This is a genomic window from Paraburkholderia sp. BCC1885 (assembly GCF_900996235.1).
Classification (GTDB): Bacteria; Pseudomonadota; Gammaproteobacteria; order Burkholderiales; family Burkholderiaceae; genus Paraburkholderia.
Map to the genome: position 1 here is coordinate 341869 of NZ_CAAJGM010000111.1, position 54598 is coordinate 396466.

60 protein-coding genes, 2 tRNA genes and 1 pseudogene (2 of these 63 running past the window's edge) are annotated in these 54598 nt (G+C 63.8%); 27 read left to right on the forward strand and 36 right to left on the reverse strand.

Going from position 1 to position 54598, the window contains the following annotated elements:
- The 6 genes from FQ755_RS10510 to FQ755_RS10535 all read right to left on the reverse strand — a co-directional run.
- Window positions 1–1291, reverse strand: partial view of a replicative DNA helicase gene (locus FQ755_RS10510; RefSeq protein WP_144153802.1) — the 5' portion only. The gene continues 95 nt to the left of window position 1, outside the view; 1291 of the gene's 1386 nt are visible here — the first part of the coding sequence; the start codon lies at window positions 1289–1291; the stop codon falls past the left edge of the window.
- 151 nt (window positions 1292–1442) lie between these two features.
- Window positions 1443–1895 (reverse strand): 50S ribosomal protein L9, encoded by a 453-nt coding sequence (rplI, locus tag FQ755_RS10515; protein ID WP_144153804.1) that lies wholly within the window; start codon window positions 1893–1895, stop codon window positions 1443–1445.
- 28 nt (window positions 1896–1923) lie between these two features.
- The gene (gene rpsR, locus FQ755_RS10520; protein WP_074264854.1) at window positions 1924–2199 is read right to left on the reverse strand and encodes a 30S ribosomal protein S18; all 276 of its coding nucleotides are present in this window, start codon (window positions 2197–2199) and stop codon (window positions 1924–1926) included.
- A 2-nt stretch (window positions 2200–2201) separates the two neighbouring features.
- A complete protein-coding gene (priB, locus tag FQ755_RS10525; protein ID WP_074298441.1) occupies window positions 2202–2501 on the reverse strand; it encodes a primosomal replication protein N in 300 nt (99 codons plus the stop codon).
- A 39-nt stretch (window positions 2502–2540) separates the two neighbouring features.
- Window positions 2541–2915 (reverse strand): 30S ribosomal protein S6, encoded by a 375-nt coding sequence (gene rpsF / locus FQ755_RS10530; protein WP_090695885.1) that lies wholly within the window; start codon window positions 2913–2915, stop codon window positions 2541–2543.
- Between the two features lie 207 nt (window positions 2916–3122).
- Entirely contained in the window at window positions 3123–4037 is a 915-nt protein-coding gene (locus FQ755_RS10535; protein WP_144153806.1) for a substrate binding domain-containing protein, read from the reverse strand.
- Between the two features lie 185 nt (window positions 4038–4222).
- Here FQ755_RS10535 and gcl point away from each other — a divergent pair, with 185 nt between their 5' ends.
- From gcl to FQ755_RS10550, 3 genes are all read left to right on the forward strand, one after another.
- A complete protein-coding gene (gcl, locus tag FQ755_RS10540) occupies window positions 4223–5998 on the forward strand; it encodes a glyoxylate carboligase (RefSeq protein WP_144153808.1) in 1776 nt (591 codons plus the stop codon).
- A gap of 152 nt (window positions 5999–6150) precedes the next feature.
- Window positions 6151–6960, forward strand: a complete 810-nt coding sequence (gene hyi, locus FQ755_RS10545) for a hydroxypyruvate isomerase (protein WP_144153810.1) — start codon at window positions 6151–6153, stop codon at window positions 6958–6960.
- Between the two features lie 84 nt (window positions 6961–7044).
- Window positions 7045–7953 carry a 2-hydroxy-3-oxopropionate reductase gene (locus FQ755_RS10550; protein ID WP_144153812.1) on the forward strand — a complete coding sequence of 303 codons (909 nt, stop codon included), beginning with the start codon at window positions 7045–7047 and terminating at the stop codon, window positions 7951–7953.
- Window positions 7954–8270: 317 nt separating this feature from the next.
- Here the strand turns inward: FQ755_RS10550 and FQ755_RS10555 are convergent, their stop codons facing one another.
- From FQ755_RS10555 to FQ755_RS10580, 6 genes are all read right to left on the reverse strand, one after another.
- Window positions 8271–9308, reverse strand: coding sequence for an asparaginase (locus FQ755_RS10555; RefSeq protein WP_144153814.1), 1038 nt, complete (start codon window positions 9306–9308; stop codon window positions 8271–8273).
- Window positions 9309–9445: 137 nt separating this feature from the next.
- Entirely contained in the window at window positions 9446–10372 is a 927-nt protein-coding gene (locus FQ755_RS10560; RefSeq protein ID WP_144153816.1) for a CysB family HTH-type transcriptional regulator, read from the reverse strand.
- A 59-nt stretch (window positions 10373–10431) separates the two neighbouring features.
- Window positions 10432–11490 (reverse strand): sulfate/molybdate ABC transporter ATP-binding protein, encoded by a 1059-nt coding sequence (locus FQ755_RS10565; protein WP_144153818.1) that lies wholly within the window; start codon window positions 11488–11490, stop codon window positions 10432–10434.
- Between the two features lie 12 nt (window positions 11491–11502).
- Window positions 11503–12480, reverse strand: a complete 978-nt coding sequence (gene cysW, locus FQ755_RS10570) for a sulfate ABC transporter permease subunit CysW (protein ID WP_186308481.1) — start codon at window positions 12478–12480, stop codon at window positions 11503–11505.
- Window positions 12477–13385, reverse strand: coding sequence for a sulfate ABC transporter permease subunit CysT (gene cysT, locus FQ755_RS10575; RefSeq protein ID WP_144153819.1), 909 nt, complete (start codon window positions 13383–13385; stop codon window positions 12477–12479). The genes cysW and cysT overlap by 4 nt, the downstream gene beginning before the upstream one ends.
- A 49-nt stretch (window positions 13386–13434) precedes the next feature.
- Complete coding sequence (locus tag FQ755_RS10580) at window positions 13435–14475, reverse strand: sulfate ABC transporter substrate-binding protein (RefSeq protein ID WP_144153821.1); 1041 nt, start codon at window positions 14473–14475, stop codon at window positions 13435–13437.
- 291 nt (window positions 14476–14766) lie between these two features.
- Between FQ755_RS10580 and lexA the strand changes: the two genes are divergently transcribed.
- From lexA to FQ755_RS10595, 3 genes and pseudogenes are all read left to right on the forward strand, one after another.
- A complete protein-coding gene (gene lexA, locus FQ755_RS10585) occupies window positions 14767–15420 on the forward strand; it encodes a transcriptional repressor LexA (protein WP_144153823.1) in 654 nt (217 codons plus the stop codon).
- 39 nt (window positions 15421–15459) lie between these two features.
- Window positions 15460–15804: a hypothetical protein gene (locus FQ755_RS10590; protein WP_144153825.1), complete on the forward strand. Its 345-nt coding sequence runs from the start codon at window positions 15460–15462 to the stop codon at window positions 15802–15804.
- A gap of 54 nt (window positions 15805–15858) precedes the next feature.
- Window positions 15859–16224: pseudogene (locus FQ755_RS10595) on the forward strand (hypothetical protein); the annotation flags it as partial.
- A gap of 36 nt (window positions 16225–16260) precedes the next feature.
- Here FQ755_RS10595 and FQ755_RS10600 read toward each other — a convergent pair.
- Window positions 16261–16731, reverse strand: coding sequence for a universal stress protein (locus tag FQ755_RS10600; protein ID WP_144153827.1), 471 nt, complete (start codon window positions 16729–16731; stop codon window positions 16261–16263).
- 223 nt (window positions 16732–16954) lie between these two features.
- Here FQ755_RS10600 and nodI point away from each other — a divergent pair, with 223 nt between their 5' ends.
- Both nodI and FQ755_RS10610 read left to right on the forward strand, forming a co-directional pair.
- A complete protein-coding gene (nodI, locus tag FQ755_RS10605; RefSeq protein WP_260858481.1) occupies window positions 16955–17914 on the forward strand; it encodes a nodulation factor ABC transporter ATP-binding protein NodI in 960 nt (319 codons plus the stop codon).
- Window positions 17915–17979: 65 nt separating this feature from the next.
- Window positions 17980–18807: an ABC transporter permease gene (locus tag FQ755_RS10610; RefSeq protein WP_144153831.1), complete on the forward strand. Its 828-nt coding sequence runs from the start codon at window positions 17980–17982 to the stop codon at window positions 18805–18807.
- 55 nt (window positions 18808–18862) lie between these two features.
- On the opposite strand, the gene FQ755_RS10615 is transcribed toward FQ755_RS10610, so the two are convergent.
- From FQ755_RS10615 to FQ755_RS10630, 4 genes are all read right to left on the reverse strand, one after another.
- Window positions 18863–19285 carry a hypothetical protein gene (locus tag FQ755_RS10615; protein WP_144153833.1) on the reverse strand — a complete coding sequence of 141 codons (423 nt, stop codon included), beginning with the start codon at window positions 19283–19285 and terminating at the stop codon, window positions 18863–18865.
- A gap of 292 nt (window positions 19286–19577) precedes the next feature.
- The gene (locus FQ755_RS10620) at window positions 19578–20636 is read right to left on the reverse strand and encodes a permease (RefSeq protein WP_144153835.1); all 1059 of its coding nucleotides are present in this window, start codon (window positions 20634–20636) and stop codon (window positions 19578–19580) included.
- A 45-nt stretch (window positions 20637–20681) separates the two neighbouring features.
- Window positions 20682–21947 carry a tRNA 2-selenouridine(34) synthase MnmH gene (gene mnmH, locus FQ755_RS10625; protein ID WP_144153837.1) on the reverse strand — a complete coding sequence of 422 codons (1266 nt, stop codon included), beginning with the start codon at window positions 21945–21947 and terminating at the stop codon, window positions 20682–20684.
- A gap of 178 nt (window positions 21948–22125) precedes the next feature.
- Window positions 22126–23178, reverse strand: coding sequence for an NADP(H)-dependent aldo-keto reductase (locus FQ755_RS10630; protein ID WP_144153839.1), 1053 nt, complete (start codon window positions 23176–23178; stop codon window positions 22126–22128).
- A 133-nt stretch (window positions 23179–23311) separates the two neighbouring features.
- On the opposite strand from FQ755_RS10630, the gene FQ755_RS10635 reads away from it, so the two are divergent.
- Window positions 23312–23524, forward strand: coding sequence for a DUF3820 family protein (locus tag FQ755_RS10635; RefSeq protein ID WP_144153841.1), 213 nt, complete (start codon window positions 23312–23314; stop codon window positions 23522–23524).
- A 253-nt stretch (window positions 23525–23777) separates the two neighbouring features.
- Window positions 23778–24041, forward strand: a complete 264-nt coding sequence (locus FQ755_RS10640) for a hypothetical protein (RefSeq protein WP_144153843.1) — start codon at window positions 23778–23780, stop codon at window positions 24039–24041.
- Here FQ755_RS10640 and cynR read toward each other — a convergent pair.
- Window positions 24025–24909 carry a transcriptional regulator CynR gene (cynR, locus tag FQ755_RS10645; RefSeq protein ID WP_144153845.1) on the reverse strand — a complete coding sequence of 295 codons (885 nt, stop codon included), beginning with the start codon at window positions 24907–24909 and terminating at the stop codon, window positions 24025–24027. The two genes, FQ755_RS10640 and cynR, sit on opposite strands and share 17 nt — an antisense overlap.
- A gap of 110 nt (window positions 24910–25019) precedes the next feature.
- Here cynR and FQ755_RS10650 point away from each other — a divergent pair, with 110 nt between their 5' ends.
- Both FQ755_RS10650 and cynS read left to right on the forward strand, forming a co-directional pair.
- Entirely contained in the window at window positions 25020–25706 is a 687-nt protein-coding gene (locus FQ755_RS10650) for a carbonic anhydrase (RefSeq protein ID WP_144153847.1), read from the forward strand.
- Window positions 25707–25760: 54 nt separating this feature from the next.
- The gene (cynS, locus tag FQ755_RS10655) at window positions 25761–26231 is read left to right on the forward strand and encodes a cyanase (RefSeq protein WP_144153849.1); all 471 of its coding nucleotides are present in this window, start codon (window positions 25761–25763) and stop codon (window positions 26229–26231) included.
- A 369-nt stretch (window positions 26232–26600) separates the two neighbouring features.
- Here the strand turns inward: cynS and FQ755_RS10660 are convergent, their stop codons facing one another.
- Window positions 26601–27251 (reverse strand): trimeric intracellular cation channel family protein, encoded by a 651-nt coding sequence (locus FQ755_RS10660; protein ID WP_144153851.1) that lies wholly within the window; start codon window positions 27249–27251, stop codon window positions 26601–26603.
- A gap of 189 nt (window positions 27252–27440) precedes the next feature.
- Complete coding sequence (locus FQ755_RS10665) at window positions 27441–28967, reverse strand: tetratricopeptide repeat-containing sulfotransferase family protein (protein ID WP_144153853.1); 1527 nt, start codon at window positions 28965–28967, stop codon at window positions 27441–27443.
- Window positions 28968–29221: 254 nt separating this feature from the next.
- Here FQ755_RS10665 and FQ755_RS10670 point away from each other — a divergent pair, with 254 nt between their 5' ends.
- Entirely contained in the window at window positions 29222–29419 is a 198-nt protein-coding gene (locus FQ755_RS10670; protein WP_144153855.1) for a hypothetical protein, read from the forward strand.
- Between the two features lie 188 nt (window positions 29420–29607).
- Here the strand turns inward: FQ755_RS10670 and FQ755_RS10675 are convergent, their stop codons facing one another.
- The gene (locus FQ755_RS10675) at window positions 29608–29862 is read right to left on the reverse strand and encodes a hypothetical protein (protein WP_144153857.1); all 255 of its coding nucleotides are present in this window, start codon (window positions 29860–29862) and stop codon (window positions 29608–29610) included.
- Between the two features lie 456 nt (window positions 29863–30318).
- Here FQ755_RS10675 and dusA point away from each other — a divergent pair, with 456 nt between their 5' ends.
- Together dusA and FQ755_RS10685 are read left to right on the forward strand one after the other, a co-directional pair.
- Window positions 30319–31320 carry a tRNA dihydrouridine(20/20a) synthase DusA gene (gene dusA / locus FQ755_RS10680; RefSeq protein WP_144153859.1) on the forward strand — a complete coding sequence of 334 codons (1002 nt, stop codon included), beginning with the start codon at window positions 30319–30321 and terminating at the stop codon, window positions 31318–31320.
- An 88-nt stretch (window positions 31321–31408) separates the two neighbouring features.
- Window positions 31409–31484, forward strand: a tRNA-His gene (locus FQ755_RS10685).
- A gap of 219 nt (window positions 31485–31703) precedes the next feature.
- Here the strand turns inward: FQ755_RS10685 and FQ755_RS10690 are convergent.
- On the reverse strand, window positions 31704–32483 hold the full coding sequence (locus FQ755_RS10690; RefSeq protein WP_144153861.1) for an SH3 domain-containing protein: 780 nt from the start codon (window positions 32481–32483) through the stop codon (window positions 31704–31706).
- A gap of 531 nt (window positions 32484–33014) precedes the next feature.
- Here FQ755_RS10690 and FQ755_RS10695 point away from each other — a divergent pair.
- Together FQ755_RS10695 and FQ755_RS10700 are read left to right on the forward strand one after the other, a co-directional pair.
- Entirely contained in the window at window positions 33015–33377 is a 363-nt protein-coding gene (locus FQ755_RS10695; protein ID WP_144153863.1) for a hypothetical protein, read from the forward strand.
- A 272-nt stretch (window positions 33378–33649) separates the two neighbouring features.
- Window positions 33650–33895: a hypothetical protein gene (locus tag FQ755_RS10700; protein WP_144153865.1), complete on the forward strand. Its 246-nt coding sequence runs from the start codon at window positions 33650–33652 to the stop codon at window positions 33893–33895.
- Between the two features lie 64 nt (window positions 33896–33959).
- On the opposite strand, the gene FQ755_RS10705 is transcribed toward FQ755_RS10700, so the two are convergent.
- The 4 genes from FQ755_RS10705 to ssuD are packed head-to-tail and all read right to left on the reverse strand — an operon-like array spanning window position 33960 to window position 37221.
- Window positions 33960–34175: a molybdopterin-binding protein gene (locus FQ755_RS10705; RefSeq protein WP_011488137.1), complete on the reverse strand. Its 216-nt coding sequence runs from the start codon at window positions 34173–34175 to the stop codon at window positions 33960–33962.
- Window positions 34176–34223: 48 nt separating this feature from the next.
- Window positions 34224–35216 (reverse strand): ATP-binding cassette domain-containing protein, encoded by a 993-nt coding sequence (locus FQ755_RS10710; RefSeq protein ID WP_144153867.1) that lies wholly within the window; start codon window positions 35214–35216, stop codon window positions 34224–34226.
- Window positions 35213–36019: an aliphatic sulfonate ABC transporter permease SsuC gene (ssuC, locus tag FQ755_RS10715; RefSeq protein ID WP_260858482.1), complete on the reverse strand. Its 807-nt coding sequence runs from the start codon at window positions 36017–36019 to the stop codon at window positions 35213–35215. The genes FQ755_RS10710 and ssuC overlap by 4 nt, the downstream gene beginning before the upstream one ends.
- A 44-nt stretch (window positions 36020–36063) precedes the next feature.
- A complete protein-coding gene (gene ssuD, locus FQ755_RS10720; protein WP_144153869.1) occupies window positions 36064–37221 on the reverse strand; it encodes an FMNH2-dependent alkanesulfonate monooxygenase in 1158 nt (385 codons plus the stop codon).
- 477 nt (window positions 37222–37698) lie between these two features.
- Here ssuD and FQ755_RS10725 point away from each other — a divergent pair, with 477 nt between their 5' ends.
- On the forward strand, window positions 37699–38124 hold the full coding sequence (locus FQ755_RS10725; protein WP_144153871.1) for a hypothetical protein: 426 nt from the start codon (window positions 37699–37701) through the stop codon (window positions 38122–38124).
- A 7-nt stretch (window positions 38125–38131) separates the two neighbouring features.
- Here the strand turns inward: FQ755_RS10725 and FQ755_RS10730 are convergent, their stop codons facing one another.
- Window positions 38132–39262 (reverse strand): enoyl-CoA hydratase/isomerase family protein, encoded by a 1131-nt coding sequence (locus FQ755_RS10730; protein WP_144153873.1) that lies wholly within the window; start codon window positions 39260–39262, stop codon window positions 38132–38134.
- A 41-nt stretch (window positions 39263–39303) separates the two neighbouring features.
- Entirely contained in the window at window positions 39304–40164 is an 861-nt protein-coding gene (locus FQ755_RS10735) for a TetR/AcrR family transcriptional regulator (RefSeq protein WP_144153875.1), read from the reverse strand.
- Between the two features lie 110 nt (window positions 40165–40274).
- Between FQ755_RS10735 and FQ755_RS10740 the strand changes: the two genes are divergently transcribed.
- On the forward strand, window positions 40275–41243 hold the full coding sequence (locus FQ755_RS10740; protein WP_144153877.1) for an NAD-dependent epimerase/dehydratase family protein: 969 nt from the start codon (window positions 40275–40277) through the stop codon (window positions 41241–41243).
- A gap of 110 nt (window positions 41244–41353) precedes the next feature.
- Here the strand turns inward: FQ755_RS10740 and FQ755_RS10745 are convergent, their stop codons facing one another.
- On the reverse strand, window positions 41354–41641 hold the full coding sequence (locus FQ755_RS10745) for a DUF1488 domain-containing protein (RefSeq protein WP_144153879.1): 288 nt from the start codon (window positions 41639–41641) through the stop codon (window positions 41354–41356).
- Between the two features lie 154 nt (window positions 41642–41795).
- Complete coding sequence (locus tag FQ755_RS10750; RefSeq protein ID WP_144153881.1) at window positions 41796–42071, reverse strand: hypothetical protein; 276 nt, start codon at window positions 42069–42071, stop codon at window positions 41796–41798.
- Window positions 42072–42325: 254 nt separating this feature from the next.
- Between FQ755_RS10750 and FQ755_RS10755 the strand changes: the two genes are divergently transcribed.
- Window positions 42326–42715 (forward strand): hypothetical protein, encoded by a 390-nt coding sequence (locus FQ755_RS10755; protein ID WP_144153883.1) that lies wholly within the window; start codon window positions 42326–42328, stop codon window positions 42713–42715.
- A gap of 27 nt (window positions 42716–42742) precedes the next feature.
- On the opposite strand, the gene FQ755_RS10760 is transcribed toward FQ755_RS10755, so the two are convergent.
- Complete coding sequence (locus tag FQ755_RS10760) at window positions 42743–43075, reverse strand: DMT family transporter (RefSeq protein ID WP_409937445.1); 333 nt, start codon at window positions 43073–43075, stop codon at window positions 42743–42745.
- A 13-nt stretch (window positions 43076–43088) separates the two neighbouring features.
- On the reverse strand, window positions 43089–43586 hold the full coding sequence (locus tag FQ755_RS10765) for a heme-degrading domain-containing protein (RefSeq protein ID WP_144153887.1): 498 nt from the start codon (window positions 43584–43586) through the stop codon (window positions 43089–43091).
- Window positions 43587–43926: 340 nt separating this feature from the next.
- On the opposite strand from FQ755_RS10765, the gene FQ755_RS10770 reads away from it, so the two are divergent.
- The 7 genes from FQ755_RS10770 to FQ755_RS10800 all read left to right on the forward strand — a co-directional run bounded on the left by FQ755_RS10770 (window position 43927) and on the right by FQ755_RS10800 (window position 49849).
- Window positions 43927–44003 (forward strand) — tRNA-Met (locus FQ755_RS10770).
- A 583-nt stretch (window positions 44004–44586) separates the two neighbouring features.
- Window positions 44587–45132 (forward strand): NUDIX hydrolase, encoded by a 546-nt coding sequence (locus FQ755_RS10775; protein ID WP_144153889.1) that lies wholly within the window; start codon window positions 44587–44589, stop codon window positions 45130–45132.
- A gap of 7 nt (window positions 45133–45139) precedes the next feature.
- Window positions 45140–45877: a leucyl/phenylalanyl-tRNA--protein transferase gene (gene aat, locus FQ755_RS10780; RefSeq protein ID WP_144153891.1), complete on the forward strand. Its 738-nt coding sequence runs from the start codon at window positions 45140–45142 to the stop codon at window positions 45875–45877.
- A 68-nt stretch (window positions 45878–45945) separates the two neighbouring features.
- Window positions 45946–46767: an arginyltransferase gene (locus FQ755_RS10785; RefSeq protein WP_144153892.1), complete on the forward strand. Its 822-nt coding sequence runs from the start codon at window positions 45946–45948 to the stop codon at window positions 46765–46767.
- 181 nt (window positions 46768–46948) lie between these two features.
- Window positions 46949–47971: a quinone-dependent dihydroorotate dehydrogenase gene (locus FQ755_RS10790; RefSeq protein ID WP_144153894.1), complete on the forward strand. Its 1023-nt coding sequence runs from the start codon at window positions 46949–46951 to the stop codon at window positions 47969–47971.
- Window positions 47972–48184: 213 nt separating this feature from the next.
- A complete protein-coding gene (locus FQ755_RS10795) occupies window positions 48185–48982 on the forward strand; it encodes a cystine ABC transporter substrate-binding protein (protein ID WP_144153896.1) in 798 nt (265 codons plus the stop codon).
- 207 nt (window positions 48983–49189) lie between these two features.
- Window positions 49190–49849, forward strand: a complete 660-nt coding sequence (locus tag FQ755_RS10800; RefSeq protein ID WP_144153898.1) for an amino acid ABC transporter permease — start codon at window positions 49190–49192, stop codon at window positions 49847–49849.
- 91 nt (window positions 49850–49940) lie between these two features.
- Here FQ755_RS10800 and lepB read toward each other — a convergent pair whose 3' ends face one another.
- The 4 genes from lepB to FQ755_RS10820 form a co-directional block, all read right to left on the reverse strand.
- Entirely contained in the window at window positions 49941–50642 is a 702-nt protein-coding gene (gene lepB, locus FQ755_RS10805; RefSeq protein ID WP_144153900.1) for a signal peptidase I, read from the reverse strand.
- Window positions 50643–50776: 134 nt separating this feature from the next.
- On the reverse strand, window positions 50777–51835 hold the full coding sequence (locus tag FQ755_RS10810) for a Gfo/Idh/MocA family protein (RefSeq protein WP_144153902.1): 1059 nt from the start codon (window positions 51833–51835) through the stop codon (window positions 50777–50779).
- A gap of 176 nt (window positions 51836–52011) precedes the next feature.
- Window positions 52012–52731 (reverse strand): FadR/GntR family transcriptional regulator, encoded by a 720-nt coding sequence (locus tag FQ755_RS10815; RefSeq protein WP_144153904.1) that lies wholly within the window; start codon window positions 52729–52731, stop codon window positions 52012–52014.
- A gap of 450 nt (window positions 52732–53181) precedes the next feature.
- A protein-coding gene (locus FQ755_RS10820) for a mannose-1-phosphate guanylyltransferase/mannose-6-phosphate isomerase (RefSeq protein WP_144153906.1) crosses the window boundary here: on the reverse strand, window positions 53182–54598 show its 3' portion. The gene runs 161 nt beyond the window's last position; only the last 1417 of its 1578 coding nucleotides appear in the window; its start codon lies beyond the right edge, outside the window; its stop codon occupies window positions 53182–53184.

Genomic DNA, 54598 nt, shown 5'->3' on the forward strand with positions numbered 1-54598 from the left:
GCTGTTTACCGATGATAATCTCCGCGGTGCCTTTGTCCGGACTGTCCGGGTTATAGACCTCGTCGCGGTAAATGAACAGGATCACGTCGGCATCCTGCTCGATAGCGCCTGATTCGCGCAGATCGGACATGATTGGGCGCTTGTTCGGCCGCTGTTCCAGACCACGGTTCAACTGCGACAACGCGATGACCGGCACGTCGAGTTCTTTGGCCAGACTCTTGAGCGAACGGGAGATTTCCGAAATTTCAGTGGCGCGATTTTCGCCGGACGACGAACCGCTCATCAGTTGCAGATAGTCGATGATGATCAGCCCCAGCTTGCCGCACTGCCGCGACAGCCGGCGCGCCCGCGAGCGCAGCTCCATCGGGTTCAGGCCGCCGGTTTCGTCGATGAAGATTTGTGCCTCGCTCATCTTCTGCACGGCGTGCGTCAGCTTCGGCCAGTCCTCGTCGGTCAGGCGCCCGGTGCGCATGCGGTGCTGGTCGAGACGGCCCACCGAGCCGAGCATACGCATCGTCAGCTGGGTGCCCGGCATTTCCATCGAGAACACCGCCACCGGCAAGCCGTACTCCACCGCGACGTACTCGCCCACGTTCATGGAGAACGCCGTCTTACCCATCGACGGGCGCCCCGCCACGATGATCAGTTCGCCACCGTGCATGCCGGAGGTCATGCGGTCGAGGTCGACGAAGCCGGTTGGCGTGCCGGTCACGTCGCTCGGATTGGCAGTGTGATACAGCGTATCGATCCGCTCCACCACCTGCGTGAGCAACGGCCCGATTTCGAGGAAGCCCTGCGTGCCGCGCGCACCGTCTTCGGCGATCGAAAACACCTTCGACTCGGCCTCGTCGAGCAACTGACGCACTTCCTTGCCTTGCGGATTGAAGGCGTCCGCAGAAATTTCGTCCGCCACCGACACCAGACGCCGCAACACGGCGCGATCGCGCACGATTTCCGCGTAACGGCGGATATTTGCCGCGCTCGGCGTGTTTTGCGCCAACGCGTTCAGATACGCGAGGCCGCCCACCTCTTCCGCCTTGCCCGAGGTGCCGAGCGCCTCGTAGACGGTGATCACGTCGGCCGGACGCGTCGCCGCGATCAGCTTGCCGATGTGTTCGAAGATGATGCGGTGGTCATAGCGGTAGAAGTCGCTCTGCGACAGGAAGTCGGCGATGCGATCCCATGCGGCATTGTCGAGCAACAGGCCGCCCAGCACCGATTGCTCGGCCTCGATCGAATGCGGCGGGACTTTCAGCGACTCGAGTTGCGGGTCTTTAGACGGTGCGTTCATGGGATGGAATTATCGGGCTAAATGCCGCCAGAGGGAATCTAAAAACAAGCGGCTTCGCCGACCAAAAGCGCCCAACAAAAAGGCAGGGGCCGGTCACCCGGCCCCTGCCCTTTGCCAGTCGGACTACCTGGCCAATACTACGCGCGGATGCTTAGACGTGTTCGCCCAGCACCGACACCGTCACATCGACGAGAACGTCGGTGTGCAGCGAGACCTGCACAGCGTGGTCGCCGACCAGCTTCAGCGGGCCTTCCGGCAGACGCACTTGCGCCTTTTCCACTGCGAAGCCTTGCTTGACCAGTGCGTCAGCGATGTCGGCGTTCGTCACCGAGCCGAACAGACGGCCGTCGACGCCAGCCTTCTGGCTGATCTGAACCGTCGAGCCTGCCAGCTTTTCGCCTTGAGCCTGAGCGGCTGCCAGCTTTTCGGCAGCAACCTTTTCCAGTTCTGCGCGGCGGACTTCGAATTCGGCGATTGCGTCTTTCGTTGCGCGGCGTGCGTGCTTGTTCGGGATCAGGAAGTTACGTGCGTAACCGTCCTTCACCTTGACGATGTCGCCCAGGTTACCCAGGTTGACGACTTTTTCCAGAAGAATAACTTGCATTCTGATTGCTCCTTGTCGCGTCGTCGGGTTAGGCCTTGTGCTGGTCGGTGTACGGCACCAGCGCGAGGAAACGTGCGCGCTTGATTGCCGTGTCCAGCTGGCGTTGATAGTGCGACTTCGTACCCGTGAGACGCGCCGGCGTGATCTTGCCGTTCTCGCCGATGAAGTCCTTCAGCGTTTCGATGTCTTTGTAGTCGATCTGATCGACACCAGCTGCCGTGAAACGGCAGAACTTCTTGCGCTTGAAGAGCGGATTTTGTTGCTGACGACGCTTGTCGAATTTCTTACCAGTCGGGCGGGGCATGTTCAGTCCTTTCCAATGTCCTGCAATGCTGTGATGTGAAATACCAGGGTTCTGGCGTTGCGGCTTTTCTTCGCCAGGAAACCGGTGAAGAGCGTTTCGACGCCCATCGCACAGTTTTCCAGCTTGCCGCTCGCCTCGCCGGCCGCCACCGCCGGCATCGTCAATTCAACCTGCCGGGCAATGCCGGCTTCGACGACTTCGGTGCGGTGTTGCAACGTACAGCTTGCGATCGGAACGCCGGCGGGGGTATACCGCACCGGTTCGCGTTCGACGACGCTGGCTGTGAGTTGCAGCCGATTCACGAGAACGACGCTTGTGCCTGGTAGCTTAAATAGTGTGTCTTAAGCCTGCGCTTCGGACGGCTGCGTGGCAGCTGCCTTCTTGGCTTCTTCGCGCTGCACTTCCTTCATCATCGGCGACGGGCCGGTTTCGGCCTTCTTCATCTTGACGATCAGGTGACGCAGAACGGCGTCGTTGAACTTGAATGCGTGTTCCAGCTCGTCGAGCGTGGTTTGGTCGCATTCGATGTTCATGCAGACGTAATGAGCCTTCGCGAGTTTCTCGATCATGTAGGCCAGTTGGCGACGGCCCCAGTCTTCGATACGGTGGATCTGGCCACCGTGCGACGTGATCGTGCTCTTGTAACGCTCGATCATGGCGGGCACCTGCTCGCTCTGATCGGGATGCACGATAAAGACGATTTCATAATGACGCATACACACTCCTTGGGGATTAAAGCCACCCGGGCGTCTGAACCGGTGTGGCAAGTGAGAAGCCGAAGATTGTAGCCCGAATAGGGACGGGTTGCAACACATCCCGTTAAATCGCCGCCGGATTCGGGAGTGTTTTCAAGTATTTAGCCTGCAAAGGGGCGCCGCGCCATAGCCAGCACCGACCGGCACCAACCGGAACCAACCGCGCGACTAGTACGTGCTGCGGTTCCAGTAATCCTTGCTGGCGTAGACCTCTTTCAGATAGTCGATGAAGTAGCGCACCTTGGCCGGCACGTAGCGCTGCTGCGGGTAGACGGCGAGGATGTCGTAATCCGGCAGCGCGAATTCGTCGAGCACCGTCTCCAGTTCGCCGCGCGCGAGCTGCTGCTGGATTTCCCAGGTCGAGCGCCAGCCCAATCCAAGCCCTTCCGACACCCAGCGGTGCAGCAACTCGCCGTCGTTGCAATCGAGCGTGCCGCCGACCCGCACCGTCGCCAGCTTGCCGTTGCGCCGGAAATACCAGCCGCGGTTCTGGCCCCCTTGCAGGTTGAAGGCGAGGCAGTTGTGCCGCGGCAGGTCGTCGAGCGACTTCGGCCTGCCGTATTGGCGGAAGTAGTCCGGCGTGCCGCAGACCACGCGCCGGTTCGACGCCAGCTTGACGGCCACGAAGTTCGGATCGACCGCCCCGCCGATGCGGATCGACAGGTCGTAGCCTTCGCGCACCAGATCCACCACCCGGTCGGTCAGATTGAACGAGAGTTGCAATTCCGGCTTGTCGGCGAGAAACGGCGGCGCGAGCGGCGCCACATGCTTGCGGCCGAACGCGGCCGGGGCCGACACGATCAGGTGCCCGCTCACCGCGCGACGGCCCGCCGCCAGCTCGTTTTCCGCCTGATCCCATTCCGAGAGCAGGCCGCGGCAGCGCTCCAGAAACGCCGCGCCCTCCTCGCTGACCACCAGACGCCGCGTCGAGCGGTACATCAGCTTCACGCCGAGGCGCTTTTCCAGCGCGTCGATGCGGCGGCCGAGGATCACCGGCGACACGCCCTCCTCCAGCGCCGCCGCGGCGAGGCTGCCGGCGTCGGCGACCCGCACGAAGGTTTCGATCTGCTTGAAACGGTCCATTTTTGTCTCCCATCCCATGCAGGCGGGTTTGCCACCGCCTTGCATATGGTCCCGGCTGTTACCGCCATTCCATACTTTTTGTTTCGAAATAAGCGACCCGGACTGATCTTATCAAACCTTTAAGTGAGACCTAAAGTCTGTCTCAACCCCTTCGTTTCGCATTGAAAGACATTCAGGAGACATTCATGGCCAAGATGAGAGCCGTCGACGCAGCGGTGCTGGTGCTCGAAAAAGAAGGCATCGATACCGCCTTCGGTGTACCGGGCGCCGCCATCAACCCGTTCTATTCGGCGATGCGCCGCGCCGGCAACATCAGCCACGTGCTGGCGCGTCACGTCGAAGGCGCCTCGCATATGGCCGAAGGCTATACGCGGGCGCAGCCGGGCAACATCGGCGTGTGCATCGGCACGTCCGGCCCCGCCGGCACCGACATGATCACCGGTTTGTACTCCGCTCAGGCCGACTCGATTCCTATTCTGGCTATTACGGGCCAGGCACCGCGCGCACGTCTGTACAAAGAGGATTTCCAGGCCGTCGATATCGAATCGATCGCCAAACCGGTCACCAAGTGGGCCGTCACGGTACGCGAACCGGCGCTGGTGCCGCGCGCCTTCCAGCAGGCCTTTCACCTGATGCGCTCGGGCCGTCCCGGTCCGGTGCTGATCGACCTGCCGATCGATGTGCAGCTCGCCGAGATCGAATTCGATATCGACACCTATGAACCGCTGCCGGTCTACAAGCCGAAGGCGTCGCGCAAGCAGATCGAAGCCGCCCTCACGCTCCTGAACAATTCCGAGAAGCCGCTGATCGTCTCCGGCGGCGGCGTGCTCAATGCGGCCGCGGAAGACCTGCTGGTGGAATTCGCGGAAACCATCGGCGTGCCGGTGATTCCGACGCTGATGTCGTGGGGCGCGATTCCCGACGACCACCCGCTGATGGCCGGCATGGTCGGCCTGCAGACCTCGCACCGCTACGGCAACGCCACGCTGCTCGCCTCCGACTTCGTGCTCGGCATCGGCAACCGCTGGGCCAACCGTCATACGGGCAGCGTCGAGGTTTATACGAAGGGCCGGAAGTTCGTGCACGTGGACATCGAGCCGACCCAGATCGGCCGTGTGTTCGGACCGGACCTCGGCATCGTCTCGGACGCCAAGGCCGCGCTCGAACTGTTCGTCGAAGTGGCGAAGGAATGGAAGGCTGCCGGCAAGCTGAAGGACCGCAGCGCGTGGGTCGCGGACTGCCAGCAACGCAAGCGCACGCTGCAACGCAAGACCCACTTCGACAACGTGCCGATCAAGCCGCAACGCGTCTACGAAGAGATGAACCAGGTGTTCGGCCGCGACACCTGCTACGTGAGCACGATCGGCTTGTCGCAGATTGCCGGCGCGCAGTTCCTGCACGTCTACAAGGCGCGCAACTGGATCAACTGCGGCCAGGCCGGCCCGCTCGGCTGGACGATTCCGGCGGCGCTCGGCGTGCGCGCCGCGGACCCGCAACGGCCGATCGTGGCGCTCTCCGGCGACTACGACTTCCAGTTCATGATCGAAGAGCTCGCGGTGGGCGCGCAATTCAAGCTGCCGTATGTGCACGTGGTGGTGAACAACTCGTACCTCGGGCTGATCCGCCAGGCACAACGCGCCTTCGATATGGATTTCTGCGTGCAGCTCGCCTTCGACAACATCAACGCGCCGGAAGTGAACGGCTATGGCGTCGATCACGTCGCGGTGGCCGAAGGACTCGGCTGCAAGGCGATCCGCGTGTTCAAGCCGGAAGAACTGAAACCGGCGCTGCAAAAAGCCCAATCGATGCTCTCCGAATTCAACGTGCCGGTGATCGTCGAAGTGATTCTCGAACGCGTGACCAACATTTCGATGGGCACCGAAATCGACGCCATCAACGAGTTCGAAGAACTGGCGGCGAAGCGCGAGGATGCGCCGAGCGCCATCAGCATGCTCGACTGAGCCTGCTGAGTTTGCCAGGCCCTTTTGCCAGGCCCTTTTGTCAGTTTCGTTTTGACCCGATCCGTCGCACGGCGCCGCGTGTTCGACACACCGCGCGCCGCACGACACGGATGGAAGTAATTTCATTGACCGACCAGCGAGAGCTCCGCACCATGCCGAAATTTGCAGCCAACCTCACCATGCTGTTCAACGAAGTCCCGTTCCTCGACCGCTTTGCGGCCGCCGCGGACGCGGGCTTTAACGCCGTCGAATTCCTGTTTCCCTATCCGTATCAGGTGGGCGAGCTGGCCGAACGTCTGCAACAGAACCGTCTGAAGCTCGTGCTGCACAACCTGCCCGCCGGCAACTGGGAAGCCGGCGAACGCGGCATCGCCTGCCTGCCGGATCGTGTCGGCGAGTTTCAGGAAGGCGTCGGCCGCGCCATCGAATATGCGCAGGCCCTGAAAGTGCCGCAACTGAATTGCCTCGTCGGCATTCCTGGTCCGGGCGTCGATGCGGGCCGCGCCCACGCGACGATGGTCGATAACCTGCGCTTCGCCGCCAACGCGCTGAAGCAGGCGGGCATCAAGCTGCTGGTGGAGCCGTGCAATTCATACGACATCCCCGGCTTCGCGCTGAACCGTTCTTCCGAAGGACTCGACGTGATTCGCGCCGTCGGTTCGGACAACCTGTTCCTGCAGTACGACATCTATCACATGCAACGCATGGAAGGCGAACTCGCCGCCACCCTCAAAAAGAACCTGGCGTCGATTGCCCACATCCAGCTCGCCGACAACCCGGGCCGCAATGAACCGGGTACCGGCGAAATCAACTACCCGTTCCTGTTCAGCCTGCTCGATTCGCTCGGCTACGAGGGCTACGTCGGCTGCGAATACAAGCCGCGCACGACCACGGCAGCCGGTCTCGACTGGGTGCAGCGCGTGGCCGGGCAGTCACGCGGCGCGGCGCACGTGGCCGCCTGAACGGCCCTCGTAACGCGGTACGTTCGGCGCCGTCACGGCACCGTCGCCCCCAACAGAACCCCAACCCACTGGAGACATCACCAAATGGCAAAGATCGGTTTTATCGGCCTCGGCATCATGGGCGCGCACATGGCGCGCAACCTCGTCAAGGGCGGCCACGCGCTGTTCGTCAACGGCGCGTATCCGGTGCCGGAAGATCTCGGCAAGATCACCACGGTGGTCGCGAATTCGACGGCCGTGGCGCAAGCCGCCGACATCGTCATCATCATGGTGCCGGACACGCCGGACGTCGCCAACGTGCTGTTCGCGGACGACGGCGTCGCCAACGGTCTCACCAAAGGCAAGCTGGTGATCGACATGAGTTCGATCTCTCCGCTCGACACGCAAGCCTTCGCGAAGAAGATCAACGCGCTCGGCGCGGATTATCTCGACGCGCCGGTTTCGGGCGGCGAAGTCGGCGCGCGTGAAGCGTCGCTGACGATCATGGTCGGCGGGCCGGAAAAGTCCTTCGCACTCGCGAGGCCGCTGTTCGAACTGATGGGCAAGAACATCTCGCTGATCGGCGAAAACGGCGCGGGTCAAACCTGCAAGGTGGCGAACCAGATCATCGTCGCGCTGAATATCGAAGCGGTGGCCGAGGCGCTGCTGTTCGCCGCGCGTTCGGGCGCGGATCCGGAGCGCGTGCGCAAGGCCCTGATGGGCGGCTTTGCGTCGTCGCGGATTCTCGAAGTTCATGGCGAACGTATGACGAAGCGCACCTTCGATCCGGGCTTCCGTATCGAACTGCATCAGAAGGATCTGAACCTCGCGCTCGACGGCGCCCGCAAGCTGGGCATCGCCCTGCCGCACACGGCGAGCGCGCAGCAACTGTTCAGCGTCTGCGCGGCGAACGGCGGCGCGAAGTGGGATCACTCCGCGATGGTGCGCGCGCTGGAGATCATGGCGAATTTCGAAGTCGCGCAGGCGCCGGGCAAGGAAGCGAAAGCGGCTTGAGGCAATTGCGCAAGAATGCTGAACGGCCCCGATTTTGCCTGTCGGATAGCCATAGATTCGGTGAGGAGTTCAGCAGCAGCAACAGCGGATGGCGTGCGCGTCACGGCATCCGGCAGGTGGGGCGTCCGGTGCGGTGCGCGGCAAGCGTGGCGTATCGGACAAATCGTGCCGCTCTGGGCTGAGAGCGGCAAGTGGGGTCCGCAGCGGCACCCGGCGGCGGCGGGGAAGCCTTGGTCGGTCAGACGTCGTGGTCGGGTGTCCGGCTGTCGGATTTCGCGGTTGTATGTCTTGCTACTTTTCGCTGACGGCGATCGGGCTCAGTATTTGTCGAAGATCGTCTGCAGCGCCACCGCTCCGGTAGCGCCGGCCGCGAGCGCCAGCATCAGCAGCACGCGCGCCTTGTAGGGATTGAGCGAGCCGGCGCTGACAAAGCCGAGCACGTCGTCCGCTGCGGCGCCATTGCGCATCACATGGCCTGATCCCACCCGCGACGATCGCACCACCGCCACGCCCTGGGTCGCGGCGTCGGCGAGCGCCTGCTGTATCGAGGCATGGATCGAGCCGTTACCCGTTCCCGCCACCACGATACCGCGCACGCCCGCGGCCACCAGCGCATCCACGCCGAGCCGCGAAGCGCCCGCATAGCTCGTGACGATCTCGACATTCGGCCAGTTGGCGCCGATCACAAATTCCGTCGCGACCGTATGCGCACGCACGACCTTGCGCTGGAACTCGACACGCCCATCCTGCACCCAGCCAAGCGCGCCGATTTCCGGCGACTGAAACGCATCGACCGCATACGTGCTGGTCTTGACCACGTCGCGCGCGCTATGGATGCGGTTGTTGAAGGCGACCAGCACGCCCTGCCCGTGCGCCGCCGCGCTTGCCGCGACCGTCACCGCATTGAGCAGATTCAGCGGACCATCGGCGGAAAGCGCGGAGGCCGGCCGCATCGCCGCGGTCAGCACCACCGGCTTGGTCCCTTTGACGGTCAGATGCAGCAGGTAAGCGGTTTCTTCGAGCGTATCGGTGCCGTGCGTGATCACCACGCCGTCGATGTCGTCGCTGGCCAGCAGCACGTTGATGCGTTGCGCGAGCGTGGTCCATAGCGCGAGCGCCATGTCCTTGCTGTCGACGCCGGCAATCTGCTCGGGCCGGATCTGCGCGACGCCCGACAAAGCGGGCACCGCTTCGAGCAGGCGCTCGACGCCCACCACGCCGGCCTGATAACCGGAGGTGTTGGTGACATCGGCGGCGGAGCCGGCAATCGTGCCGCCCGTCGCCAGCACGGCGATGCGCGGCAATGCACCTGAAGCGGACGCCGCCGCGGACGTGGAAGAAGTGGAAGTATTCATGGCGGCGATTGTAAGCGATGCGCCGCTCGCCGCCACGCCGCCAACGCCGCCAGGCGAGAATGGCTGCCCCTGCAAGAAGCATGACGGGACATCACGCGAGCCGAGGCGCGTCCGTGCGCGCCCGGTGCCGCAGCAAATCAATCCACCGCGCGCAACTGCGCGGCAATCTCCGCTTCTTTCAGTTGCGGCGCGAACATCTCCAGCAGCCGATATGCGTAAGCCCGCAAAAACGCGCCCTTGCGCAAGCCGACGCGCGTCGTGCTGGCCTCGAACAGATGCTGCGTATCGAGCGCGACCAGTTCCGTATCGCGCTTCGGATCGTAGGCCATGGCCGCCACCACGCCAATACCCATGCCGAGTTCGACGTAAGTCTTGATCACGTCCGCGTCGATGGCGGTCAGCACGACGTCGGGCAGCGCGCCGGCTTTCGCGAAGGCCTGGTCGATATGCGAGCGGCCGGTGAAATCCTGGTCGTATGTGACGATCGGAAATTCGGCGATCTCGTCGAGCGTCAGATTGGGACGCCCCACCAGCGGATGCCCCTTCGGCACCACCACGATGTGATGCCACGAATAGCACGGGAACGTGACGATATCCGGGAAGCGGTCGAGTGCTTCCGTGGAGATGCCGATATCCGCCTCGCCATTGATGATCATCTGCGCGATCTGCTGCGGACTGCCCTGGCGCAGCGCCAGATGGACCTTCGGAAATACTTCGGTAAACTGACGGATCACCTTGGGCAGCGCGTAGCGCGCCTGGGTGTGGGTGGTCGCCACGACCAGGTGGCCGCTGTCCTGATCCGCATACTGGCGGGCCACGCGGCGCAAGTTTTCCGCGTCGAGCAGCATCCGCTCGATCAACTGGTGCACGGCCTTACCCGGCTCGGTCAGCCCCGTCAGGCGCTTGCCGCGCCGGATGAAGATGTCCACGCCGAGTTCGTCCTCGAGGTCCTTGATCTGTTTCGACACGCCCGACTGCGACGTATACAGCACGTTCGCCACCTCGGTCAGGTTCATGTTCTGGCGCACGGCCTCGCGCACAAAGCGCAGTTGCTGGAAGTTCATCAGTGTGTCTCCGGTTCAGCCAGAGTTAAGTTATTCAAATAGAGGTTAAACCGGCTCTCTCAATGCGCCGGAAAGACGCGCAAGGCGCGCGGCACCGCCGTCACGCCATCGCCCACCGCGAGTTGCAGCGCGCGCCACGCCTCGCGATCCAGTTCCGCTTCGAGCACGTGACCCTCGCGCCCGGCGAGTTCGACGCGCACCGAACCGCCTAGCGTCACCACCCGCCGCACGTCGACCACGATGCCGTCGCGATGCCCCGCGGCCTGCGGATAAAGCTGCAGATCATGCGGACGCACATACGCGAACGCCGGACCTTCGAAACCGGCATCGGCGGCGACCGGCAACGCCGCGCCGTCGACCACGAAACCATGCCGATCCACCTGGCCGCGCAGCCGGTTGGCCGCGCCGAGAAACTCGTAGACAAACGAGGTCTGCGGATGATCGTACACGTCCTGCGGGCTGCCCACCTGCTCCACATGGCCGCGATTCAGCACGACGATCCGGTCGGCCACTTCCAGCGCTTCTTCCTGGTCGTGCGTGACGAAGATGGTCGAGATATGCAGATCGTCGTGCAGACGGCGCAGCCAGCTACGCAGTTCCTTGCGGACCTTGGCGTCGAGCGCGCCGAACGGTTCGTCGAGCAGCAACACTTTCGGCTCGACGGCGAGCGCGCGCGCCAGGGCGATCCGTTGCCGCTGGCCGCCCGAGAGTTCCGAGGGATAGCGCTGCGCCAGCCAGTCCAGTTGCACGAGCTTGAGCAACTCATGCACTTTCTCGCGGATCACCGCCTCCGACGGCCGCTCCTTGCGCGGTTTCACGCGCAGGCCGAAGGCCACATTTTCGAACACGGTCATATGGCGGAACAGCGCGTAATGCTGGAACACGAAACCGACCTGGCGCTCGCGCGCGCCGACCGTGGCGACGTCCTGCCCCTGCAGCACGACCTGGCCCGAGTCCGCATATTCGAGGCCGGCGATCACACGCAGCAGCGTGGTCTTGCCGCAACCCGACGGCCCGAGCAGCGCAACCAGTTCGCCCGGCGGAAAATCGAGCGAGACGTTGTCGAGCGCGGTGAAATCGCCAAAGCGCTTCTGCAGGTTACGAACGGTGATACCCATGAAAGACTCCGCTTATTGGACCGGGTGCTGCGTCGACGCAAGCGTCGCTGACGACGGCGAAACGGTGGGGCCGGCGTGCGCGGGCACATCGCGCGCGGCCGCCAGTTCCGCCGACATATGACGCTCGGCAAGCAGCTTGAGGCCCAGCGTCACGAGCGCGAGCAAGGCCAGCAATGACGCCACGGCAAACGCCGCCGAGAAGTTGTATTCGTTGTAGAGGATTTCGACGTGCAGCGGGATCGTATCGGTCTGGCCGCGAATATGGCCCGACACCACCGACACCGCGCCGAACTCGCCCATGGCGCGCGCGTTGCACAGAATCACGCCGTACAGCAGACCCCACTTGACGTTCGGCAGCGTGACGCGGCGGAAGGTCTGCCAGCCGGACGCGCCGAGCACGTGGGCGGCTTCCTCTTCGTCGTTGCCTTGCGCCTGCATCAGCGGAATCAGTTCGCGGGCGACGAACGGAAACGTCACGAAAATGGTGGCGAGGACGATGCCCGGCACGGCGAAGATGATCTGCACGTTGTGATCTTCCAGCCACGGACCGAACCAGCCCTGCGCGCCGAACAGCAGCACATAGACGAGACCGGACACCACCGGCGAGACCGAGAAAGGCAGGTCGATCAGCGTCGTCAACAGCGCCTTGCCCTTGAATTCGAACTTCGCGATACACCATGAAGCGGCGAGGCCGAACACCAGATTCAGCGGCACAGCGATGGCGGCGGTCAGCAGCGTCAGCTTGATGGCGGAGACGGCGTCGGGATCCGCGAGTGCGTCCAGATAGAAGCCTACGCCCTTGCTCAAGGCCTGATAAAACACCGCGACGAGCGGCACCACCAGGAACAGCGCCAGAAACAGCAGCGCGATGCCGGTCAGCACCCAGCGCACGAGGCGCGGTTCCGTCACCGGATCGGCACGGCGCGCGACATTCGCCGCGGCGCGCTGGACGGGCGGCAACGGCGGCAGCGCGGCGGAGTCGTGGCTCATTGCAGACCTCCGGGCGTGCCGGGGGCGAGGCTCGCCGCACTCGCCGCAGGCAGCGCCGGCGCTGCCGCGCCGCGGCGCGTGCGCCGTTGCAGATACCACTGCAGCGTGTTGATCAGGAGCAGCATGAGGAAGGACACCACCAGCATCACCACGGCGAGCGCCGTCGCGCCGGCATAGTCGTACTGTTCGAGCTTGGTGATGATCAGGAGCGACGTGATCTCGGACTTCATCGGCACATTGCCGGCAATGAAGATCACCGAACCGTATTCGCCCAGCGCCCGCGCGAACGCCAGCGCAAACCCGGTCAGCAGCGCCGGCAGCACGGCGGGCAACACCACGCGGCGAAACGTCAGCCAGCGCGATGCGCCGAGGCAGGCGGCCGCCTCTTCCTGCTCGCGCTCGAATTCTTCGAGCACCGGTTGCACGGTGCGCACCACGAACGGCAGCCCGATGAAGGTCAACGCCACCAGCACGCCCGCGGGCGTAAACGCAATCTTGATGCCGAGCGGCGCGAGAAACTGGCCGATCCAGCCATTGCCTGCATAGACCGCCGCGAGCGAAATACCCGCCACCGAGGTAGGCAACGCGAACGGCAGATCGACCACGGCGTCCACCAGACGCTTGAACGGGAACGAATAGCGCACCAGCACCCACGCCACCAGAAAACCGAACACCGCGTTGATCAGCGCGCCGCCGAGCGCGGAGAAAAAGGTCAGCCGGTACGAGGCCAGCACGCGCGGCGAAGCGACGGCACGCACGAACTGGCTCCAGTCGAGCGAGGCCGTCTTGAGAAAGGTCGCCGCGAGCGGAATCAGCACCACGAGGCTCAGATACGCCACCGTGATGCCGAGTGTCAGGCCGAAGCCGGGTAACGCGCTCGGCTTGCGGAAGGTCAACGTGGTCATGCTGGATGCTCTTTCAGGGTGAAAACCTCGGCATTGCGCCCGCCAGGCGTCACTGCGGCGAGTAGATCGAATCGAACACGCCGCCATCCGCGAAGTGGGTCTTCTGCGCATTCGCCCAGCCGCCGAAGGTGTCGTCCACCGTGTACAGCTTCAGCTTCGGAAACTTCGCGGTGAGCGCGGCCGGCACCTTGTCCGAACGCGGACGGTAGAAGTTCTCCGCGGCGATTTCCTGGCCCTGCTCGCTATACAGGAAGTTCAGATAGGCCTCGGCGAGCTTGCGCGTGCCGTGCCTGTCCACCACCTTGTCAACCACCGACACGGGCGGCTCGGCCAGAATGCTCACCGACGGCACCACGATCTCGAACTTGTCGGGACCGAATTCCTTCAGCGACAGGAAGGCTTCGTTTTCCCACGCAATCAGCACGTCGCCGATACCGCGTTGCACGAAGCTGGTGGTCGCGCCGCGCGCGCCCGAGTCGAGCACGCCGGCATTCTTATAGAGCTTCGAGACGAAATCCCTGGCCTTCTGGTCGTTGCCGCCCGGCTGATGCTCCGCATAGGCCCACGCGGCCAGATAGTTCCAGCGCGCGCCGCCCGAGGTCTTCGGGTTCGGCGTGACGATCGAGACGCCCGGCTTCACCAGGTCGTCCCAGTCCTTGATGTGCTTCGGATTGCCCTTGCGCACGAGGAACACGATGGTCGAGGTGTACGGCGCGGCGTTGTCCGGCAGACGCTTTTGCCAGTTCTTGTCGACGATGCCCTTGCTGGCGAGCGCATCGATGTCGTAAGCGAGCGCCAGCGTGACGACGTCCGCCTGCAAGCCGTCCAGCACCGAGCGCGCCTGGGCGCCCGAGCCGCCGTGCGACTGCTTGAAGGTCACCGTCTCGCCGGTCTGCGCCTTCCATTGTTTGCCGAAGGCCTGGTTGACCTGCTGGTACAGCTCGCGGGTCGGGTCATAGGAAACGTTGAGCAGCGTGGGATCCGCTGCCGCCGCCTGGGCCGCAAGGCCGAGCGAGGCTGCGGCGCCGAGCGCCAGCACCGTAATGAATTTTCTGGTCTTGCCTGCGAGCCCCGTGCCCTGAATGGTCATCCACTTTCTCCGCGTCGTGGTTGCTGGGGACGAATTGCGTCCCGTGGTGTTGTGCCAAGTGGGGCTCAGTCTATCGAAGCGCTTTCATCATTAAAAATAATGTTTATTCATTCTTTAATACCTAAAAGTGGTAATGACAGCCGGACAAGGAGCGGTGGCACGAAAACGGCTGTTTTGACGCCGCCAGATGGCGCTGCGGCGACACCCAAGGTCACGAACTTAAAGTAATGCTTGAATTGCGCCGAATACTGTATAAAAATACAGTCACCTGTCTATCCATACAGTGGCGCCATGACCAAACTCACCGCACGACAGCAAGAGGTTTTCGATCTGATCCGCCGGGCAATCGAACGCACCGGTTTTCCGCCCACCCGCGCGGAGATCGCCGCCGAACTGGGCTTCAGCTCGGCCAACTCGGCAGAGGAGCACCTGCGGGCGCTGGCCCGCAAAGGCGTGATCGAACTCGCCGCGGGCGCCTCGCGCGGCATCCGGCTGCTGCTGGCCGGTAATGACGACGCGCCGCATCAGTTCACGTTGCCGCACGCCAGCATCATGCAGTTGTCCCTGCCGCTAATCGGCCGGGTGGCCGCGGGTAGCCCAATCCTCGCGCAGGAACACATCTCGCAGCACTACGCCTGCGACCCGGCCCTGTTCTCGAGCAAGCCGGACTACCTGCTGAAGGTGCGTGGCCTGTCCATGCGGGACGCCGGCATTTTCGACGGCGACCTGCTGGCCGTACAGAAGAAAAGCGAGGCCAAGGACGGCCAGATCATCGTTGCGCGGCTGGGTGACGACGTCACCGTGAAGCGTCTCAAGCGGCGGCCGAATGGCATCGAGCTGATTGCCGAGAATCCCGATTACGAAAACATCTTCGTTCAGGCCGGCAGTGCGGAGTTCGCACTGGAAGGCATCGCGGTGGGGCTGATCCGCCCCACCGAGTTCTGAACCCTGCCTCGCCCCTGAATAAAAAGCCTGGAGAGACTCATGGAACGCCTTGCCCGCCTGTTGCCCTTCCGCCAGTTCGGTCGTCTGCGCCATCTGCGCAGCCTCGTGCCTTGCGCACCTATCGAGGCGTCCAGTGCCACGGCTTCGTTGTTCGACGTCGAAGCGCCGGGAACCGCCACCTTGCCGTCGGCGCTGCCGGCTTTCGCCCGGGTGTCGCTGAATTCCGGACTCAATACGGCCGAGCCGGCGCGGCGTGCGCCGGTGCGCGTCTACCACGGCCCGTCGCGCCTCATCATGGTCGGCACGGTGGATGCGGTGTGCCGTATGATCGACCGCTGCATCGCTGAAGAGCGCGCGGGTGCGCAGAACGCGCTGTTCGAATAAGGGCACAAGCGTGGGGATCACGGGACGGTTGCGGGATCGTTTTCCCGCGGCTGCGGTCCGGCCTTGATTGGCCCCCTGGTGGACGCGTATGCAACGCCGGATGGCGTGGCCGCGCTGCTGAACGGCATGCCGCCGCGCGGCGATCTCCGGCAGCGCCCGCCCGGCGCGCCGCAGAGCGCCGGTGGCAATGCACCGCCAGCAGGCGCCGCGAATCCAGCGCCAGCGCCCGCCCCGGCGGCCACTACGGCGGGAACCGCAGCGCCGCCGCAACCGCCCGAGACCACGGCCGGCTATCGCGGCATCAACGAATTCGCCGTGACGTACCAGCATGGCGTCGGCGACGCGCGCTATGCCGCCATCTTGCGGCGCGAAGGGCTATTTACCTGGAAGCTGGCCGCCGTCGATCTGAACACAGACTGAAGCCGCGGATTGACGGCGATTGGCGATGCCCCGCAGTCAGGCCGCGGCCGCCGCTTCCTGCTGCTCCTGCACCGACGAACACGCCACCAGGATGCTGCACGAGATCCGGTCGAGCAAAGGCGTATTGCCCGCGCCCATCCACCAGCGCGACAGGCCGGTGCGGCAGCGGTGACCCACGACCACGAGATCCACCTGCAGCTCGTTGGCGAGATTGGCGATTTCGTCGATCGGATGGCCGAACGCAAAGTGGCCTTGCGCGGTCACGCCACGCTCGGTGAGCCAGTCGACGCCTTCCTGGAGGATGTCGCGGGCCGTCTTTTCGAAGCTGCCGCAGGCCACATCGGTAAGGAGTCCGGCGCTTTGCGCGATGCTCGAGCGCATATCGACCACGGATAACAAATGCGTTTGCGCCTTCAGATCCAGCGCCAGATCCGCGCCGCAGCGCAGCGCCTTGCGGCCTTCGCGCGAGCCGTCGTAGCACAAGAGGATTTTCTGGTAGCTCGCCATCTCGTTCTCCCTGCCGCGTTAATCGCGGCCCTGTTCTGAATCATGGTGCGCCGCAATTCCGCTTGCAAGGGATGGAAAACGATAACTGCGCGATAACCCCGTACCAGCCAGGCGCTTAGTACATGACGCCCCATGACGCCCGCCGCGCCCATCACGCGGCAGCGCGGAACCGCGCACCCCGGCAGTGCACAGGCCGCCAACAGCACGGCGCCAATGCCCTAGAATGGGCAGCCGTAGCGGCCGTTCACGTCTTTCGGAATCCCTGACGAACATGTCTGAAGCAGCCATCGAATTTTTGCAGGTCCATAAGCACTATGCCGGCAAGACCGTCGTCGACGGCCTGTCGTTCCAGGTGCAGCCGGGCGAGTGCTTCGGCCTGCTCGGCCCGAACGGCGCGGGCAAGACCACCACGCTGCGCATGCTGCTCGGCATTGCCGCGCCGGACGCCGGCACGATCCGTCTGTGCGGCGAGCCGATTCCGGCACGTTCGCGCTTCGCGCGGGCGCGCGTCGGCGTCGTACCGCAGTTCGACAATCTCGATCCGGACTTCACCGTGCGCGAAAACCTGCAAGTGTTCGGCCGCTACTTCGGCCTGAGCGCGGCGCAGACCCGCGCGATGGTGCCGTCGCTGCTCGAATTCGCTCGCCTGGAGAGCAAGGCGGATGCGCGGGTCGGTGAACTGTCCGGCGGCATGAAGCGGCGCCTGACGCTGGCGCGCGCACTCGTCAACGATCCGGACGTGCTGATCATGGACGAGCCCACTACCGGACTCGATCCGCAAGCGCGCCATCTGATCTGGGAGCGGCTGCGCTCGCTGCTCGCGCGCGGCAAAACCATTCTGCTGACCACGCATTTCATGGAAGAAGCCGAGCGGCTTTGTCACCGTCTGTGCGTGATCGAGGAAGGGCGCAAGATTGCCGAAGGCGGTCCGAATGAACTGATTGCCTCGGAGATCGGCTGCGACGTGATCGAAATTTATGGCCCCGATCCGCTCGCCTTGCGCGACGAACTGGCGCCGCTCGCGGAACGCACGGAGATCAGCGGCGAAACGCTGTTCTGCTATGTCACGAACGCGGAACCGCTGCATGCGCGCCTCAGGCAGCGTGGCGTGCGTTACCTGCACCGGCCGGCCAATCTCGAAGACGTGTTTCTGCGGCTCACCGGCCGCGAGATGCAGGATTAAGCCCCTGCATCAGCCGCCAACGCCAGATTGACACACACCCGCAAACCCACCCAACCCGACCCGCCATGGACGCACGTACCTACGACACCCCCGGCCAGGCCGCCCCGGCAAGCGCGCCGTTCGCCGCCCTGCCCGCCAATGCGGTCAACTGGATCGCCGTGTGGCGGCGCAACTATCTGGTGTGGCGCAAGCTGGCGATGGCGTCGATGTTCGGCAACCTCGCTGACCCGATGATCTATCTGTTTGGTCTCGGCTTCGGGCTCGGCCTGATGGTCGGCCATGTCGACGGCGTGTCGTATATCGCCTTCCTCGCCGCGGGTACGGTCGCGTCCAGCGTGATGATGTCGGCGAGTTTCGAGTCGATGTATTCGGGTTTTTCGCGCATGCACGTGCAGCGCACGTGGGAGGCGATCATGCACACGCCGCTCACGCTCGGTGACATCGTGCTCGGCGAGGTAGTGTGGGCCGGCAGCAAATCGATGCTGTCCGGCGTGGCGATCATGCTGGTGGCCGGGGCGCTCGGTTACGCCAGCTTCCCGTCGATGCTGCTGGCGCTGCCCGTCATCGCGCTGACCGGGCTCGCATTCGCGAGCGTGGCGATGATCGTGACGGCGCTCGCGCCATCATATGATTTCTTCATGTTTTATCAGACGCTCGCGCTCACGCCGATGCTGCTGCTGTCCGGCGTATTCTTTCCGCTTGCGCAATTGCCGCCCATCGCCCAGCACATCACGCAATTGCTGCCGCTCGCGCATGCCGTCGGTCTGATCCGGCCCGCCATGCTCGGCCGGCCGCTCGATCACGTGGCGCTGCACGTCGCCGTGCTGGTCGCCTATGTGGTGGTGCCGTTCTGCATCGCGGCCGTGCTGTTCCGGCGCCGGATGATGCGCTAAGGGTCGCCGGCCGCGTGGCAGGCAATCCAGGCGGCGACGGATCAAAACTCAAAGCTCAGTCTTCGTCATCCGTCCACGGAATGTCGACGTCGGAAATGAACGCGACCGTCGCGAACGGGCCGCCCTCCTGACGGCCGATCTTGCCGTCGGCGCGCTGCCATTCGACGCGAAACAGGGTGCCCGGGTCGTCGGCAATCAGACGCACGGTGCGGACTTCGTCGGGATCGGACTCTTCCACCGGGCCGTCGAGCGAAACCAGCAGTTCCTGGGGCCACAGGCCGTCGGCGGGATCGTAAATGCGGTCGCCGTCGGAAATCAGCGTGAAGGCTTCCACGCCGATGGTCGCCGAAGCGTCGATGATCATTTTGCCCAGCGCGCGCAGCAGCGCCGTGGCACGCGCCGAGTTCGCCTGGCGGATCGCGAGGTCCCCACGCGTCAGCGCCTGTTCGAGTTTCGGATTGGTTTTTTGTTGCGCCATTCGATTTCCTGATTGCTTTCGCTCGAGTGTATGCGGCGGCTCGCCCACGCCCATCTCGTCTGCCGCACCCGGATGGCCCACGTTCCACGCAGGTCGCCTGAGGGCACGCCGCTTGTGATTTTTTTCGGGCTGAATCGTACCACTGGTGGGCATCCCAGCCGCATCGAACCTGACCGAGGTTCGATCCCGACGCCCCCAGTTCCTCAGTTTAGGTCGTGATTCGACAACTGACAGCGGGATTTATCGCGCAACGTGGTTAAGGCCGCAGGCGGCCGAGGTGACTCAGGCGGCTTCAGAAGCCGAGTACCACGGCCAGCGCGCCGCTCACCACCCCAAACAGCACCACCGACACGGCCACTATCGTCAAGAGACGCGGCCGGAACGAGCGCGCCAGCATGGCCAGCGACGGCACGCTGATCGGCGGCAGCGTCATCAGCAACGCGCCGGCGGGACCGACGCCCATGCCGAGCGAAAGCATGGCCTGGATGATCGGCACTTCGCCCGCGGTGGGGATCACGAACAGCATGCCGGCGACCGCCAGCGCGACGATCCAGCCGAGCTGGTTGCCGATCTCCGGGCCGACGTGCGGAAACAGCCACGCGCGGGCGGCGCCGAGCAACAGGATCAGCACGATGTATTCCGGAATCAGACGCAGCGCCATGCGCGCAAAGAGGTTCAGCCAGCGCACGAAGGCATTGCCGCGCGCCTGCTCCTGCAACGAGGCCAGTTGCGCCAGTTGGCCGTTGGCGGCCTCGGCCTCCTGCGGGGTGACGAGCCGGTTCACCAGATAGCCTAGGCCGAACACCATCAGCACGCCCAGCACGAGACGCAGCGCCGCCCAGTTCCAGCCGAGCACGAAGCCCATGAACACCAGCGTGGCCGGATTGAGCACGGAGTTGCCGAGCCAGAAGGCAATCGCGCTGCCGGGCGACGCCTGCCGCTGCCGCAAGCCCACCACGACCGGCGCGGCGCAGCAGGTACACATCATGCCGGGGATCGCCAGCAGGCCGCCGGCCGCGACGCTGCCAAAGCTGGTCTTGCCGAGCACGCGGGCGATCCATTGCACCGGCAGCAGCACCTGCACCGCCGAGCCGAGCACCAGACCCAGCACCATCGCCTGCCAGATCGCCTTGCCGTAGGCGACGGCGTAACCAAGGGCGGCCGCCAGCGACGGCGCGGGCGGGCTCGCATCGGTGCCCATCAGGATCGATTTGCCGATCGAATGCGTCGCTGCCGCCGTGAATGCCCGGTGGTAGTACGGAAACCACTTCACATAGAAGAGTCCTGCGACGGCGACCAGCAGAAAAATCAGCCATCCGGAAGCGGGTTGAGTCTGGCGTGTGGTGTTCATCGTTATGGTGTGTTTTGGTTTGAACGAAGACTGTGCAGCGAGAGATTACTGCGGTTTGACAGGAACCGGACGGGCGGGCGCGTCGGTGGGTGAGTCAGTGGACGCGGGGGACGCGTGAGGCGCGGCGGCCTTGACAGCAGTAGTCGCGGCGCGCGCCGTCCCCGTAACCGGTTGTGATGTGCCGGCTGCGAATGATCTAGCGCCGCCGTTGCCGCCCAGCGCGCTCTGATCCGGCTTCCCGTCGGCTTGCGCGAGGCTCGCCAGCAGTTCCACGGCCTGCCCGACGCTATCGGCCGCGTTCGGCCTGAAGGCGAAGCGCAACGCCTCGCCGAGGCGGCTGAAATGCTGCCGGCTGCTGCGCAGATACGCCGGATCGTAGTGCCGTTCGATCAGTTCGCCGAACAGTTTGGCACGCGCTACCGCGTCGCCGGCACTGCCCGCGTCGATCAATGTCTGCCAGTGCTTGACCTGCTCACGGCTATGCAGGCCGATCAGACGTTCGAGTTGCTGCTTGAACGAGTGCGGGTTGTCGAACAGATGGGCGTAGTCCTGCAGCAGGAACGCGATGCGGTCGGCCTGGGTGGTCTCCACCTCGACGCACGCGCCGCCATGAAACCGCTCGAGCAGCGACTGCGGCAAGGTGATCGCGCCAATCCGCCGGCTTTCCGCCTCGACGAACACCGGCCGTCGCGCGTCGAAGCCGGACAGCACGCCGATCAGCGCCGTATCGAAGGCTTTTTGCGCCGGCTGCGGCCGGTCCGGCAGCGCGCCGAGCAGCGAGCCGCGATGGCAGGCCAACTCCTCCAGATCGAGCACCTGTGCGCCCGCTGCGCGCAGCGCCTGCAACAGCCGGGTTTTGCCGCTGCCGGTATGGCCGGTCAGGGCCACATAATCGAACTGGCCCGGCAGCGTGCCGAGCGCCTCGACCACGGAACCGCGATAACTCTTGTAGCCGCCATCGAGTTGGCGCGCCTGCCAGCCGATCAGGTTGAGCCAGGTCGTCATCGAACCGGAGCGCTTGCCGCCGCGCCAGCAATAGATCAGCGGACGCCAGTTGCGCGGCCGGCCGGCAAAGGTGGTCTCGAGATGCTCGGCGATATTGCGCGCCACCATCGCCGCGCCGACCCGCGTCGCCTCGAACGGCGACACCTGCTTGTACATGGTGCCGACAATCACCCGTTCCTCGTTGCTCAGCACCGGCGCGTTGATGGCGCCCGGAAGATGATCTTCGGCAAATTCGAGCGGCGTGCGCACGTCCACGATCTCGTCGAATCGCGTCAGTTGATCGAGGGGCACCAGCAGGTTTTTCAATTGGGCAACGCGCAAGGAAAGGCCGATTTCGAATGAAATAGCCGGGATGAAGTCAGCGGATAAGCTGAATTATCGCATGGGGCGAATTTGCGCCGCTTCAACGCACGCGGGCCCGGTTGACGACATCCAACCGGGCCCGCCTGTTGACCACTCAAGCAAACTGACTGACTAAACCCGCTCAGGGCGCAGGATTCGGCTGAAGCTCATGCAATGCGTCGATCTCCGCCAGCACTTCCGGCGACAGTTTCACGTCCGCGCTCGCAATGTTCTCCTTCAATTGCGCGAGCGACGTCGCCCCGATCAGGTTGCTGGTGACGAACGGCCGGCTATTGACAAAGGCCAGCGCGAATTGCGCGGGCGACAGGCCATGCTTCTTCGCGAGTTCGACATAGCGGCTGGTGGCCTGCACCGCCTGCGGCTTGCTGTAGCGCGCAAAACGTTCGAACAGCGTGATGCGGGCACCCTCGGGACGCGCACCGCCCTCGTACTTGCCCGACAGCCAGCCGAACGCGAGCGGCGAATAAGCCAGCAGACCAATACCGTCGCGATGGCTGTATTCCGACAGACCCGCTTCGAAGGTACGGTTCAGCAAGCTATACGGATTCTGGATGCTGACGATGCGCGGCAAGCCGAGCTTCTCCGCGGCGCGCAGAAACTGCGCGACACCCCAAGGCGTTTCGTTCGACACGCCGATATGGCGGATCTTGCCTTCCTTCACGAATTCGGCGAGCACCGCGAGCGTCTCTTCGATCGGCACCGTGTACGCATCCTCGACCCACGGATACGCGGGACGGCCAAACGTCATGGTGCTGCGATCGGGCCAATGCAACTGATACAGATCGACGTATTCGGTCTGCAGGCGCTTGAGGCTGTCGTTGAGCGCCTCGGTCAGATTCTTGCGGTCGAACTGATTGCCCTCGCCGCGAATATGGCGCGGATTGTGCGGCTGGCGCGCCGGACCGGCGATCTTGGTGGCCAGCACGATTTTCTCGCGGGCGCTGCGATGCTGAGCGAGCCATGTGCCGATAAAACGTTCGGTGGCGCCCTGGGTTTCGGGGCGCGGCGGCACCGGATACATCTCGGCGGCATCGATTAACGTGACGCCCTGATCGAGCGCGTAGTCGATCTGTTCATGCGCTTCCTGCTCGGTGTTCTGCTCGCCCCAGGTCATGGTTCCAAGGCCGATCAGACTGACCTCGACATCGCTGTCGCCTAGCTTGCGGTATTCCATCGCACTCGTCCCGTTGGTTCAACAATCGAAAAGCCTCGAAGTTACCATGGGCGCGCGGCGTCTGCATGGCAGCTAGAATGCGTACACGCGCCGCGTCCGGCCACCCGCAACGACACCCTCTTCGACTCAGGCGATGAATCCCGAACACCTTGAATTACTGGTCACCCGCGAAATGCCTTACGGAAAATATAAAGGCCGCCTGATCGCGGATTTACCGGGACACTATCTCAACTGGTTTGCGAGCCAAGGTTTTCCGCCAGGCGAAATCGGACAACTGATTGCGCTCATGCATGAGATTGATCACAACGGCCTTTCGTCATTAATCGAACCCCTGCGAAAACGTTGAGTAACGGCACGTAATAAAAGGGAGCGACTAACCGTCAATCCTTTGCTGGATGGGCTTCAGGCTTTCAGTTCTCTAAAATCGGTCGACAATCGGATCACTAAAGCAATACAAAGTGAAAGCTGTGGGACGTGTTTATCGAACGGCTATTCACGCTGTAAAAAAAACTAACTTTTTCACGCTTGACCCGTGCGGGTCCATCGGTTGTAATCGGCAGCACCTGATCAGTTTTTCTCTGCAGATCTCGTCTGCCTCCATGAACTATCCCAGCCTCATTCATCTACTGGAATACATCGGCCACGACATGTCGCCCATCTCGGCGGTAATCACGTTTTTCGTGGTCGGTTATATCGCCGTGGGCCTGCCGGTGCATTTCCGCCAGGGTCCAGCATCACGCGACGTATGGGGCACAGCGGCCGGCGTAACCATGGCCGCCGTCTATGCCGCGTTCCTCGTCTGTGTTTATCCCATGTTGCATCACTCGCTGCATCTGCTGCCGGCGATCAGCGCGAGCCGCTAAACTCGCCGGCGAGCGCCGCGAACGCGGCGCATGCGGCACTCCGGTAAGCGCCGCTACGCCGCAGCAAGGCCGCCGTTCGATGCGGCAAGGCCGGCTTCAATGCAACCGGATGCAAACCTTCGTGCTCGCGCGCAATCGCATCCGGCAATACGGTGACAAGTTGTCCGCGCCGCACGATCTCCACCACGGCACTCAGTGAATTCACCTCGATTGCCACGCGCGGCGCGATGCGCTGTTGCCGGCAATACAGGTCGATATAGCGGCGCGTCGCAAACTCGCCGCTTAACAGCACCAGCGATTCCCGCTCCACTTCCCGCACGGCCAGCGGCGCCGTCTGCGTCGCGCAGCGATGCGCCGCGCCTACCACGAGGCTCAGGGTCTCGACAAACAGCGCTTCGGTTTCGATATCCGGCGAACGGATTTCGTCGAAGGCGATGCCGATATCGAGTTGATCGGCAGCGAGCGCCGCTTCGATGCGGTCCTGGGTGGTTTCCTCCAGGCTCACCATGATGCTCGGATAAAGCTCGTTAAAACGCGCCAGCAACGGGCCGATCAGATAGGCCGTGAAGGTCGGCGTGACGGCCAGGCGCAGCGTGCCGCGGCTCAGGTCCTGCACGTCGTGAATCGCGCGGCGGCCCGCATCGAGATCCTGCAAGGCGCGCCGGGCGTGGCGCAGATAGGCGTCGCCCGCATCCGTCAGACGCACCGTGCGGCCCGAGCGGTCGAGCAGTTGCACCTGCAGCAGGTCTTCCAGCTGCCGGATCTGCTGCGAGAGCGTGGGCTGCGACACGTGCAGCGCCTCGGCGGCGCGCGTGAAGTTCTGATGTTCTGCGACCGCCTGCAGATAGCGGATATGCCGTAGCAACATGACGACTCAACTATAGGTATGTCTTATTGGATCCATCATAATCTGGTCTTGGACCCTATAGTTAAATCGGTTCATCCTTTCGTTATTGGCTCACGCCGGGAGAGACGCTCATGCAGAACATCATCAACGGGTTTCTGAAGTTTCAGCGGGAAGTTTTCCCCGCCCATTCCGCGCTCTTCAAGCGCCTCGCCAACAGCCAGAACCCGGGCGTGCTGTTCGTCACCTGCTCGGACAGCCGGGTGGTGCCGGAGCTGCTGACACAACACGAACCCGGCGACATGTTCGTGATCCGCAATGCCGGCAATATCGTGCCGTCCTACGGACCGGAGCCGGGCGGCGTATCGGCGACCGTCGAATACGCGGTGGCGGTGCTGGGCGTGACGGACATCGTGATCTGCGGACATTCGGACTGCGGCGCGATGACGGCGATCTCGACCTGCATGTGCCTCGATCATCTGCCCGCGGTGGCCGCGTGGCTGCGCCATGCCGATTCAGCCAAGGCTGTGAACGCGGCCCGCACCCATGCGTCGCCGCAGGCGCGCCTGAACGCGCTGGTGCGCGACAACGTCGAGGCGCAACTGGCCAACATCAAGACTCATCCGTCGGTGGCCGTCGCGCTGTCGCAGGGCAAGCTGAATCTGCATGGCTGGGTCTATGACATCGAGAACGGCGCGGTCGACGCGATCGACGGCGCCGCGAATCCGCCCCGTTTCGTTTCGCTCGCGGAGCATCCGGACGCCTGCGCGCTGCGCACCCATGTCGACCGCCCTGCTGCCGACGGCGTGGCGAGCAAATAGCCCAACCCCTGCCCGCTGCCCACCCGACTACCCCAACCCACGAAAGGATCCACCATGCTGCATTCGCAAGTAAGCCAGGAAGCCCGCCTGCAACTGACCGACGACATCATCGACGCCAAGCTGCGTAAAAACCTCTCCTGGCAGGCACTCGCCGATGGCACGGGCTTGAGCCTCGCCTACGTGACGGCGGCCCTGCTCGGCCAGCACGCGTTGCCCGCCGACGCGGCCGCCATCGTCGGCAAGCGGCTTGAACTCGACGACGACGCGATCCGTCTGCTGCAAGCCGTGCCGATGCGCGGCAGCCTCGCCGAAGCCATCCCGGTCGACCCGACCGTCTACCGCTTCTACGAGATCGTGCAGGTCTACGGCACGACGCTGAAGGCGCTCGTGCATGAGCAGTTCGGCGACGGCATCATCAGTGCAGTGAATTTCAAGCTGGACATCAAGAAGGTGGACGACCCCGAAGGCGGCTCGCGCGCCGTCATCACGCTGGACGGCAAGTTCCTGCCTTACAAACCGTTCTGAGCGCCGACGACGCGGGCGATTTTCCAGAGCGGCTCGGGTCGCTTGGGTCCGCGTGAGCGGTTTCGTCCGCGTTGCTCTCCGTCCATGATGGCCGCTCAATGCGGCCAGCGGCGTTTGTCTCGCCTTGGTTTTCTGCCCGCGCATTCCGCCTCCCCACGCCGCCTCGTACAAACCCGAAGTTGAGCCAGGCTCATCCCCGAGATCAAAAACATCAGTTCTTCGCTCGCGGCGACGGCTATCACAATCACGCAAGCCGTCGACGCCGGAGCGGTTTCGCATCACACCGCGCGGCGCGCAGGCCGGCTCTCAAACGGGCCACGGTGATGATTCGTGTCGCCGGGTTCCGCGTGGCGCGGTTTAGCTGCAGCCTTAGTTGAGCACCGCTTTCGGCAGATGCCAGCCGAACACCACCGCCATCATCCGTAGCGCGAAACACGCGAGGCCGCCGACGAACGCCGCCCAGCCGGGCGGCAGGCCGGCGCGGCGCGCGACGATCACCACCAGCGCGCCAAAAAACGCCGCCGTTGCATAGATGTCGGCGCGCAGCACGAGCGGCACGCGCGCCAGCAGGATGTCGCGGATCACGCCGCCTCCTACGCCGGTGATCGTGCCCATTAGCATCGCCACGAACGGCCGGATCTCGAAGAGCAGCGCTTTCTCGACACCGGCCACCGCGAAGAGCGCCAGCCCGGCCGCATCCGCGACGGTGACCAGCAGGTCGGGAACCGGCTGCGCCAGCGAATGGAACAGGAACGTCAGCAGACCGGCCGTGAACGTCAGCGCCGGATAACGCCAATCGCGGATGGCGCTCGGCGGCGTGGCGCCGAGCAGCAGATCGCGAATCACGCCGCCGCCCAGCGCGGCGACGAACGACACCACCATGACGCCGAGCAGATCGAGACCGCCATGCATCGCGCTGACCGCTCCCTCGACCGCGAAGACGAACGTACCGGCCAGATCGGCTACCCAGATGACGGTCTCGACCTTGAGCCTGGTCTTGCTGATGGACAGTATTGGCATCGCCCCGTTACCTTCCCCTCGTTTGAATTGTCGAAAGGTATAGCGGAAACGAACCGAAGAGGGAAACTTTTTGCGCGGGTTTGGAGAGCCGCGCGACGTGTCGTGCAGGCGCTTGCCCGCGTATTGCATGGGCTTATTGCATGGACTTATTGCACACCGCTAAATTGCATGCCCCTGAATTGCACGCCCCTAAGCGGCGGCACGCTTGCGTTCGGCCTCAAGTAGCTCCGGTCCAAGCCCATCGTAGAGCGGCTGAAGCAGTTCCGCCGCCGGACGCCAGCGTTCCAGAGAGGTGCGAAACAGCGGCTTGCGCACCTGCGACGCACTGGCGGTATTGACCTGCCGCTCGGTTTGATGAAACGAAAGACACCGCTCGTCCCAGTCGAGCCCGCAGTGCGCCAGCATGCGACGCACGTTGCCTTCGAGATCGTCGACGAGGTCCTCGTATTGCACGTCGATCATCACGCCCTCGGGCAAGGCTTCGCGCCAATGCGCCATCAATTGATCGTAAGCGCGGTAATAGCGGCCCAGCTCGCCCAGGTCGTAGCCGAACGGCACGTCCTGGAAAATCCGCGAGTAGATCGACAGGCACACTTCCACCGGCGAACGGCGGCTATGGATAAAACGCGCATTCGGCAGCGCCAGATGGATCAGGCCGATGTTGATGAAATTGAACGGGTACTTGTCGGTGATGCGCCGATAGCTGTCCGCATTCCGGACTTCGATGCCGATGCGCCGCAGATAGTCCGCGCCGAGCGGCGCCAGTTGCGCCGCGGTCGCGTTTTGCATCGCATCGAAGCTGAGCCTGACCGGGTCCGTGTTGTCGCGCGCAAGCGACCCCACCAGCGCCTTGCCGAAATCGGGACGCTCGCCCGCGCCGAACACCTGTGGATGGCTCGCCAGAATCTGCTCGATCAGCGTCGAGCCGGAACGCGGCATCCCGACAATGAAAACCGGCGACTCGGACGGATCGCCCAGGCCGTGCTTTGCCTTCAGCACATCGGCGCTCAACAACTGCGGAAGCTGGCCGAACAGGCCCAGCGTCATCGGCTCGTTGTAGTTGATGCTGCGGCGATGCAGGGCATTGCCTTTCAGCAGATGCTCGAACGAGCGGTCGTTCTGGCCGAGATCGGCCAGCGCGTAACCCATGGCGAAATGCAACTGCGCCTGATTGTCCGGCGTGAGCGACTCGGCATCCTGGGCCAGTTTTTCCATGGCGACGAAACAGGGATCGTCGAGCGTCATGCGCTTCGACTGCACGAAATTGCGGTAATACAGCATGCTCTGCGGCGCGATTTCGATGGCACGGCGATAGGCTTCGTGCGCCTCGTCGAAACGTCCGAGCGATTGCAGGCAGTTCGCCATATTGTTGTACGAGCCGTCCACCAGCGCACCGAACTGCACCGCGCGCCGGTACTCCGCCACTGCCTCTTCGAGCTGATGCGTCTGCTCCAGGATCCAGCCGATGTTGTGATGGATGTCCGCGTTGTCGGGATCGAGCGCTTCCGCTTGCCGGTAGCGCGTGAGCGCCTCCGGAAACCGTTCCATCCGCACCAGCGTCGAGCCGAGATTGTTGTAGACGCCGGGGTCCGCGGGCCGCTCGAGGAGAACCCGCTCAAAGCAGTCGAGTGCCGTCTGATGTTCGCCGCGTTGGGCGCAGGCGTTGCCGAGGGCGAACCACTCGTCCGCGGTTGTCGGCTGTGTGTCTTGCGTCATGGACGGCCAGAAGTCGTGACAAAAACTGAAAAAAACCGCGCGCGGCGCATATGCGCCGGACACTGTAAATAAACGTTGAGGCCGAACTTAGCAGGAATGCGCCGCAACTTGATTTCCAAATTTCACCGATCGTTACATCTTGAGATAATGCGTAAGAAATGGAAAGGTGCGCGGTTTCGGATCATCGAGTCATGCCGTTTAAGCCGCGACGACGCAAAGTGCTACGATAATTGAGCCACCCGACGGAGACGGCCATGTCGAAGTCATTGAGTCCCGAAGCCATCGAGGCATTGCGACGCCTGAACGAAGTCGGTGTCGGGCAGCTTGCGCCACCGCTCTCGCCTGCCGTCATCGCGGAGTTGCTCGAACAGGATTTAGTTGTAGAAGCGCCGGGAGGCGAAGTCGAGATTACCTGTCATGGCAGGCAGTATTTGTCTGGCGATTGCGATTGAAAAAGCGGTAATCACGCAGCGCGTGCCTTGGACGATTTAGGCGCACCCTCGCTGCCTTGGAAACTTTAGGCATTCAGTCACCGCGCGCAAACGAAAAACGCCAGACAATGCAGATTATGTTCTGCACGGTCCGGCGTTTTCCCACCGGGCGTTAAAGGACGACGCCCCGGGTAATTCGGTCGCTGCGATTACTGCGCTTGCTGGTTGCTCGCAGCGCGATGCGAACCCGACTGCGACGACGTACCATTCACGCCACCGTAGGCGTTTTGATCGGCAGCGGCACGTTCAGCAGCCACGGTCTGAGCGCTTTGGCCTTGTTGCGACGCCGGAGCGCCAACGTTAGGACGGTAGAACGGCGCCGGGCCGTAGCCGCTAGCGAATGCGGGAGCGGCGAGCGTGGCAGAGGCGGCAACCAGCAAGGCGGCAAGAAGCGTGTTCTTCATGATGACTCCAATGAGCGTTTCGGACTTCGGTTCAGGAAGACGTCGCGACAGGGGCATTTCGGGTTTGTCTGCAACGCTGATGTGAATCAGTGTATTCCCTTACTATCGAGAATTTGTATCGATAATCCGAAATTACTTTTCCCGTGGCAGAAACAATCCCCGAGCGCCTTGTGCGGTGCGGAAAACAATGGGGTCGAGACAGGTTAAGTGGGGGTGCCGCAAGTTTTCGTTATGGCCCTTCTTTTATTTGTCATATGGCCGGGAGATAGTGGCGCGAGGGTTTGATGCGCGCCATAGATCAGGCGTTTTTGTCCCGTTCTCTTTTTTGTCCCCGTCTCTCTTTGGACCTGCGTTTCTTCTTCTAATAGAGCCACTGGCGGCTCGCCAAGGGCTTACCAGGATTACCCGCCCGCTTGCTGTAAAATCGCGGTTTGATTCACGCCGCCGGCCGTTCTCATGTCCCTCGCACTTCCTGCCAATCCCCGCCGCGTCTCGGTTGCCCCGATGATGGACTGGACCGATCGTCACTGCCGGTCTCTGCATCGCGCGATCTCGCGCCATACGTGGCTGTACACGGAGATGGTGACGACCGGCGCCCTTCTGCATGGCGACGTGCCCCGCCACCTGGCGTTCACGCCCGACGAAGCGCCGGTTGCCCTGCAACTGGGCGGCAGCGAACCCGACGACCTCGCCCGCTCGGCCAAACTCGGCGAGCAGTGGGGCTATGACGAGATCAACCTGAATTGCGGCTGCCCGTCGGAACGGGTGCAGCGCGGCGCATTCGGCGCCTGCCTGATGAACGAACCGCAACTCGTCGCCGATTGCGTCAAGGCGATGCGCGACGCGGTGTCGGTGCCGGTGACGGTGAAGCATCGGATCGGTGTCGACGCGGTCGAAGAGTACAGCTTCGTGCGCGATTTCGTCGGCACGATTGCGGAAGCTGGTTGCGACGTGTTCATCGTGCACGCGCGCAACGCGATTCTGAAGGGCCTCAGCCCGAAAGAGAATCGCGAGATCCCGCCGCTCAAATACGAGTTCGCCTATCAGTTGAAACGCGACTTTCCGCAACTCGAAATCATCATCAACGGCGGCATCAAGACACTCGATGAAGTCGAACAACATCTGCAGCACGTCGACGGTGTGATGCTCGGACGCGAGGCGTATCACAACCCGTATGTGCTGGCCGAAGTCGATGCGCGCTTCTACGGCTCGACACAAACACCGCCGACGCGCGAACAGGTCGAAGCGAAGCTGATCGAATACTGTGCGGCTGAGCTCGAACGCGGCACGTTCCTCGGTTCGATTACCCGTCACGCGCTCGGACTTTACCGTGGAGCCGCCGGCGCGCGCGGATGGCGGCGCGTGCTCTCCGACAACAAAAAACTGGCGACGCGCGATCTCGCCATTTTTGACGAAGCGAGACAGCATCTGCGTGAGCCGGCCGAAATCTTTGAATAAAGGGCTAGGCAAACGCAAATCATGTTTGTATAATCTCGCTTCTTGATCGGCAAGCCAATTCACGGCGAGCCAAGAAGATGTTCCAGTGGTGGCTGTAGCTCAGTTGGTAGAGTCCAGGATTGTGATTCCTGTCGTCGTGGGTTCGAGTCCCATCAGCCACCCCATTACTCCCCAAGCAGTTCTGCAGTAACTCCCCATTCCAGTTCGTGCATTTAAAGTTCGAAGCTCCGCAATGAATTAATTCGCGTCCAGCTTCGCGCCTGCCATTTCATTGCACGCACGTGTGCCTTGAAGCGTCGTGATCGCTTGATCTCCGACGCGCTCCCTTCAAGCGAGGACGGCAGTTCCTGCCGCCCCCGCTATCTCACAGCGCAACTAGCACGTCACTTATGCTCGTCGTGCCCGCCTTCATGTCCACCCTCATGCCCACCGCCTCCGCCGCCATGCTCCTGCGGCGCTCCATGTTGCGCAGGCCCGCCATGCTCCTGTTGCGGCGGGCCGCCATGTTGCTGCGGGGCGGCAGCACGTTCCTGCTGCGGGGGACCGCCGTGTTGCTGCGGTGGTGCGCCACGCTCCTGCTGCGGCGGACCACCATGTCCCGGCGGTTGACCGGAATTCCGCTGTGGAGGATGTTCCCCTCCCGGCGGCGGACCGCCATGTCCCGGGGGCGGGCCGCCGTGTTCTGGCCCAGGACCACCATGCTCAGGCACTCCACCATGCCCCGGCGGCGGACCACCGCGTCCGGGCGGCGGCGGTGGGTGATGCGCCCAATGTTCCTGATTGTTATACCAGGGGCGTCCACGATAATGGCTGCCCCAGTACGCGCCAAGCGAGAAAGTCACGACGGGCAGCCCAATCACCGTTCCGTAATCGAGGATAGGCACATTGCTGCCCTGGTATGGATAGCTGAGATTGCCTGCATAGACCCAGCCGCGCTGGTCCGGCAACGCCACATCGCACCACGTATAGCCGCTGACGCAACCCATCACGGTGACCGGTGCGCCCGGAGGAAGTTGCGACACGGCGGGATAATCGTCCGCGGGTCCCGCATAGAGATTCACGGGACTATTGGTGTATGCCTGAGACTGGGCGAACACCACGCCGGGCAACATCGACAGCCCGACCGTGCCGGCCAGCAAGCCACTCATCACGCGTTTGCGCATTTACTCCTCCCCTCTGCTTCATTCGATTTCACGTCCTGTGTACTGCGAACGCGTCCTGGTTAGACCCTATCAGGCGAACAGCAAGTACCGTTCCTGACAGACCGACCCGCGTGTGACATCCCGACTGGCGCTCCCCGTCACGTCGCAGCCGACGCGTCCGCCGCAATCCAGAGATGCGCGACATCCGTACTGTCATCGGCGCTCGCTACAATCAATAAGGATTCCTATATACACGTCAGGCATGCATCCAGCCCCGCCGCCCAACGCCCCACATCAGCATCCAATCCTACCGTTAGATACCGTAAGGCAAGTAATCCGCCCTGAAACACGATTTCCCGCCGACGGCCCTACACTGGCCATTCCTCTTCCCAAGAGGATGTTGTCTCTCATCATCTTTGCGGCCCACTTCCCCTGGTGGGCTTTTTTTATCCGGCCGGACCCGCAGCCGCTTCACCCAGCCGGCCAATCCGCTGCCGATTCGCCGCCTGCCCTACAATAGCCGGCTAATCAGTAAGGTATGAGGATGCACCCATGCAGTTCAGAATACGAACCCTCGCGCTGGCTTTGCTCACAGCATGTTTCACGCTTAATGCGAGCGCCGAGATGACGGCGGACCAATACAAGAAGTGGGGACACGTCGACAACAACTCGATCTATGCGGCCTATGTCACCGGGGCGCTCAACGAGCTGGGATGGGCCAATGGCGATCTGATATCGAAGAAGCGCGCCCCACTCTTCTGCCCGCCGGAAAAACTGCCCATTGGCCCGCAAACGGTGTATCCGCTGCTCGACGAGTTTTTCACCAACCATCCGGGGCTTTCCGACGATTTCCCGGTCGGCCTCGCCATCCTGCGCTCGCTTCAGGCGGCCTTTCCGTGCCCGAACAGCAAGTAAAGCGCGCGTGCGCCGGTTGATTCGAGCCGGTTCAGCACAAGGGGACAGCCGGTCCTGGCACGCACAGCAGTGAGGCGCGATCCAGGGCCGCGGACCATCGAAGAGAAAAGAAGTAACGGCCAAGACAATAGCGACGAATTTTCCGCGCGGATGGCGGTCTACCGGGAATGGAGCGGTTCAATAGCGGCAGTCCGGAAAACTGGACCGCAGCCGGAACGAACCTGACCAGATGAGGCTCAAGCAAGAGCACGTTGTCAGCCACGGAGGATCCGATGAAACCGAGCCAATCCGCATTGCTCGCAGCGCTTGGCGCGCTCGCGGCAGTCACGGTCGCAGGAGGACCGGTGTTCGCGCAAACACCGCCTGGAGATGGCGGCGCTTCGATGGTGAAACCGCCGGAGGCGTCCGGCACGACCAATCCGGCGAATCCCGATCACATGCCGGTCAAGCGCCCGCCCAAACCGACACACGACAAGATGACGCATTCGCCGCCCGCCAGCGCCGCCGACGCGAAATAACGCGGCGGCAAGGCTCCATCCCGGCGGCGGCATCAGGCATGCGCCCAAGGCGCACCCGGCACGCTCACAGGCGCGCGATCGACACCTCCGTCGACTTCACCAGCGCCACCACTTCCGAGCCGACCTTGAGATCGAGCTCGTCGACCGAACGCGTCGTGATCACCGAGGTAACGATACCGAACGGCGTATCGACATCGACTTCGGACACTACCGGTCCGCGGATGATTTCCTTGACCTTGCCTTTGAACTGATTACGGACGTTGATTGCGGAAATGCTCATATCGAGTGACTCCAGTGAATCGATAAAAAACGGTCAGGCAAGGGAATATCAGACAGCCCAACGGACTTCGGTCGGCCGCACGAGGCGGTCGTCGTGATGCGTGTTCGCGTGATACGGCAGGACGTCGTCGTTCGGCGACGTCTTCAGCACGCGCTGCAACACATGGTCTTCAAGGGCGGCAAAGCCTGCCGAGGCGCGTGCGCGCGGCCGGTCGAGCGGCACCGGCTGATCGAGCGCGATGCGCCCATCTTCGATCAACAGAATCCGGTCGCCGAGCGCCACGGCTTCATGCACGTCGTGCGTGACGAGCAGCGCCGTGAAGCGATGTTCGCGCCACAGGCGTTCGATCAGCGCGTGCATTTCGATGCGCGTCAACGCGTCGAGCGCGCCGAGCGGCTCGTCGAGCAGCAGCAGTTGCGGCCGGTGCACCAGCGCGCGCGCCAGCGCCACCCGCTGACGCTGACCGCCCGACAACTGCGCGGGCCAGTCGTTGGCGCGCTCCAGCAGGCCGACCTCCGCCAGCACGGCCCGCGCATCCTCGCGGGCGCCGCGTCCGAGACCGAGCATCACGTTGTGCAGCACGCTCTTCCATGGCAGAAGGCGCGCGTCCTGAAACATGATGCGCGTGTCGAGCGCCGCGCCGTCCTCGGCGCGCTTCTCGAGCACGCCGGCGGTGGGCTTTTCGAGTCCGGCCACGAGCCGCAGCAAGGTAGATTTGCCGCAGCCGCTACGGCCGACAATCGCCACAAAACTGCCGCGCTCGATCGACAGATCAAAGTCCGACAACACCGTGCGCTCGCCGTACTGCTTGCCGACGCCGCGCAGCTCCACGGCGTGATCGCCGCTGTGCGCGACGTCCCGCGCCAGCGGGCGGGCGCCGGCGGCGCGCGGGAATTCGACGACGCTCGCCACGTGTTCGTCGCGCTCCAGATCCGCCGCCTCGTCGGCGTCGTGATCGAGCGTGCGTGGCTGCGCCAGTTCCGCTTCGAGATCGACGCCCGCGATGCCGCTAAAGCTCGTCGAGAATGACGTCGCGCTCATGCTTTCGCTCCTCGTTGATAAGCCGGATGCCAGCGCAGCGTGACGCGCTCGAGCGTCTTCGCCAGCAGATCGGCGAGCTTGCCGAGCCCCGCATACAGCAGGATGCCCACTACCACCACATCCGTCTGCAGGAACTCGCGCGCATTCATCGTCATATAGCCGATGCCCGATTGCGCGGAAATCGTTTCCGCGACGATCAGCGTGACCCACATCAGGCCGAAGGCAAAGCGCACGCCCACCAGAATCGACGGCAGCGCGCCTGGCAAAATCACGTCCCAGTAGAGGCGAAACCCCTTCACGCCATAGCTGCGCGCCATTTCGATCAGGTTCGCATCCACCGAGCGAATGCCGTGGAACGTGTTCACGTAGATCGGAAAGAACACCCCGAGCGCGACCAGAAACACCTTCGCTTCTTCCTCGATGCCGAACCACAGGATCACAAGCGGAATCATCGCCAGCGCGGGAATGTTGCGGACCATCTGCACGGTCGAATCGAGCACGACTTCGATCGGCCTGAAAAGCCCCGTCGCGAGTCCGAGCACGAGACCGATACTGCCGCCCACCGCGAAGCCCGACACCGCGCGCCACGTGCTGACCTTGACGTCGGCCCACATTTCGCCCGACTGGATCAGCGACCATGCCGCCTTCACCACTGCAACGGGTTCCGGCAACACGCGCGTCGAGAGGATGCCGCTGCGCGCGGCGAATTCCCACGCGAGCAGGATCACGAGCGGCGCGATCCACGGCGCGAGATGTCCGCCCAGACGCCGTGCTACGCCATCATTTCCACTGGATTGAGCCATGATCGCTTACTCCACTCCTTATCCTGCGAGGACCCCAGCCGCGCTTAGCTCTGGCTGACCTTCGGCAAATAGTTGTTACCGACGATCTCGCCGAACGGCCCCGAAAGCGGCCCACTCGCGCTAGTGCGCTTGCGGTTCGGCAGCAGCGGGAACACCAGTTCGGCAAAGCGGTACGACTCTTCCAGATGCGGATAGCCGGACAAAATGAACGTGTCGATGCCGAGATCCGCGTATTCCTTCATGCGCGCGGCCACTTGTTCAGGATTGCCAACCAGTGCCGTTCCTGCGCCGCCGCGCACGAGGCCGACGCCGGCCCACACGTTCGGATAAACCTCCAGATCAGCGCGACCGCCGCGCTTGCCGCCGTGCAGCGCGGCCATGCGGCGCTGCCCTTCGGAATCCATCTTCGCAAACGAGGCTTGCGCACGCGCGATGGTTTCGTCGTCGAGCTTGCTGATCAGCTTGTCGGCCGCGGCCCACGCTTCCTCTTCCGTCTCGCGGACGATCACGTGAAAGCGGATCCCGAACTTGATCTGGCGGCCATGCTTTTCGGCGCGCGCGCGGATGTCGGCGATTTTCTTCGCAACCGCTTCGGGCGGCTCGCCCCAGGTCAGATACGTGTCGATGTGCTCGCCGGCCATCTCGTGCGCAGCCGGCGACGAACCGCCGAACCACAGTGGCGGATGCGGGTCTTGCACCGGCGGATACAGCACCTTGCCGCCCTTCGAGGTGAGATGCTTGCCCTCGAAGTCGATCGCGTCGTTGGTGTGGGCCGCCGTCAGCAACTGGCGCCAGATGTGCAGGAACTCGTCAGTGATTTCGTAACGCGTGTCGTGACTGACGAACACGCCGTCGCCTTCGAGTTCGGCCGCGTCGCCGCCCGTCACTACGTTGATCAGCAAACGCCCGCCCGACAGGCGATCGAAGGTGGACGCCATGCGTGCCGCCAGACCCGGCGAAGTGATGCCCGGCCGGATGGCGACGAGGAACTTCAGGCGCCGGGTCGCCGCGATCAGGCTCGAGGCCACCACCCACGCGTCTTCGCAGGAACGGCCGGTCGGCAGCAGAACGCCCTCGTAGCCGAGCGTATCGGCGGCGACCGCGATCTGCTGGAAGTAGTCGTAATCGGCTGCGCGTGCGCCTTGGGACGTACCGAGGTAGCGGCTGTCGCCGTGAGTCGGGATGAACCAGAACACATTCATTTGCTACTCCTGCTTGTTCGAGACTGGATTAATAAGGGGCGAGACGGCCGGCGCGCCTGCACCGGCGCGGGGCCGGCCGGCACGGCCGCGCCGCAAGACAGATCGGATCAATGGAAAAGCCGTCAGCGCGACGGGCGGCACAGCCGGCAACGCGGCGCCGCCGCAGGGGGAACAGCGCAGACCGGCATCGGAGAGGACATCGCGACAGCTTCCCTTGACGAAACGTGCGCCTTCCCGGCGCGCGGTAAGTGGACGACGGCAACGAGGCCGTCTACATGGAGAAACAGTCTATGGATCGGCCCCAGGCTTTTGAACGATTTTTTTTAGCTTAGGTTTTCCACTTTCGTGATTAGCCCGACGCTTAAGCATACAGAGCGGTCCCTGAAACCCGCCGCCGCGTCTATATAATGACGCGTCTTTCGATAATCCAGCCGGGCCGCGCTTCAGCCGTCACCCGTGCCCTTGGCGCTGCATTGCATGCAAAAAATCATCCTGCCGTTCGTATCCGGATTTCTGGCTTCATTGTTTTTCCACGAGTCGACGCTGGCGTTATTGCACGCCGCGGGATTTATCGACGCCTCGGGTTTCTCGACCGCGCCGTTCCTGCCGCTGGGCTTGCCGGAATTCATCGCCAATGCCATCTGGAGCGCCGTGTGGGCCGTGTTGATGGCCTGGCTGCTACGCGTGGCGCCGGAACGCCGGGCGCCGTGGATTCAGGCGTTCGTGTTCGGCGGCATCGCGCTGACCGCGGCGAGCGTGTTCGTGGTGGATCCGCTGCGCGGCATCTGGCCGAGCGGCAACATGCTGCCGCGCCTCGCGCAGGGTTTTGCGGCGAACGCCATGTGGGGCTGGGGCGCGCTCGTGTTCATGCGCGCATTCATGGCGTTCGACGCTGAGGATTGAGGACGGGTTAGCCCTGCAGGTCGGCCAGCGGATGTTCCGCCGCTGACCACGGACTTTCGAACATCTTCGCGACGTCGTCGGCGCGCACGTCTTCGATGCGGGCGAAACGCCAGCGCGGGGCGTTGTCCTTGTCGATGATGCGGGCGCGGATGCCTTCCACCACATCGCCGTGCGCGAAACTCGTGCGCGTCAGATCGAGATCGCGGCGCAACACGTCGGCCATCGTGCCTTCCGCGCGCGTCACCACTTCCAGCGAGACCGCCATCGACAGCGGCGAACGCTCCCGCATCACGCCGACGGTCTGCTCGGCCCATTCCGACGCCTCGCAATCGCTTTCCGCTTCGAGCGAAGCCAGAATCTGCGCGACGTCGGTCTGCGCGAAATGCCGGTCGATCAACGCGCGCGTGCGCGCCAGCGGCGAAGTGTCCGGCGTCGGCACGACCTTGTGTTGCGCCGCTGCGCGCTCGATGCACGCCACCACGTCCGCGCCGCGTTCGAATTCTTCGCTGCGCAAGGTGTCGACCAGCGCCGGCAGCGCCGCGTCGTCGAGGTACACGTCCGCGAGACCCGCGTAGAGCGCGTCGGCCGCCGCGATCGTCTCGCCGGTTACCGCCAGATAGCGGCCGAGCGCGCCCGGCGTGCGCGCCAGAAACCAGCCGGCGCCGACATCGGGAAACAGACCAATGCGCGTCTCCGGCATCGCCATGCGCGTCGAACCGCTCACCACGCGCAAGCCGCCGGTGCGATGCGCGCCCTGCGAAATCCCCATGCCGCCGCCCATCACCACGCCGTTCATCAAGGCAATGTAGGGCTTCGGATAGGTGAAGATGAGGTGATTGAGGCGATATTCCTCGGTAAAGAAAGTGTCGCGCGCGGCGGCGTCGCCGCGCTGAACCGTCTCGTACAGGAAACGGATATCGCCGCCGGCGCAAAACGCGCGCGGGTGCTGGCTGCGCACCACCACCGCCAGCACGGCGGGATCTTCGCGCCAGATTTCGAGCGCCGCATGCATTGCGCGGATCATGCTTGTGGAAAGCGCATTAAGCGCCTTGGGGCGCTCCAGTTCGATAAAGCCGATGTGGTTGGCGACGTAGGTGTTGACTTCGTCGCTGACGGCGGATGTTTCGGGATTGGACATGGCGTAGCTGGTGAAGGGGCTGGGTCGGAAGCTGAACGTTATCACGCGTCCACGGCGTTGGGCTTTGCGGCGGGACGGCGCGCGCGGCGGGCAGGTTTGGCTGCGGTTGCGGTAGTTGTCGTCGACGGCGCCGGTTCGGTTTGAGCCGCGGCGGCTGTGCCCGTTTGCGCGTGGGCGCCGAACCACGCGTCCAGCGCGGCGTCGAGGACGGTATCGAGCGGCGCCGTCGGAAACACCGGACAGGTCAGATTCAGCGACACGATGCCATGCATCGTCGCCCACAGCGCCTCCACCCAGACCCCGCTGTCCGCCGATGCCGGCAGACGCCCCGCCGCTTTCAGCTCTTCGAGCGCGCCGACCATCAGGCGTATCGAGGCGTCGCTGGAGTCGTCGGAGGCGGCGGGGTTGATAAGGGTGGCGTGCCTTGAATGGCCGCCTGAATCATCCGCCTCGGCGCCGGAGTGGTCATTCGGCTGTCCGTTCGACTCACTATTGCGGGCCTTGCCCGACGCCTTCGACGCCGCGCCCGTACCGCCAAGCGCCGCACCCAGGTAGGTCGGATCCTCCATGAAGATCAGCCGGTAAGTTTGCGGATGTGCGACGCCGAACGCCACGTAGGCACGCGCCAGCGCCCGCAGGCGCTCGGCGGGATCGGCAATCTGCGCCAGCGGCTCAAAGCCGGCGAGCAACTGGGCATAGCCTTGCGCGCAGAGCGCCCGCGCGATCTCGTCACGGCTCGCGAAGTACAGATACAGCGTGGCCGGCGAGTATTCGATGGCGTCGGCGATCTTGCGCATCGACAGCGCCGCGAAACCCTCACGGATGACGATGCGCTGAGCGGCCTCGAGGATGCGCTCGCGCAGCGCCTGTTTCTCGCGGTTCTTTCGTTCATTGATTCCCATGTCAGGCATTTTCCAGTTGACAAACTGAAAAGTCAAATTAAACTGAACACTGTTCACTGAACAATGTTCATAAAAAGTCACTCGATCAATTTTCCGTTCAAGGAGTCGTCATGGAAAACGCAGGGAAAGTCGGCCTGTTCGGCGCTGCCGGAGCCATCGGCAAAAGTATCGCTGGCGCGCTCAGCGCCGCGGGACGAGACTATCGCGTCGTCGGACGGTCGCGGGAGTCGCTGGCAGCGGCCTTCGGCCAGGATCCGCATGCGGAGATCGTCACGTGGAATCCGGACGAACCGGCCTCGATCGCCGCCGCGGCCGCGAACCTGCAAACCGTTATTTATCTGGTGGGAGTGCCCTACCACCAGTTCGAATTGCATCCGCAACTGATGGAAAAGACGCTGGCCGGCCTGACTGCCGCGGGCGTCGAACGCCTGATCCTGATCGGCACGGTCTATCCCTACGGCCGCGCACGCAGCCTGCCGGTGACGGAAGACCATCCGCGTGAACCGCATACGTTCAAAGGCCAGATGCGGCTTGCCCAGGAGAAGCTCGTCCTCGAAGCCCACGGCCGGAATGGGCTCTCGACACTGGTGTTGCGCCTGCCCGACTTCTACGGACCGGGCGTCGAACGCAGCATGCTGGCCGGCGTGTTCGACGGCGCGGCGCGTGGCACCCGCGCGCAGATGGTCGGTCCGATCGACGTGCCGCATGAGTTCGTGTTCGTGCCGGATGTCGGACCGGTCGTCGAGACACTCACGCGTACACCCGAAGCCTATGGCCGCTGGCTGCACCTTGCCGGTCCCGGCACGATCACGCAGCGCGAGGTGGCCGCCAAGGCGTATGCGCTGGCAGGACGCGCACCCCGGCTGATGGTCGCCGGCAAGCCGATGCTGCGCGTGCTCGGCCTGTTCAACCCGATCATGCGCGAACTGGTAGAGATGAATTACCTGATGAGCGATCCGGTCGTGCTAGACGACAGCGCGTTGCAAGGGTTGATCGGCCCGATCAGCAAGACCCCGTATGACGAAGGTATTCGCCTCACGTTGGCGACCGCGCAAGCGGCGCTGAAGGTCACCGCCTGAGGTAGCACGCGGACCGCGCAGGCGGTGCTGCTCGCAGGCGGCGCTGCTGACACATTGCGCCTTGCGCCGGGCGTCGCCGCCCGGGCGTGCTTCGTTGCTTGCGCTCTTGCCTACAGTCCAACCACGTTGCCTGGCGGAAAGTGGCCGCTTTTCAGCAGCACAGGCGTGCCGTTGCTGATTTGCAAATGCTCGCGCGCCACCTCTTCGATCCGTCCGCGCCCCGCGTCGAAGGCGCGCATCCAGCCTTCGCGATCCTCGGAGCATGGGCCGAAATGGTCTTCGAGCGCTTCGACCGAAATCGCGCACGGCACGGTCTCGCCGTCCACCAACGCGCGGAATACGACGGTCAGATTGGAGTCGCGGTAAGCGGGCGCATCCGCGGGAAACCGAATTTCCATGGTCGCCTCATCAGAAGAATCCGTTGGGAAGTCGGACGCCATGACAGTGCGCCCGGGGAAGGCGGAGTTCGCACCGGAGTTCGCACCGGAGTTCGCACCTATGGTACTCGCGGGACTCAGCCGTGGTCCACTGTCAGATGAGCCTGACGCGTATTCAATTCTGGTCAAGCAGGCGGTCGATGTAGGCTCTCGCAGCCTGCTCGACATACTCGAGCGCCTGCGTCTCCGTCGAGAAACGATGTTCGTCTCCGAGGTCTACCAGGCTCTCGAAACGGTGCGGGTCGTCCGGACCGCGTTCCGACAAACTCACCGAGCCGACGTAGATGCCTTCGGACGCAGCAGCCTCGGGCGCTGCGTCATGCGCGACGACAAGACGCGCGGCGGCACTGATGTAATAACCACGGTACGGACCGCTTACACGTTCTGCCATAACCTTCTCCTCATTCGATTTGTCCGGGCAGCCTTCGTTTTTGAGGCAGCCGGCGAGCACTTCGAGATCAATCGAACGTGCTCAACAGATATGAGTCACATCTGGACACAATAAGTTCGCCCTGAAGCAAGCATTTGCGTCGCACTTGCCAGGCGCGATGCGGTCGAACGTGGACGTCCGGCACGATATGTGCGTGAGGCCTGTTCGATCCGGGGACACTATCGTTTTCGCAATCCGCCTAAAGAGGACACACCATGAAGCAACTTACGCGACGCTTTCGCCCGTCCCGCCGACATCCTGCCAGCAAGGCCGCGTGCGGCATGAGCCGCGGCGGGTTGGCGCGCATCGGCGCCCTGCCCGCCGCAGTGCTGGTCGCGCTGGCGTTGGGCGCGTGCGCATCGTCGAATACGACTTCGCTCATCAATTTGCCGAATGGCCAAACGGGTTTCGCCGTCAATTGCAGCGGCGCGAACGCCGATTCGAGCTGGGCATCGTGCTATGTGCAGGCCGGGCAAGCCTGCGGCGCGACCGGCTATGACATCGTCTCCAAAGACAACGATGAAGGTGGCCCAACCGGCGGCAGCGTCACCAATGTGGTGTCTGCGAACGTGAAGAACCGCTCGATGATCGTGCGCTGCAAATAAGGCTCAACGCGAAGGCTTGACGCGCGCTCAGTGCGCCTGCATCTTCGAAAACAGGTTGAGCACGACCACGCCTGAGATGATCAGCCCGAGCCCGATGATCGCAGGCAGGTCGGGTACCTGCCGATACAGCACGACCGCGACAAGACTGATCAGGACAATGCCGACGCCCGACCAGATCGCATAGACGATGCCGACCGGAATGCTCCTGAGCGTGAGCGACAAACAATAGAACGCGATGCCATACCCGAGCACGACCACCATCGCGGGCAACCAGCGCGAGAAACCCTCCGAGGCACGCAGCGCGGAGGTGGCAATCACCTCGGCAACGATCGCAATGGCAAGCAGTGCATAAGGAGGCACGCGCATGGCTCGCTCACGCCGTGGCAAGCGCGAGCTTGCTGTAGTCGTGACCGAGATGCGCGCATAGCGCCTCGACGACCAGTTCGTGATCGGCGCGTTGCGGCAAGCCCGACACCGTGACTGAACCGATCACTCCGGCGCCTGCGACCGTCAGCGGAAACGCGCCGCCATGCGAGGCATATTCGCTGAACGGCAAGCCGTGCTTTTCGGCCAGCGTGGTGCCGGCCTGTTGCATGCGCAAGCCGAGCGCATACGAGCTGCGGCGAAAATGCGCCACCGTATTGCCCTTGCGACGCGCCCAATCGACATTGTCCGGTGTCGCACCCGCGAGCAGGCTGAAGAACAGCGGCTGGCCGAACGTGCGGACGTCGATGGCAAGCGCGAGCCCACGGGCCTTCGCTACCTCGTGCAGATACGCGCCGAGTTGCCACGCGCGGTCGGCATCGAAATGGGGGAACACCAGGGCATTTTCCTGAGCGACAATCGACTGCAGATCGTGAACGATGTCCATGAGCGAATGAAGAACGAGACTGGGAGATGCGCTGCCGCGGCTTGTCGGATGTCGACGCGTGGCATCAAGGCACACGGCACGGCGACGCAGATGGAAAGAGGATTCTAGCGCAGCGCGTATGAAGTGATGTCGCGATCTCTCTCTCGGGCGTCGCGCTTATGGCTATGTTTATCATGGGGTCAAGTCCGGCAACCTGTTCATCCAGAACGATCGTCGTTGCGACCGAATACGGCGCGGTGCAAACGTCCGCGTATATCGTGCCCGGCGCTACGTTGAAGTTCCCTCCTGAAAGGGTATTGCGCTGGTATGTCATTTGTTCTATAATCTTTTCTTCGACGGACGCGGGGTGGAGCAGTCTGGCAGCTCGTCGGGCTCATAACCCGAAGGTCGTAGGTTCAAATCCTACCCCCGCAACCAAGTCAGCAATATTCGTCGAACCAATGAACCCGCCTCCGAGCGGGTTTTTTGTTTTGCGGCCAACGGCCGACAGTGGTTCGCATCGAACCGAGATCAGCTCGACACTGCATACGATAGAAGATGTAGAGCGCGACGCCTCCGGGCGAGTGACGCATTTGCATGCGACCTGATCGCCGCTCACCGCTCACGCCCTCATGCATCCGCCGGTTTCGCGGGACTGACGCGCCACCAACGATCACGCCCACGGTTTCACAGTTTGCGCACCACGCCGGATCGCCGATAAAGCCAATGCGAATGGATCCATGAAAAACCTGAACCAACGGGCCCATGGAGCACCAACTACTTTGAGCCATACTGTGAGCGCCAACTCACATCAGGCACGGCGTCGATACCCCGCCGTCAAATAAGATAGCAATCCTAACTCATCCACTCGCTCGGTTTCCCAGCGCTTCTTCCAAATTAGCCATCAGCCCAAGGCTACCCGCACGCCCCGCAGTCCAGACTCACTGCCCTGCACCCGCACCCTCGCGGCCCCAGCGCGCCCTGGTGATAAACTCCTAACACCATTCTTCGCCCCCCTCCTATGAAATTCTGTTCTGTCTGCGGCCAGCAGGTCAGCCTGAGCATTCCGCCGGGCGACAATCGCGAGCGCTTCGTCTGCGCCAGTTGCGGTACCGTGCACTATCAGAATCCGCGCAACGTGGTCGGCACCATCCCTGTTTGGGACGACAAGGTGCTGCTGTGCCGTCGCGCCATCGAGCCGCGCTACGGCTATTGGACGTTGCCGGCGGGTTTCATGGAAATGGGCGAGACGACTTCCGAAGGCGCCTCGCGCGAAACGCTGGAAGAAGCCGGCGCGCGCGTCGAAGTGCAGAGCCTGTTCTCGCTGCTCAACGTGCCGCACGTGCATCAGGTGCATCTGTTTTATCTGGCGCGGCTGCTCGATCTTGACCTCGACGCCGGCGAGGAAAGTCTCGAAGTGAAGCTCTTCGAGGAACACGAAATTCCGTGGGACGACATCGCCTTCCCCACCGTCGGCCAGACGCTGCGTTTCTTCTTCGCTGATCGCAAGTCCGGCAGCTACGGCCTGCATACCGGCGACATCTTCCGCTCGCTGCGCGAAGGCTGACGCGCGCATGGTGCCCTGGCTCGGACCCGACGATCCATTCCCCGCCGTGGAACGCGCGCTTGGCGCGTCGAGCGGCGCGCCGGGGCTGCTCGCCGCCAGCGCCGACCTGCTGCCGTCGCGGCTCATCGAGGCCTATCGGCGCGGCATCTTTCCCTGGTATTCCGACGGCCAGCCGGTGCTGTGGTGGAGTCCCGATCCGCGCATGATCCTGCGCCCCGCCGAATTCAAGGTTTCGCCCTCCTTGCGCAAGACGCTCAAGCGCGTGCTGCGCGAGGATGCATGGGAAATCCGCGTCGACCACGATTTCGCGGCGGTGATGCGCGCCTGCGCCCAGGCGCCGCGTCGGGGTCAGCGCGGCACGTGGATCACCGCCGACGTGGTGGAAGCCTATTCGTCGCTGCATCGCGCGGGCGAGGCGCACAGCATCGAGACCTGGTTCGGCGGGCAACGCGTGGGCGGCCTGTATGGCGTGTCGTTCGGGCAGATGTTCTTCGGCGAATCGATGTTCGCCGAGGTGACCGACGCGTCGAAAATGGCGCTCTCCGCGCTCGTCGCACACTTGCGACGTCACAAAATAGAAATGATAGACTGCCAGCAGAACACGTCGCATCTGGCGTCGCTGGGCGGTCGCGAGATTGCGCGCAAGGCGTTCATCGCGCATGTCCGCGCGTCTGTCGATGCCGCGCCCATCCCCTGGCGCTTCGACAAGACGGTCCTGCTCGATGTCGTCGCGCCCGCGGCGTAGCCAGCAAAGCCGGGCCCGCTGATACCGCCGCGGGATTGAACACCAGAGACGCTTCGAGAGCTGCCAACGTGACGCACCCCAACGAGCTGCCGCTTTCACCCCTTTCCGCGCTGCAATTCTATGCAACAGCGCCCTACCCCTGCAGCTATCTGGAGGGGCGCGTGGCGCGCTCGCAGGTCGCCACGCCCAGTCACCTGATCAATTCGGACGTTTATACCGATCTCGTCAAGGCGGGCTTCCGCCGCTCCGGCGTGTTTACCTACCGCCCCTATTGCGACGGTTGCCGCGCCTGTGTGCCGGTGCGTGTGCCGGTGGACCGGTTCGAGCCGAACCGCACCCAGCGCAAGGTCTGGAAAAAGCACGGCGGCCTGATCGCCACGGTCGCCCCGCTGCACTACGACGAAGAGCACTACGCGCTGTACATGCGTTACCAGTCGGCGCGCCACGCGGGCGGCGGCATGGACCGCGACAGCCGCGACCAGTACGAGCAGTTTCTGCTGCAAAGCCGGATCAACTCGCGGCTCGTCGAATTCCGCGAGCCGCTCGCCGCGCATCCCGACGGGCCGGGCATTTTGCGCATGATCAGCATGATCGACATCCTCGGCGACGGCCTGTCCTCGGTCTATACGTTCTTCGAGCCCGGTCTCGCCCACAGCAGTTTCGGCACCTACAACATCTACTGGCAGATCGAGCAGGCGCGCAGCCTGAGACTGCCCTATGTGTATCTCGGCTACTGGATCCGCGAAAGCCAGAAAATGGCCTATAAGGCCAATTTCCGGCCGCTCGAAGGCCTCGTGGACGGCAACTGGAAAACGCTCGATCCGCGCAGTCTCGAACTGGCGCCGGTCGACGCCGCCATTCAGGGTCGGCGCGGCCCGGTGCGGCTGTGACGCTAGCGGCCACGCCGCAGCAAGTCTCCACGCCAACACACCACGCCCCCGCCGCGACAGCAGCACGGCGGACGCCGCTCAAAACCCGCGCGCATCCTCCGCTCCCCGCCTGGCCGCCCTGCCGTCCCATTAAAGCCGGTAAAATGCTGGGTCCTCATTTTTAGCCGCCCGGCTCCGCCCCGTGTTCAGTTCCCTCTACCCGCTCATCCGCGCCCAACTCTTTCGCATGGACGCGGAAGACGCTCACCACCTGACCTTGCGCCTGCTCGGCGCGGCCGGCCGTACCGGCCTCGCGGGCGCGCTCGCGGCGCGTGTGCCCGATGCGCCGCGCACCGTGATGGGGCTCACCTTCCGCAATCCGGTGGGGCTCGCCGCCGGGCTGGACAAGGATGGTGCGTGCATCGACGGACTGGCCGCGCTCGGTTTCGGCTTTATCGAAGTGGGTACCGTCACGCCGCGTCCGCAGCCGGGCAATCCGCGCCCGCGCATGTTCCGTCTGCCCGAGGCCGGCGGGGTGATCAACCGCATGGGGTTCAACAACGCCGGGGTCGACCAGTTCGTCAAGAACGTGCAGGCGGCGCGCTATCGCGGCACGCTCGGCCTGAACATCGGCAAAAACGCCGACACGCCGATCGAACGGGCCGCCGAGGACTATCTGTATTGCCTCGAGCGCGTGTATCCGTTTGCCAGCTACGTGACGGTCAACATCTCCTCGCCGAACACCAAGAATCTGCGTCAGTTACAGGGCGCGGATGAACTCGACGCCCTGCTCGCCGCGCTGAAGGACAAGCAGCAGCGCCTCGCCGACCTGCACGGCAAGCTGGTGCCGCTCGCGCTGAAAATCGCGCCGGACCTCGACGACGAGCAGATCAAATCGATCGCCGACACCCTGCTGCGCCATCGCTTCGAAGGCGTGATCGCCACCAACACGACGCTCGCGCGCAGCGCCGTCGCGGGTCTGCCGCATGCGGAGGAAAGCGGCGGTCTCTCAGGCAAGCCGGTGTTCGATGCATCGAATGAGGTGATTCGCAAACTGCGCGCCGAAGTCGGCGACACGGTGCCGATCATCGGCGTCGGCGGCATTTTCTCCGGCGAGGACGCGCGCGCCAAGCTCGCGGCCGGCGCAGCGCTGGTGCAGCTCTACACCGGCTTCATCTATCGCGGCCCAGCCTTGGTGGCCGAATGCGCGCAGGCGTTGGCTTAAACTGAAACTGTGACGAACAAACCGGTCCGCGGCATCCCAAGGCGGAACGTGCCGAAGCGACAGGCAAAACCCGACCGGCGCCCCGGCACGCCAGGGTCCGACCAGGTTATATAGGCATAAACAAACAGTATTTAACTGTTGATAGTCTGCCTTGTTATCCTTTCCGCTGTTTAAACCGCCTTCACGGGCAACCAGCACAAATAAAGGAACACGATGAAGTTTGGCTCGCTAAAAAACATTCTGGTAGCCGCCCTGATTGGCGCCTCGTTCACCGCCGTCGCCGCCCACGCGGACGACCTGCTCGACCAGGTCAAGCAACGCGGCACGCTGCGCATCGGTCTTGAAGGCACGTTCCCGCCGTTCGATTCGAAGGCGCCCTCGGGTGAGCTGGTCGGCTTCGACGTGGATATCGCCAAGGCGGTCGCCGCCAGGCTCGGCGTGAAGCCCGAATTCGTCACTACCGAATGGAGCGGCATCATCGCCGGCCTGCAGGCCGGCAAGTTCGACGTGATCGTCAACCAGGTCGGCATTACCGATGCCCGCAAGCAGGTGCTCGACTTCTCGCCGGGCTACACGTTCTCGGCGGCGCAACTGATCCAGCGTAAAGACGACAACCGCCAGTTCAAGACGCTCGACGACCTGAAGGGCAAGAAGCTCGGCGTCGGCCTCGGCACCAACTACATGGACATGGCGAAGTCGGTGCCCGGCATCGACGTGAAGACCTATCCGGGCGCGCCCGAGTATCTGGCCGACCTCGCCGCCGGCCGTCTGGACGCGGCGCTCAACGACCGTCTGATGCTCGCTTACCTGCTGAAGACCTCGCCGCTGCCGCTGCGCACCGGCGCGATGGTCGGTGCGGGGACGCCGTCGGGCATTCCGTTCAAGAAGGGCAATCCGAAGTTCGCCAAGGCGATCGACGACGCCATGACACAGCTCGAAGCCGACGGCACCTTCGCGAAGATCTCGGACAAGTGGTTCGGCATCGACGTGACCAAGCCCGTCACGAACTGACCGATCGGCTAGACGCCTGGCTGCGTAGGTCGGCGCGACATGCGCCAACCGCGACGGCCGGCGCGGCGCCCAAGGCGGCATCCGCACGATGCCGCCTTTTTCTTTGCCAGCGCGGCACGGCGCCGGCCCCTCGCGGGCACGGGCATGGATGCCCGCGCCATGACCCGTTTATGATGTGCGCTTTGCTGCGCATAACACTCACTGCCCATGTCCACCACTTCCCTGCTCGTCCAATCGCTGCCGGTGCTCGCACAGGGCGCCGCCCTGACGATCAAGTTCGCGGTTCTCTCGATGATCTTCGGGCTGCTGGCCGCCAGCGTGCTCGCCGTCATGGGCATCAGCCACAACCGGGTCTTGAACTGGATCGCGCGGGTCTACGTGAGTCTGATGCGCGGCACGCCGCTGCTGGTGCAGATCTTCGTGATCTATTACGGCTTGCCGAGTCTCGGCATCTCGCTCGATCCGACGCCCGCCGGCGTGATCGCGCTGTCTGCCAATGTGGCGGCATATCTGTCGGAGAGCATGCGCGGCGCGATCCTCGGCATTGCGAGCGGCCAGTGGCTGGCTTCGTATAGCCTCGGCCTGTCGCGGCGCCAGACGCTGCGTTATGTGATCGCCCCGCAGGCGTTGCGCATTGCCGTGCCGAGCCTGTCCAACAGCCTGATCAGCCTGATCAAGGACACCTCGCTCGTGTCCGTCATCACCGTGACGGAGTTGCTGCGCAGTGCCCAGGAAGTGATCGCGTCGACCTATCAGCCGTTGCCGCTGTATCTCGCGGCCGCGGCGATCTACTGGGTCTTGTGCCAGGTGCTGGAGTGGGTGCAGCACTGGTACGAGCAGCGGCTCGCGCTGCCCACGCGGCATTGAACCGTCTCGGGCGCGAGGACCTCCAGGCGCCCGCCTGGCAAGGCGCTCAGTGGTGTTCTAGCGGCGTTCCAGTGGCGTTCAGCAGCGCTTGTCAGCGTGAAGCAAGCGACGGCGGCGGCACATCGAGCCGCGCGCCGAAGCGGTTCAAACGCGGCTCGTAGTAATGGTCGGGGTCGAGCGAGAACGCCACGCGGCGCGTGCGGCCCATCAATTCCTTGCGCGGGAAAAAGCCGAAGTAGCGCGAGTCCGCACTGTTGTCGCGATTGTCGCCGAGCATCAGATATTGATCCGGCGGCACCGTCACCGGCCCGAACGAATTGCGCGGGCTCGGCGACTCTGGCGATAGCCGCACCGTGTGCACCACGCCGTCGAAACGCTCGGTCAGATAGTCGGCCGGCGACGCCGCATCGCCCGGCAGCGGGCCGAACTTCAGCGGCTGATAGGCGGCGCGCACGTCGTTGACGTACAGCACGTTGTCGCGCATCGCCACGGTATCGCCCGGCAGGCCGATCAACCGCTTGACGAGCAGTTCATGCGCGGCCGACGACTCGATCGTAACGATGTCGCCGCGCTGCGGGTCGTGCAGATGGGCAATCGCGATGTGCGTGAGCGGCAGGCGCAGATCGTAGGCCATCTTGTCGACGAGGATACGGTCGCCTTCGCGGATGGTCGGCAGCATCGAGCCGCTCGGCACCACGTTCCAGTCGGCAATCGCGCTGCGGAACAGCACCATCAGCACCAGAAACGCGACCAGGCTCTTGTTCTCGCGCCACAATTTTCCAAGCATGCGCATGGGGGCAGCTCCTGCGGAAGGTAATCGAAAGCTCCGGCGCCACCACGCTACGGTGGACAAAAAACGCGCCGCCGCAAATCGTACCACCGTGGCATGCGCGAGGCGCGGCCGCCGCCGCCCGCTCATTCGCCCGCTCATTCGCCCGTGAAGCGCAGCCCGAGCGCGGCGCGCGCCGCATCGCTCATGGCGATCATCTGCAACGATTTGGCATGCGGCATCACCGGACTCTCCAGTTGGCCCGCGCGGATCAGCTCGCAGAAATGCGCGGTCTCGTAGTTGAGGCCGCCGCCTTCGAACGGCACGTCCAGTTCGACCACGCGGCCATCGGCGTAACGGATCGTCGCGCGCGCCGGGTTCCACCAGTTCTCGTGAATCGTCACGTGACCGCCGGGTGCGAGCAGCAGGGCGTCGCCCTTGCCGTGCAGATCGAGCCCGCAGAACAGTTGCGCGATGCCGCGCTCGTGCTGGCTATTGAGGCTCGCGAAGATATCGACACCGGTCGGCCCGAGCCGTCCCAGCGTCTGCACGTCGAGCGGCGCGCCGAGCCAGTCGACCGCGAGGAACATCTCGTAGATGCCGATATCGAGCAGCGCCCCGCCGGCATGCTCGAAGGAAAACGATGGATGATCAGGCGGCACGTTGGCGGCCGAACAACCGGCCCGCACCAGACCGATCTCGCCGATCGGATCGGCGGCCAGATGCGCGCGCAGCGCCTGGTAGAGCGGATAGAACGGCGGTTTCATGGCTTCCATGAAGAGCCGCTGGGTCCTGCGCGCCACCGCGAGCACCCGTTCGAGTTGCGCCCGGTTGATGGTGGCCGGCTTCTCACACAGCACGTGCAGGCCGGCCTCGAGCGCGGCGATCGTGTAATCGACGTGACTGTCCTGCAACGTGGCGACATAGAGTGCGTCGATGCCGCTGGCGAGCAAGGCATCGAAATTCGCGCAGACGGCGCCGCCGAATTGCGCGGCGAACGCGGCCGCGGGTTCCGGGCGGCGCGACCAGAGCGCCGTGAGTTGCGCAGCCGGCACGTGCGCGAGACCCTGCGCGAAACGGCGCGCAATACGTCCCGTGCCGACGATGCCCCAGCGAATCACGGCGGGCTCGCCGGCGTGGAGATCGTCCAGCGTGTTAGTTGACGACGCAAGGTTGGTGGCGGCCGTTGCGGCGCTTCCTGCGAAAGCGGTATTCATTGAGCGAGCGGGTTCCGGTGCGGTTCAGACGAGGCATCATTGTCGCTCAGCCCGGCCCACCCGTCGCGTACCCTGGCTTGACGATGCCTCTCCCACTGCGCCGCCGGCACCCGCGCTCGCTCGCCCGCCTGCGCATGCATACGCACACGCAGACCCGCATAAGAGCACGAAGCCCATCAGTTCTGCGTCGACCCTTCGATCGAAAACGCGCCGCCAATTTCTTCCGCGGTGTAGTCGATCAAGGCGAGCGAAGCCGCCTCGGCCGCCTTCGGATCGCGCCGCTCGATCGCCTCCACCACGCGGCCATGGTTCGCCACCACGGCCTCCCACGCGCCTTCCTTGCTCATCACGATCGGATTGACGGCACCCAGCGCGCCGCGGATGATCGCCGCCATCTGCTGGAAGAACTGGTTGCCGCTCGCCACCACGACGCGCGTATGCAGCAGCTCGTCTGCCGCCTGATAGCCCGGCTCGTCCGGCCGGATCGCACGGAATGCGTCGTAGGCCTCGCGAATCCCTGCGATGTCCGCGTCGCTCCCGCGCGCCGCCGCCTGAGCACAGGCACGCGGCTCGATCAGGATGCGAAACTCGATCACGTCGCGCAGGAACACCGGGTCCGGTTTCGCCCGAAAGCGCCAGCTGACGACATCCTCGTCGATCATCCGCCAGTCGCGCATCGGCCGGATGCGCGTGCCGATCTTCGGCCGCACATCGAGCATGTCGCGCGCGAGCAGCATGGACAGCGCTTCTCTCATCACTGTCCGGCTGACGTCGAACTCTTTCGACAACACATCCTGCGGTGGCAATACCGCGCCAAACTTCTCTTCGACGATGCCCGTGACGAGCCCGTCCATCACCTTGCTGACCAACGAACGATCCTTGTTTCCCTGTTCCATGACACTCTCCCCGAAGCGGGTTATCCCCCCGCGTAGCCTGTTGATCAAGCGGCCCTCGTGTGTCTTATTTTGTGTAATTTGTTGTATTAATCGATACGTTGCAATCTTAAAAACAGATGCGCCAGTTGGGAAACGTCCTGACAGGGTTATCCCTCTGAAGAATTGTTTCGTTCATGTAACGTGTGACCTGCTCATGAACTTCAAACTTGCGTCATAAGCGTGCGCGAGCCGTGCAGATTGCATAGTGCGACGACGCACGCAGCGGTGGCGATTGGTAAATCTGCAACAGGTTGATTGGGAGGTATTGCGCGAAGCGCCACGGCATGAATGGACGACGCCCGCAGGCAAAGCGATGCCTCGCGCCGCGCGCGCACCACGCGCGGGCAATAGGCAAAATCCGCCAGCCGGCGGGCGCGGACTCATGCACCGCACACGCCGGCCGGCGCTGCCTTACTGCCCGGCAGCCGCGCCACGTTCGTCGGCGCTTGCCCCGACGCGGCCGTATTGGTCGTCGAAGCGCACGATATCGTCCTCGCCGAGATAGCCGCCCGACTGCACCTCGATGATCTCGAGCGGCGTCTTGCCCGGATTCTCAAGCCGGTGCGTCACGCCGAGCGGGATATAGGTGGACTGATTCTCCGACAGCAGGAACGACTCCTCGCCGCGTGTGACGCGCGCCGTGCCGCATACCACGATCCAGTGCTCGGCGCGATGGTGATGCATCTGCAACGAGAGGCGCGCACCCGGCTGCACGACGATGCGCTTGACCTGGAAGCGATCGCCACGGTCGATCGAATCATAGAAGCCCCACGGCCGCTGCACCTTGCGATGGTCGTGTACCTCCGGGCCGCGCTCGGCCTTCAGGCGGCCGACGATCGCCCGCACGTCCTGCACGCGGTCCTTGGCGGCCACCAGCACGGCATCGGCGGTTTCGATCACCACCACGTCGCTCACGCCGACGCAGGCCACCAGCCGGCCGTCGGAATGCACGAAGCTGTCGTTCGAGCCTTCGAACAGCACGCGGCCGCGCGCCACGTTGCCGTCGGCGTCCTTATCGGATACCTGCCATACGGCATCCCACGCGCCCACGTCCGACCAGCCCGCGACGAGCGGCACCACCACGCCCGTCAACCACGGGTCCGCGCCGATGTGCTCCATCACCGCGTAGTCGATCGAATCCGAGGGACAGGCGGCGAACGCCGCGCAATCCAGATGCAGCGCGCCGCCGCCGTCACGCGAGGCGCGCGCGAACGACTCCGCGCACGTGGAAGCGATCAGCGGACGGTAGCGGGCGATCGCCGCCAGCCACACCGACGCGCGCACCACGAAAATGCCGCTGTTCCACCAATACTCACCGCTCGCCACATAGCGTTCGGCCAGTTCGAGGTCCGGCTTCTCGACGAAGCCGTCGATGGCGCGCTCGCCTTGCCGTCCGACCGGCGCGCCGGTGCGGATATAACCGTAGCCCGTCTCCGGCCGCTCGGGCGGCACGCCAAGCGCCACGATCGCGCCCTGCGCGGCATGCAGCACCGCTTGCGCCAGCGCGGCAACGAACGCCGCGTGGTCGGCGATCAGATGATCGGCCGGCACGACGACAAGCACCGGATCGACGCCATCCACCGATGCGGCCTGCGCAGCCAGCGCGGCCAGCGTCAGCGCGGGCGCCGTGTTGCGCGCGCCCGGTTCGACCAGAATGCTCGGCGGCGCACCGTCGCAGCGTTTGAGCCTGGCGGCAGTGGCGAGGCGCAATTCATCGCCGCATACGACGATCGGCGCGGCCTGCCTGAAAGCCGCCTCGGCCTGCGTGCCGCGTTCGGCGGCGAACAGATGCTCGAAGCGCTGCACGGTCGCCTCCAGAAGCGACTCG

Bases quoted from the DNA above. Each gene is read 5' to 3' on its own strand.
- gcl (WP_144153808.1), top strand. From the start codon at position 4,223: ATGGCCAAGATGAGAGCCGTCGACGCAGCGGTGCTGGTGCTCGAAAAA.
- lexA (WP_144153823.1), top strand. From the start codon at position 14,767: ATGACCAAACTCACCGCACGACAGCAAGAGGTTTTCGATCTGATCCGC.
- rpsR (WP_074264854.1), bottom strand. From the start codon at position 2,199: ATGCCCCGCCCGACTGGTAAGAAATTCGACAAGCGTCGTCAGCAACAA.
- nodI (WP_260858481.1), top strand. From the start codon at position 16,955: ATGGGCAGCCGTAGCGGCCGTTCACGTCTTTCGGAATCCCTGACGAAC.
- FQ755_RS10580 (WP_144153821.1), bottom strand. From the start codon at position 14,475: ATGACCATTCAGGGCACGGGGCTCGCAGGCAAGACCAGAAAATTCATT.
- cynS (WP_144153849.1), top strand. From the start codon at position 25,761: ATGCTGCATTCGCAAGTAAGCCAGGAAGCCCGCCTGCAACTGACCGAC.
- FQ755_RS10775 (WP_144153889.1), top strand. From the start codon at position 44,587: ATGAAATTCTGTTCTGTCTGCGGCCAGCAGGTCAGCCTGAGCATTCCG.
- FQ755_RS10590 (WP_144153825.1), top strand. From the start codon at position 15,460: ATGGAACGCCTTGCCCGCCTGTTGCCCTTCCGCCAGTTCGGTCGTCTG.
- FQ755_RS10695 (WP_144153863.1), top strand. From the start codon at position 33,015: ATGCAGTTCAGAATACGAACCCTCGCGCTGGCTTTGCTCACAGCATGT.
- FQ755_RS10810 (WP_144153902.1), bottom strand. From the start codon at position 51,835: ATGAATACCGCTTTCGCAGGAAGCGCCGCAACGGCCGCCACCAACCTT.
- FQ755_RS10690 (WP_144153861.1), bottom strand. From the start codon at position 32,483: ATGCGCAAACGCGTGATGAGTGGCTTGCTGGCCGGCACGGTCGGGCTG.
- FQ755_RS10800 (WP_144153898.1), top strand. From the start codon at position 49,190: ATGTCCACCACTTCCCTGCTCGTCCAATCGCTGCCGGTGCTCGCACAG.
- FQ755_RS10815 (WP_144153904.1), bottom strand. From the start codon at position 52,731: ATGGAACAGGGAAACAAGGATCGTTCGTTGGTCAGCAAGGTGATGGAC.
- FQ755_RS10755 (WP_144153883.1), top strand. From the start codon at position 42,326: ATGAAGCAACTTACGCGACGCTTTCGCCCGTCCCGCCGACATCCTGCC.
- FQ755_RS10705 (WP_011488137.1), bottom strand. From the start codon at position 34,175: ATGAGCATTTCCGCAATCAACGTCCGTAATCAGTTCAAAGGCAAGGTC.
- FQ755_RS10660 (WP_144153851.1), bottom strand. From the start codon at position 27,251: ATGCCAATACTGTCCATCAGCAAGACCAGGCTCAAGGTCGAGACCGTC.
- FQ755_RS10650 (WP_144153847.1), top strand. From the start codon at position 25,020: ATGCAGAACATCATCAACGGGTTTCTGAAGTTTCAGCGGGAAGTTTTC.
- FQ755_RS10675 (WP_144153857.1), bottom strand. From the start codon at position 29,862: ATGAAGAACACGCTTCTTGCCGCCTTGCTGGTTGCCGCCTCTGCCACG.
- rplI (WP_144153804.1), bottom strand. From the start codon at position 1,895: ATGCAAGTTATTCTTCTGGAAAAAGTCGTCAACCTGGGTAACCTGGGC.
- FQ755_RS10730 (WP_144153873.1), bottom strand. From the start codon at position 39,262: ATGTCCAATCCCGAAACATCCGCCGTCAGCGACGAAGTCAACACCTAC.
- FQ755_RS10735 (WP_144153875.1), bottom strand. From the start codon at position 40,164: ATGGGAATCAATGAACGAAAGAACCGCGAGAAACAGGCGCTGCGCGAG.
- FQ755_RS10555 (WP_144153814.1), bottom strand. From the start codon at position 9,308: ATGAATACTTCCACTTCTTCCACGTCCGCGGCGGCGTCCGCTTCAGGT.
- hyi (WP_144153810.1), top strand. From the start codon at position 6,151: ATGCCGAAATTTGCAGCCAACCTCACCATGCTGTTCAACGAAGTCCCG.
- FQ755_RS10635 (WP_144153841.1), top strand. From the start codon at position 23,312: ATGAATCCCGAACACCTTGAATTACTGGTCACCCGCGAAATGCCTTAC.
- rpsF (WP_090695885.1), bottom strand. From the start codon at position 2,915: ATGCGTCATTATGAAATCGTCTTTATCGTGCATCCCGATCAGAGCGAG.
- FQ755_RS10535 (WP_144153806.1), bottom strand. From the start codon at position 4,037: ATGGACCGTTTCAAGCAGATCGAAACCTTCGTGCGGGTCGCCGACGCC.
- FQ755_RS10610 (WP_144153831.1), top strand. From the start codon at position 17,980: ATGGACGCACGTACCTACGACACCCCCGGCCAGGCCGCCCCGGCAAGC.
- FQ755_RS10630 (WP_144153839.1), bottom strand. From the start codon at position 23,178: ATGGAATACCGCAAGCTAGGCGACAGCGATGTCGAGGTCAGTCTGATC.
- FQ755_RS10565 (WP_144153818.1), bottom strand. From the start codon at position 11,490: ATGGGTATCACCGTTCGTAACCTGCAGAAGCGCTTTGGCGATTTCACC.
- ssuC (WP_260858482.1), bottom strand. From the start codon at position 36,019: ATGGCTCAATCCAGTGGAAATGATGGCGTAGCACGGCGTCTGGGCGGA.
- FQ755_RS10665 (WP_144153853.1), bottom strand. From the start codon at position 28,967: ATGACGCAAGACACACAGCCGACAACCGCGGACGAGTGGTTCGCCCTC.
- FQ755_RS10745 (WP_144153879.1), bottom strand. From the start codon at position 41,641: ATGGAAATTCGGTTTCCCGCGGATGCGCCCGCTTACCGCGACTCCAAT.
- FQ755_RS10670 (WP_144153855.1), top strand. From the start codon at position 29,222: ATGTCGAAGTCATTGAGTCCCGAAGCCATCGAGGCATTGCGACGCCTG.
- cysW (WP_186308481.1), bottom strand. From the start codon at position 12,480: ATGAGCCACGACTCCGCCGCGCTGCCGCCGTTGCCGCCCGTCCAGCGC.
- FQ755_RS10725 (WP_144153871.1), top strand. From the start codon at position 37,699: ATGCAAAAAATCATCCTGCCGTTCGTATCCGGATTTCTGGCTTCATTG.
- FQ755_RS10750 (WP_144153881.1), bottom strand. From the start codon at position 42,071: ATGGCAGAACGTGTAAGCGGTCCGTACCGTGGTTATTACATCAGTGCC.
- ssuD (WP_144153869.1), bottom strand. From the start codon at position 37,221: ATGAATGTGTTCTGGTTCATCCCGACTCACGGCGACAGCCGCTACCTC.
- aat (WP_144153891.1), top strand. From the start codon at position 45,140: ATGGTGCCCTGGCTCGGACCCGACGATCCATTCCCCGCCGTGGAACGC.
- dusA (WP_144153859.1), top strand. From the start codon at position 30,319: ATGTCCCTCGCACTTCCTGCCAATCCCCGCCGCGTCTCGGTTGCCCCG.
- FQ755_RS10700 (WP_144153865.1), top strand. From the start codon at position 33,650: ATGAAACCGAGCCAATCCGCATTGCTCGCAGCGCTTGGCGCGCTCGCG.
- lepB (WP_144153900.1), bottom strand. From the start codon at position 50,642: ATGCGCATGCTTGGAAAATTGTGGCGCGAGAACAAGAGCCTGGTCGCG.
- FQ755_RS10560 (WP_144153816.1), bottom strand. From the start codon at position 10,372: ATGAACTTCCAGCAACTGCGCTTTGTGCGCGAGGCCGTGCGCCAGAAC.
- FQ755_RS10795 (WP_144153896.1), top strand. From the start codon at position 48,185: ATGAAGTTTGGCTCGCTAAAAAACATTCTGGTAGCCGCCCTGATTGGC.
- FQ755_RS10765 (WP_144153887.1), bottom strand. From the start codon at position 43,586: ATGGACATCGTTCACGATCTGCAGTCGATTGTCGCTCAGGAAAATGCC.
- FQ755_RS10615 (WP_144153833.1), bottom strand. From the start codon at position 19,285: ATGGCGCAACAAAAAACCAATCCGAAACTCGAACAGGCGCTGACGCGT.
- FQ755_RS10550 (WP_144153812.1), top strand. From the start codon at position 7,045: ATGGCAAAGATCGGTTTTATCGGCCTCGGCATCATGGGCGCGCACATG.
- FQ755_RS10740 (WP_144153877.1), top strand. From the start codon at position 40,275: ATGGAAAACGCAGGGAAAGTCGGCCTGTTCGGCGCTGCCGGAGCCATC.
- cysT (WP_144153819.1), bottom strand. From the start codon at position 13,385: ATGACCACGTTGACCTTCCGCAAGCCGAGCGCGTTACCCGGCTTCGGC.
- FQ755_RS10600 (WP_144153827.1), bottom strand. From the start codon at position 16,731: ATGGCGAGCTACCAGAAAATCCTCTTGTGCTACGACGGCTCGCGCGAA.
- FQ755_RS10620 (WP_144153835.1), bottom strand. From the start codon at position 20,636: ATGAACACCACACGCCAGACTCAACCCGCTTCCGGATGGCTGATTTTT.
- cynR (WP_144153845.1), bottom strand. From the start codon at position 24,909: ATGTTGCTACGGCATATCCGCTATCTGCAGGCGGTCGCAGAACATCAG.
- FQ755_RS10710 (WP_144153867.1), bottom strand. From the start codon at position 35,216: ATGAGCGCGACGTCATTCTCGACGAGCTTTAGCGGCATCGCGGGCGTC.
- FQ755_RS10640 (WP_144153843.1), top strand. From the start codon at position 23,778: ATGAACTATCCCAGCCTCATTCATCTACTGGAATACATCGGCCACGAC.